The sequence below is a fragment of the Janthinobacterium sp. PSPC3-1 genome, assembly GCF_049896105.1.
Lineage (GTDB): Bacteria > Pseudomonadota > Gammaproteobacteria > Burkholderiales > Burkholderiaceae_D > Janthinobacterium.
Map to the genome: position 1 here is coordinate 55,710 of NZ_JAFCTQ010000001.1, position 56,523 is coordinate 112,232.

The following is a 56,523-nucleotide window of genomic DNA, read 5'->3' on the forward strand; positions in this document are numbered from 1 at the left end:
TAAGTCAAAGCGTGCCTCCTTCACTTGTCTTGCGCGCCGTGCCGAAGCCGGCGCGCCCCGCTATCTGCTAGGACGACTTGCGTACGCGCAAGTACCACTCGCATAACAGGCGTACCTGCTTGGCCGTATAGCCTTTTTCCACCATGCGGGCCACGAAGTCGGCGTGCTTGTTGGCATCGTCGGCGCTGGCCTTGGCATTGAAGGAGATCACCGGCAGCAAGTCTTCCGTATTCGAGAACATTTTCTTTTCGATCACGGTGCGGAATTTCTCGTAACTGGTCCAGGCCGGATTCTTGCCGCCGTTCGAGGCCCGCGCCCGCAAGCCGAAATTGACGATCTCGTTGCGGAAATCCTTGGGATTCGAAATACCGGCCGGCTTCTCGATCTTTTCCAGCTCGTTGTTCAGCGACTCGCGGTCGAAACTTTCGCCGGTGTCCGGATCGCGGTATTCCTGGTCCTGTATCCAGAAGTCGGCGAACGTCACATAGCGGTCAAAGATGTTCTGGCCGTATTCGGAATAGCTTTCCAGGTAGGCCGTCTGGATTTCCTTGCCGATGAATTCCACGTAGCGCTGCGCCAGGTGTTCTTTAATATACGAGAAGTAGCGCTGTTCCAGTTCCGACGAAAACTGTTCGCGTTCGACCTGCTGTTCCAGCACATATAACAGGTGCACCGGATTGGCCGCCACTTCGGAATTGTCGAAGTTGAAAACTTTTGAGAGGATCTTGAAGGCGAAGCGCGTCGACAAGCCGTTCATGCCTTCGTCGACGCCGGCATAGTCGACATACTCGTGCATGGACTTGGCCTTCGGGTCGGTATCCTTGAGGTTCTCGCCGTCGTACACCAGCATCTTGGAAAAGATGCTGGAATTCTCGGGGTCTTTCAGGCGCGACAGGATGGCGAACTGCGCCATCATGCGCAGGGTGCCGGGTGCGCATGGCGCCTTGACCAGCGAGGAATTGGCCACCAGCTTGTCGTAGATCTTGATCTCGTCGGACACGCGCAGGCAGTACGGCACCTTGACGATATAGATACGGTCGAGGAAGGCCTCGTTGTTGCGGTTGTTTTTGAATGTCTTCCATTCCGATTCGTTCGAGTGGGCCAGGATGATGCCGTCGAACGGTATCGCGCCAAAGCCCTCGGTGCCCTTGTAATTGCCCTCTTGCGTGGCCGTCAGCAGGGGGTGCAGCACCTTGATCGGCGCCTTGAACATCTCGACGAATTCCATCAGCCCCTGGTTGGCCAGGCACAGGCCGCCCGAATAACTGTAGGCGTCCGGGTCATCCTGGGCATAGTCTTCCAGCTTGCGGATATCGACCTTGCCGACCAGCGAGGAAATATCCTGGTTGTTCTCGTCGCCCGGTTCGGTCTTCGAGATGGCGATCTGTTTCAGCACGGACGGGTAGCGCTTGACGACGCGGAACTGGTTGATGTCGCCATTGAATTCATGCAGGCGCTTCACGGCCCACGGGCTGGGGATATTGCGCAGGTAGCGGCGCGGGATGCCGTAGTCTTCCTCGAGGATGGTGCCGTCCTCTTCCTCGTTGAACAGGCCCAGCGGCGACTCGTTGACGGGCGAGCCTTTCAGGCAATAGAAGGGCACGTGTTCCATCAGCGACTTGAGCTTTTCGGCGATCGACGACTTGCCGCCGCCGACCGGTCCCAGCAAGTACAGGATCTGCTTGCGCTCTTCCAGTCCTTGCGCGGCGTGGCGGAAATACGAGACCACTTGCTCGATCACTTCCTCGGTGCCGTAGAAGTCGCGGAAGGCGGGGTAGATCTTGATCACCTTGTTGGCAAAGATGCGCGACAGCCGCGTGTCGTTGCGCGTATCGATCAATTGCGGCTCGCCGATGGCCGCCAGCATGCGTTCGGGCGCGCTGGCGTAGGTCAGCTTGTCCTTCTTGCACAGGGCCAGGTATTCGGTGAGCGACATTTCCTCTTCACGGGTGCGCTCGTAGCGTGCTGCGTAGTTATCAAAAATGGTCATGTTCAATGTCCTTTAATGTAAAACCAATCTGCCAGTCACCATGTCAGCCGGCCCGGCAGTCGCCCCGGCTCGCTGCTTGCATATTCATTACCCCGTGTTCGATTGTTATTGTTGTTCAAGCCCGGCTGTCTTTGCCAGTCCGGATTGCCCGGACCAAAAAACTGGCGCTTGATGCCATACGCTGACGTGGCCAGCTGGCTTATTTTCATGTGCTGATAGCGCTTGATGCACCTACCTTTTCCCCATGAAATTAATTATTGCTCTAAAGGATCAGGAAGTCAAAAGATAAGTCGTAATATCTTTAATACTTGTTTGTAAATTGTTGATTTAATTGAATAAAATCAAAAAAACCACAGCCATTTTACTCAACTTTTCCGCCCTTTTACGATCATCATACGACAATTCAAGCACATGCGCCGACCGGGTCGCGGCGGCGGCGCCGGTGGCCCGCGCCATCTTGCGATAAACTGCGTGCATGTTTGATGACGCAGCGCCGCGACCCCGCTCCATGGCGCGCCTGCGCCAGCATTTTTTCTTCGCCCCCTACAAGGAACACCTCATGATAAACGAGCCATTGCGCGCGATCGTACGCGGCATGCCCAAAGCCGAACTGCATATCCATATCGAAGGCTCGCTGGAGCCCGAACTGATTTTCGCACTGGCCGAACGCAACGGCGTGCCGCTGGGCTATGAATCCGTGGAACACTTGCGCAGCGCCTATGCCTTTACGGATTTGCAGTCTTTTCTCGATATTTATTACGCCGGCGCAAGCGTGCTGTTGAAAGAGCAGGATTTCTACGACATGACGCGCGCCTATCTGCAGCGCGCCGAGGCGGACAATGTCTTGCACACGGAAATTTTCTTCGACCCGCAAACGCACACAGCGCGCGGCGTGGCGATGGCCGACGTGATCAATGGCATCCACCGCGCCTGCCAGGACAGCCCCGTCAGCGCCAGCCTGATCCTGTGCTTCCTGCGCCACCTGAGTGAAAAGGAAGCGTTCGAGACCCTGGAAGACGCGCTGCCCTACCGCGACAAGTTCATCGGCATCGGCCTCGATTCGTCGGAAGTGGGCAATCCGCCCGAAAAATTCTCGCGCGTGTTTGCCCGCTGCCGCGAACTGGGCCTGCACCTGGTGGCGCATGCCGGCGAAGAAGGCCCGCCGGCGTATATCCGCACCGCGCTCGACGATTTGCAGGTCGAGCGCATCGACCATGGCGTGCGCTGCCTGGAAGACGCGGAACTGACGGCGCGCCTGGCGCGCGAGCAGATCGCGCTGACCGTCTGCCCGCTGTCGAACACCAAGCTGCGCGTGTTCGACCAGATGCACGACCATAACCTGGCCGAGCTGCTGGCCGCCGGCCTCTTGGTCACCGTCAACTCGGACGACCCGGCGTATTTCGGCGGCTACATGAACGACAACTTCGACGCCATCTTCGACGCGTTGCCGTTGGACCTGGCGCATGCGCGGCAACTGGCGCGCAACGGCTTTATTGCCGCCTTCCTGCCGCAGGCGGAAAAGGATGCTTTCCTCGCCACCGTCGATGTGTATTTTGCGCAACACGCGCCACACTAACCTCGCATAAAGACCCGCCGCCATGCTCCGCCTTTCCCTCAACATGACCGGGCGCGACTGGCGCGCCGGGCAATTGCGTTTCCTGCTGGTCGCCCTGATCGTGGCCGTCGCCGCGCTGTCGGCGGTGGGCTTTTTTGTCGACCGCCTGCGCTCGGGCCTGAACCGCGACGCGCACCAGCTGCTGGGGGCCGACCTGGTCATCAGCGCCGACCAGCCCGTCAGCGCCGCCTGGCGTAGCGAAGCCGAACGGCGTGGCCTGGTGCTGGCGGACACGGTGACGTTTCCCAGCATGGCGCAGGCGGGCGAGGGCGAGCAGTCGCTGTCGCAGTTGGCCTCGATCAAGGCCGTATCCAACGGCTATCCGCAGCGCGGCAAGCTGAAGATCACCACCAGTAGCAGCGAAGCGCTGGACGCCGTCGGCAAGCCGACCAGCGACATCCCTGCGCCCGGCACCTTGTGGGTCGATGCGGCGATCTTGTCCGCCCTGAACGCGAAACTGGGCGATACCTTGAAGCTGGGCGACAAGCGCTTTACCGTCACCCAGCTGATCGCCAGCGAGCCTGACCGCGGCGCGTCCTTCCTGAACTTTGCGCCGCGCGTGATGCTGCCCCTGGGCGACCTGGCCGCCACGGCGCTGGTGCAAACTGGCTCGCGCGTGTCGTACCGCCTGCTGCTGTCGGCGCCGGCCGGCAAATCAGCCGATATCGCCAGCTACCAGGCCTGGGTGGAACAGCAGATCAGCAAGCAGGCCATCAAGGGCGTGCGCGTCGAATCGATCGAATCGGGCAATCCGCAGATGCAATCGACGCTGGACCGCGCCGACCGTTTCCTGTCGCTGGTGGGCCTGCTGTCGGCGATGCTGGCGGCGGTGGCCGTGGCGATGGCGGCGCGCCGCTTCATGCTGCGCCACCTCGACGCCTGCGCCATGCTGCGCTGCCTGGGCCTGACGCAAAACCAGGTCACGGCCATGTATGTGATCGAGTTCCTGATCGTCGGCCTGGTCGGCAGCGTGATCGGCGTGGCGGTCGGCTACGGAGGCCACCTGGTGCTGCTCGAATTGCTGGGCAAACTGGTGCAAAGCGACCTGCCGCCCGTGTCGATGCTGCCGGCCCTGCAGGGCGTGGCCACCGGCATCCTGTTGCTGCTGGGTTTTGCGCTGCCACCGATCTTGCAACTGCGTAATGTGCCGCACAACCGCGTGATCCGCCGCGAACAGGCGCCGCCGCAGGCATTGGCGCTGGCCACCTATGGCCTGGGCATCGCCGCCTTTGTCGTGCTGCTGCTGTGGCAGGCGGGCGACGTGACCCTGGCGCTATTGACGGCGGCCGGTTTCCTGGGCGGCTTTGCCCTGTTCGGCCTGGCCGGCTGGCTGGGCCTGAAGTCCCTGAAAAGCCTGCGCGGCCTGGTCAACCATCAAAGCTGGCGCTTTGCCGTGACGTCCCTGCAGCGCCGTCCCGGCGCCACCGTGATCCAGGTGGTGTCGCTGGCGCTGGGCCTGATGGCCTTGCTGCTGCTGACCGTGGTGCGCGGCGACCTGATGGTGGCCTGGCGCGACGCCACGCCGTTTGATGCGCCGAACCGTTTCATCATCAATATCTTGCCGGAACAAAAAGAGCCGATTGCCGCGCGCCTGGCGCAGGCCGGCGTGCTCAATGCGCCCCTGTATCCGATGATACGCGGGCGCCTGGTGGCGGTGAACGGCAAGGCGATTACCGACGACACCTACCAGGATGACAGGGCGAAGCGCCTGGCCGACCGCGAATTCAATCTGTCGACCATGGCGCGCATGCAAGAGCAAAACAAGCTGGTCGCCGGACAATGGTTCAGCGGCAAGCCCGGCGCGCCGGCCGAAGCATCGGTGGAAGAGGGCATCGCCAAGACGCTCAATTTGAAACTGGGCGACAGCATGCGCTTCGATATCGCCGGCCAGCCGGTGGAGGCGCGCGTGACGAGTTTGCGCAAGCTCGAATGGGGTTCGATGCGCGTCAATTTCTTTGTCATTATCAATCCGGAAGCGATGGCGGACACGCCGCAAACCTGGATCACGGCGTTTCATTTGCCCGCCGCGCACGGCGACCTGGGCAACGCGCTGACGCGTGATTATCCGAACCTGACGGTGGTCGACGTCGGCGGCATCTTGAAACAGATCCAGGCGGTGCTGGACCAGGTGGTGACGGCGGTCGAATTCCTGTTTGCGTTCACCCTGGCGTCGGGCCTGCTGGTGCTGTATGCCGCGCTGATGGGCTCGCAAGACGAGCGCACCCGCGAGGCGGGCCTGCTGCGCGCGCTGGGCGCCACCCGGCGCCAGCTGGCGCAGGCCCAGTTGATCGAATTCTCGCTGGTGGGCGCGCTGGCCGGCTTGCTGGCCGCGTCCGGCGCGGCCGCCATGGGCTGGGCGCTGGCCACGTACCAGTTCAAGTTCGCCTGGAGTTTCGCGCCCGGCGTGTGGGTTTTCGGCCTGCTGGCCGGCGCCCTGTGCGCGATCGCCGGCGGCTGGCTGGGCCTGCGCGGTGTCCTGAAACATCCGCCACTGCAAACCCTGCGCGAAAGTTAATTGCTTCAGGCGGCCAGGCTTTCCCTGGCCTGCGCACGCAGGAACTGCGCATGCGACAGCACCGGCTGGCCCAGCTGGTGCGCCGGCAGGTCGAACAGGGCCCAGTAGTAGGTTTCGTGGCCCGCGCAGACGGTGGGCGCGGCGCAGTAGCGGAACCAGTTTTCGCCGATGCTGGCGCTATACATGCCGTCGCTGTCGGCATCGGAAAAATACGGGATCACGCGCCTTTCCAGCAAGGCCAGCAGCAGCGACTCGGGCGCGTCGCTGTCGCGCGCCATTTCGTATTGCGTATGCAGGCTGCGTTCCGTTTCGATCACCATCAGCCGGGCCTGGCCCTCGCGCGTGAAAAACAGGATGCCACCTGGGTTGGGAAAGATATAGTGTTCGACAAAGCCATGGCGCCGGCACAGTTCCAGCACCACCGCCGCCATCGCCTCGTCCTGCAGGAACTGGTAGTCGTGCAGCACCAGCAGGTCGCGCACCGTGTCGGACTGCTGCAGGAAGAATTCGCGCTGCAGTCCGGCGATTTCGTGTTCCAGGATATCGAGCGCATTGTCGTCGCTCTTCTTGATGTAGCGGTCGATCAGGCCCCGGTTGAAGGCGGTGACCGCCACTTTTTCATCGGCCGCGCCCGTGAACAGAATCTTCTTGCACGGCAGGTCGCGCACGGCCTGGCAAAATTCCAGGCCATTCATCTGCGGCATCGAGTAGTCGACCACCAGCACCGACGGCGTGGCAAAGCGCTGGGGCCGGGCGCTGATGCGCCAGATGCGCTCGATGTCGAGCGCCACATTGCATTGGTCGGGCGGCAGGTTCTGCGTGTCGAAGTTGACGTGCAGCGGGGTCTCTCCCTGTTGCGTGCTGTGGCGCAGCCAGTGCAGGGCCGCGCTGGTGTCGTGGAAGGTCTTGCGCGCCAGCGCGGGATCGAGCTGGAAGGCCAGGCTTTTCAGGAAGGAATCGCTGTCGTCGATCAGGACGGTCAGGGTCGGATGGGTGTGGACGGGCAGTATCATGCGTCACCTTGCTCGGTGGGGGGAAGGAAAGCGGCTGGGTACGGGTTGCGCAAATTCCAGCACGAAAATGGCATACGCGCCGTCGCGCGACACGCAACTGATGCGGGCATGCCAGGCTTGCAGGATTTGCCGGCACAGGGCCAGGCCGATACCGCTGCCGTTGTGCGCGGGATAGGAATAGAAACGGTCGAAGATCAGCGGCAGGCGGCTGGCGGCAATGCCGCAGCCGGTGTCGATGAACAGCAGGCGCGGCACGGCCCGCTTGCCGTCGATCACGATGCGCACGCGGCCCTTGCCGGCGCGCTGGATCGCTTTCAGGGCGTTGCGCAGCAGGTTCAGCAGGATCACCACGGACAGTTCCGCCTGGCCTGGAAAATGGAAATCGGCGCGCAGGTCGACCGTGACGAGGGCGCGCTGGGCCGCGCTGACAAAGGGGTAGCGCCTGAGCACGGCCGTCACGGTGTCGTGCATGCCGACCGATTCGTTCGCTTCGAGCCGGCTGCTGACGGCGCTGGCGCTGAGCAGGAACAGGTCGATCATGTGGTGCATATGGCGCACTTCGAACTGGATGCGCGCCAGCGCGTCCTGGCAGGCGGCGGCGCCCTCGGCATCGGCGCTGGCATGGGCGTCGGCATCGGCACGGCGTGGCAGCAAACGCTGCAGGCCGCGCACATTGGCCTCGACGCTGACCAGCGGCGTGCGCAGCTCGTGCGCCACGCTGCCCAGGCCGGCGGCCAGGCCGGCCAGCTTTTGCTGCGTCCCCACATGGCGGCTGACCTTGACCAGCGACAGCACGACGATGGTAAACCAGTGTACCGGCAGTTGCTGCATTACCTGCCTGTCGAGCAGGAAACCCGGATCGCCCAGCACGGCAAACACCGCGCAGGCCAGCAGCGTGCCGCTCAGGTAAGCCAGCGCGGCGATGCGGGTGTCGAAGTGGAACAGTACCACCAGCGCCACCAGCAGCGAGTGCAGCCACAAGGTCGACGCATGGTTCATCAGGAACATCAGGGTAAAGAAAAACGGCAGTTCGAAGGTCAGGCCGACGAACAGATAGACGCTGAACCAGGTATTGCTGAAGCGGTGGGGAAACAGGGCCGGCAGGAACATCAGCGCGGCCATCACGCGCAAGGCCGGCGATTCGTATTCCTGTGGGAAATGGTAATGCCACAAGGTGTAGTACAGGGGCATGCCGAGTGCGCCGCAAAAGGCCAGCAGGCGCACCTGGGCGCGGCGCGCCGGCATATGTTCGATGGCGTCATGGAAATGCAGAAAAGGCTGGAGCAGCCGGCCTTGCCACGGTTTTCCAGCGGAGGACTGCGCATGCGTCATGGTATGGGGCCGTGTTTACTTGTGGTAGATCAATACCATATGATCAGGCCGTTTCCAGTTGAACAGATCGCTATCTGTAGCGGTGTTGAGATACATCAAACTCATAGGAAATGGCTCGCGCATGTTGGATGCGGTAGTTCCCATCCCAACTTTTCAAGGAGTCATCATGTCGCCAGCCCTTTCCTCCTTCTCCACCGTCGCTGCCGCCACGGCCGAACAGCAAATGCCGGCCTTTGTCCGCGCGCGCATGGACGAACACTATGTGGAGCGCATCGAAAAGCTGCTCGGTGGCGAGCACTTGCACCAGTGGGTAGCCATGCCGGCCGATGCGGTCATGCTCGCCGGCAATGATTATCTGAATATCGCCGGCGAACCGGCGCTGCTGGCGGCGCAGGCGAGGGTGCTGCAAGGTGGGGGCGCGATGCTGATGTCGTCCGTCTTCCTGCAGGAAGGCAGCCGCCAGCACCGCCTGGAGGATAAGCTGGCCGATTTCCTCGGCAGCGAAGCGTGCGTGCTGGCGCAGTCGGGCTGGGCCGCCAACGTCGGCCTGCTGCAAAGCCTGGCCGGCCCCGGCATCCCCGTCTATCTCGACATGCAGGCCCATGCGTCGCTGTGGGAGGGCGTGCAGTCCGCGCAGGCGGTGGCCGTGCCGTTCCTGCATAACGACTGCGCCCATCTGCGCCGCCAGTTGGAACGCCATGGTCCGGGCATCATCGTGGTCGACGCGCTGTACAGCACCAATGGCAGCGTGGCGCCGCTGCTGGAGATGGTGGAGCTGGCGGAAAGCAGTGGCAGCATGCTGATCGTCGACGAATCGCATTCGCTGGGCACGCATGGACCTGAAGGAGCGGGCCTGGTGGCCGGACTGGGGCTGGCCCACCGCGTCCATTTTCGTACCGCGTCGCTGGCCAAGGCGTTTGCCGGGCGCGCCGGGTTGATCACCTGCTCGTCGCACTTCAAGGGCTATTTCCTGTCCGCCTCGCGCCCGGCCATTTTCAGCTCCTGCCTGCTCGAGCACGAGCTGGCATGGTTCGACGCCGCACTCGATTTCATCCGCGCTGCCGATGACCGGCGCGCCGCGCTGCGCCAGCACAGCCTGCATCTGCGCCAGGGCCTGCTGAAACTGGGCTACAACGTCAGCGACGGCACGGAGCAGATCATCGCGCTCGAAGCGGGCAGCGAGCCGGACACCCTGGTGCTGCGCAAGGCGCTGGAACGGCATGGCATCTACGGCGCCGTGTTTTGCGCGCCGGCCACGCCGAAAAACCGCGCGCTGGTGCGCCTGACCTTGAATGCCCTGCTGCGCCAGGACCAGGCGCAGCGCCTGCTCGACGCCTGCGCGGCGATCCGTGATGAAGTGGGCCTGGCGCGCTGGCCGTCGACGCGGCGCTTGCGCAAGCTGGCGCTGGTGTAAGCGCCGCGCCACCCGGGACGGCGGCCGGCCGCTTGCGCTATCATGGCGGCCATGACCGATACCACTGCCCCCACCCTGTACGAGACCATCGGCGGCGCGCCCGTGCTGCGCCAGATGGTCGACCGCTTTTATGACCTGATGGAGCTCGAGCCCGAGTTTGCCGGCATCCGCACCATGCATCCGCCGTCGACCGAAGGCTCGCGCGACAAGCTGTATTTCTTCCTGACGGGATGGATGGGCGGGCCGGACCTGTATATCGAACAGTTCGGCCACCCGCGCCTGCGCGCGCGCCATTTGCCGTACGCCATCGGCACCAGCGAGCGCGACCAGTGGCTGCGCGCCATGGCCTGGGCCATGGAAGACACCGGCATCGAAGAATCCCTGCGCGTGCGGCTGATGGAATCGTTCTACCAGACCGCCGACTGGATGCGCAACAAGCCCGACTGACCCCATGACCTCGCTCGAATTCTATGTGCTGCTGGGCGCCGTCGCGGCCGTCATCGTGTTGCTGGTGCCGCTGCTGTTGCGGCCACGCCCTGGCGCAGGCACCGATGGCGCCACCACCCTGGCGCTGGTGCAGCAGCACCAGGCGCAAAGCCTGGAACGCATCGACCGGGTCGAACGCGAAGTACGGCTGCAGCTGCAGGCATCGGCGCAGGCGACGCGGCAGGACCTGGCCGCCGGCCTGGCGCAATTCCAGGCCGCCACCCTGCAGCAGCTCGACAGCCTGCGCACGCAGATACAGGCGCAAGGCAAGGTCGGACGCGAAGAACAGGCGCAAAGCCTGGCGCGCTTTGCCGACAGCACCAACCAGACCCTGGCCCAGCTGACCGAGTCGAACGCCCAGCGCATGCTGGAAGTGCGCGCCACGCTGGAAAGCAAGATCCGCGATCTGCAAGCGGACAACGGCGCGCGCCTGGAGGAAATGCGCAAGACGGTCGATGAGAAGCTGCACGCCACCCTGGAGACGCGCCTGTCCGCCTCGTTCCAGCAAGTGTCGGAACGGCTGGAAAAAGTCCATCAGGGCCTCGGCGAGATGCAGCAGCTGGCGCTGGGCGTGGGCGACCTGAAGCGGGTGCTGACCAACGTCAAGACGCGCGGCACCTGGGGCGAAGTACAGCTGGAAATGCTGCTGGAGCAAGTGCTCACCGTCGATCAGTATGCGAAAAACGTGGAAACCGTGCCGGGCAGCGGCGCCAGGGTCGAGTTCGCCCTGAAACTGCCGGGCCTGGTCGATGGCGGACCGCCCGTGTGGATGCCGATCGATGCGAAGTTCCCGAAAGAGCAATATGAACGGCTGGTCGAGTCGGCGGAACGGGCCGACGCCGAGGGCGTGGCCCTGGCCGGGCGCGAACTGGAACGGGCCGTGCGCGGCGAGGCAAAAACCATCGCCGACAAATACCTGCTGCCGCCGAACACCACCGATTTCGCCATCCTGTTCCTGCCGACCGAAGGCCTGTACGCGGAAGTGATGCGCCGGCCGGGGCTGGCCGACGACCTGCAGCGCGTGCACCGGGTCAGCATCGCCGGGCCGTCGACCCTGTCCGCCTTGCTCAACAGCCTGCAGATGGGCTTCAGGACGCTGGCGCTGGAAAAACGCTCGTCGGAGGTGTGGCAGGTGCTGGGCGCCGTCAAGACGGAATTCGGCAAGTTCGGCGAGGTGCTGTCGCAAACCCGCTTGACCCTGGAAAAAGCGGCCAGGAATATCGAAAGCGCCGAAGTGCGCAGCCGGCAGATGGCGCGCAAGCTCAAATCGGTGGAAGCCTTGCCTGGCGACACGGCAGCCCTGCTGCTGGGTGCGGCCGGCGAAGGCGCCGCCGGCGACGGCGAGTAAAACCTTACTGTTTCTTGCGGCGCCGTACGCCGCAGACGATGCAGGCCAGGCCGGCCAGCAGCATGGCCCAGGTCTGCGGTTCGGGCACGGCCGGCAGGATAGTCGGCTCGACCGGCAAGCTCGGCACAATCGACTGAGGCTGGATATAGCCCGGGCCACCGCTACCCTGTGGCACGCCGCCGCCGGACGTGGCCGGTGCAGTGCTGGCGAAGCGCACCGGCTCATCGTGCACGAACGGTGTATACCTGGCCACCGGTGGCAGCGCATCGCCGATCGACACGCCACCGCGCAAGGCGTCGGGATTGTCCCACATGGGCGGGCCTTCCTCGGGGCCGCCGATGGTGACGACGCCCGAGCGCGCCGCGCCACCCGCACCGGCGGGAGCACCGGCGCCACCCACGCCACCGGCGCTGCCGCCGCGGGGCGCGCCGCTGCCCGCTGGCGATATGCGGCTGACATTGCGGCAGATGGTCGGCACCAGGATGCATTCCCCCTGCACGCAGTAGACCAGGCCGCGTTCTTCCATCTTGTCGCTCCAGCCCGCGCGCGTGACATTGCGGCAGACGCGGCCCTGGCCGAAGTGCATCTCGGTGATGCGTGCATCGTAATACTGCTTGCCGCGGATGGTATCGCGGCTGATCACGACGATCTCATCGTACTGGCGCGCGCGCATGCGCTGCTTCAATTGTTCGCGCACCGCCGGCGCGATATCGGTATAGCGGTCGACGGCGGCCACCACGTCGCCCATGAAGGGATCGGCGCCGGGGCGGTCCCAGCTGCAGTCTTCCACGTCGCCGCGCAGCTTGCCTTTGGCCTGCGCGTCGGCGGGTGTGCCCGCGAGAAATAGCACACCGAACATCAACCATGCGCCCAGCAGGCAGGCGCGATGGAGAGCCGCAATCGAAGGTGCTGTCAGTTTCTTGTACGAAATCATGTCAAATAAACCTTTCCGATGAAAATTGATGTTATCAGCGGAGAAATTTAAATGATGGTAAATAAATATAATAATTACAATTAGTATTGTAATTATTTACATTAATGTGCGATAGCGTACGGCCGTGCATCAGCCCGCCATCTGGAAGTGCAAGTAATTGTTTTTGTTGGGAAATTAATCCTGCGCGCGATGGCGCGCAGGACGCAGGAACGTGCGCTGGCTAGACCAGGCCGTGAAACAGCACGATATCGACCAGCTCGCCAGCTGCCACATGGCCTTGCCGTGCATGCAGCACGATCATGCAGTTCGCCTGGGTCATCGAACTCAGCATGCCCGAGCCTTGCGCGCCCGTCACGCGCACCTGCTGGCGGCCGCTGGTGTCGCGCTCGACGATGCCGCGCTGGTACTCGGTGCGGCCGCGTTTCTTGCGGATCGCCGCCTGCGCCGGCACGCTGACCAATGGCAGGGCTTCGGCGCTGGCGCCCATCATGCGCAGCAGGGTGGGGCGGGCCAGGAAATAAAAGGTCGCCATCACGGCCACCGGATTGCCGGGCAACCCCAGCAGCAGGGCCGAGTGGCCATCGGCGTGGATTGTGCCGAAGGCCATCGGCCGGCCCGGGCGCATGTTGATTTGCCAGAATGCCACCTTGCCCAGGCGTGCCAGGATGGCGCGCGTATGGTCGGCCGCGCCGCTCGATACGCCGCCCGAGGTGATGATGACATCGGCCTTGGCGCAGGCGCCGCGCAGGGCCGCTTCCAGCGCATCGGGCTGGTCCTGCACGCTGCCCATGTCGAGCGGTTCGCAGCCCAGACGCTCCAGCATCCCCAGCAGGGTATAGCGGTTGCTGTCGTAGATGCTGCCGGCCGCCAGCGGCTCGCCCGGCTGGCGCAATTCGTCGCCGGTGGAGAAAAACGCCACCCGCAGCCGCCGCCGTACCGGTACTTCTGCAATTCCCAGCGACGCCAGCAGCCCAAGTTCGGCCGGCCCCAGGCGCTTGCCTTGCAGCAGTGCCGGCTGGCCCTGCATCAGGTCTTCGCCCTTGAAGCGGCGGTTGTCGCCCGGCTGGATCGCATCGGGGCGCACGGTGATTTGCTGCTCGTTGGCCTGCAGCACCAGTTCCTGCGGCACCACGCTGTCGCAGCCGGGCGGCATCACGGCGCCCGTCATGATGCGCGCGCATTGGCCCGCCAGAATCGCCACCGTGCCCGGCCGTCCGGCCAGGATGGTGTCGACCACCGCCAGGGTCACGGGCGCGTCGCCCGCCAGGTCGGCGCCATGCAGGGCGTAGCCATCCATGGCGGAATTGTCGTGCGCGGGCACGCTGATCGGCGAGATGATGTCGGTCGCCAGGATGCGCTCCAGCGCCTGCGCCAGCGGCAGGTTTTCCGTTTCCGCGATGGGCGTGGCGCTGGCGGCCAGCAGCGCTTGCGCCATGTCGACCGACATGCCGCCCGCCTCCAGGCTGGCCAGGTCGTCGGGCGTATTGATATTGCGAAATGCGTCCGCCTCGTCGAACAGCACTTCGGCCAGCTTCAGGCCGCCATGCCAGGCGCCGACCCGGCGCTCGCCGCTGGCGAGATACGCATCAAGCTGGGGCAGGGCGGAAGCCTTGACCAGGCAAAACACGGGATGGCGGCGGCGCTGCGGCGCACCGCCGGCGGGATCAGGCTCTTCGGTGACGGCGATCGCCAGGTCGGCATCCTGCGCCAGCAAGGCGGCCGCCAGCCGGCTGGCCAGGTCTGGCGGCAGCAGCGGCGAGTCGCATGGAACCGTCAGCAGATAGGGCGTGCCGGCGCGGCGCAGCCCGCTTTGCAAGCCGGCCAGCGGGCCGCAGTGGTCGCCCAAATCGTCGGGCCAGATGGGCAGGCCGAAGCCGGTGTAATGTTCATGGTGATCATTGACATTGAAGGCCAGCGGCCCGACCTGCGGCGCCAGGCGCTGCAGCACGTGCTGCGCCAGCGGCTGGCCGTGCAGCGCCAGCATGCCCTTGTCCTGTTGACCCATGCGCGTGCCCAGGCCGCCGGCCAGTATCAGGCCGGTAATATCTTGTTTCGCTATCATGCGGATGCTTGCGGTGGTGATGCCAGACGCCATGGTAGCAGCGGCCATGGCCGCCCGGCGCAAATCAGCCGCCGATATACGACATTTCCACTTTCTTTTTGCCTGGCTCAAGTGCCTGCCCCGGCAGACTGGTCTGGCTGGTGCGCAATTGCGAATAGCGGTCGCCGCGGCCGCGCCACAGCTGCGCCACGGCGCTGGAGATTTCCTCGTCGCTGCGGCCATCGCGCAGCAGGGCGCGCAGGTCGTGGCCGCCGCTGGCAAACAGACAGGTATAGAGCTTGCCTTCGGTCGACAGGCGGGCCCGGCTGCAGTCCGAGCAGAACGCCTGCGTGACGCTGGAGATCAGGCCGATCTCGCCGCCGCCGTCCAGGTAGCGCCAGCGCGAGGCCGTCTCGCCCGTATAGTTCGGGTCGACCGGCGCCAGGGGCATATGCTGGCCGATGCGGCGCGCCACCTCGGCCGACGGAATCACCTCTTTCAGGTCCCAGCCGTTCGAGGCGCCCACGTCCATGTATTCGATAAAGCGCAGGATGTACGGCGTGCCTTTGAAGTGGCGCGCCATCGGCACGATTTCCTGGTCGTTCATGCCGGCCTTGACCACCATATTGACCTTGATCGGCCCCAGGCCCACCTGGTGCGCCACATCGATGCCATGCAGCACGTCGGCCACCGCGAAATCGACATCGTTCATGCGCTTGAAGGTGGCGTCGTCGAGCGAGTCGAGCGACACCGTGACCCGGTTCAGGCCCGCATCCTTCAGCGATTGCGCCTTCTTGGCCAGCAGCGAGCCATTGGTGGTCAGGGTCAGGTCCAGCGCCCGGCCCGAGGGCGTGCGCAGTGCGGCCAGCATGCCGACCAGCCGTTCGATGTTCTTGCGCAACAGCGGTTCGCCACCCGTCAGGCGGATCTTTTCCACGCCGTGGGCCACGAACAGGCGCGCGAGGCGCGTGATTTCCTCGAACGACAACAAGGCCGTGTGCGGCAGGTAGACATGGTTCTTGTCGAACACATCTTTTGGCATGCAATACACGCAACGGAAATTGCAGCGGTCGGTAATCGAGATGCGCAGGTCGTGCAGGGGCCGGCCCAGGCGGTCGGCCACGCTGCCGGTGGGCTGCTCCAGCCGCTGCGGTACGGCCACGGCGCCATTGCGCGCTTCGGCCAGGTAGATAATCTTGTCAAGCATGAATGTATTGCAACTGCCTAAAGTCGTTCAAGGCAGATACGATAGCACGAGGCCGAAGATGGCACAGGCGAGCAGCAATTTGATGGTGCCAATCTGATATCGGATCAGCGCCACACTGGCCGCCACCGCGATGCCAATGGCCAGCCAGTCCCAGTGCGGCAGCGCTTGCTCCAGCCTGAACACATGGTGGCCGAAGAATAGCGCCAGGCTGGCAATGACGCCCACCACGGCCGCCGAGACGGCGTTCAACGGGGCGTCGAGGTGCAGATTGCCGCGCGTCGCTTCCACCAGCGGCGCGCCGGCCAGGATAAAAATGAACGAGGGTAAAAAGGTGAACCAGGCCGTGACCAGCGCGCCGCACACGCCCGCCAGCCAAAGTTGATCACCGAACACGGCCTGGCCCCAGGCGCCGACGAAGCCGATAAAGGCGACGATCATGATCAGGGGGCCGGGCGTGGTTTCGCCGAGCGCCAGGCCGTCCATCATCTGCGCGCTGCCGAGCCAGTGGTAATGCTCGACGGCGCCCTGGTGCAGATACGGCAGCACGGCGTAGGCGCCGCCGAACGTCAGCAGGGCGGCCTTGCTGAAAAACACGGCCATCTGCGCCAGCGGCTGTTCGCGCCCGCCCAGCCAGGCCAGCAGCAGCCAGCCCAGCACCACCAGAGATACCCCCAATAGTGACGTCAGCAACAGGCGAGCCCAGACCAGGCGCGCGTGCGACGGCGTCGGGGTGTCGTCATCGATCAGCGCAGGTCCATGGCGGTTGGCGCCGCCCTGGCTGGGGTTGCTGTTATGGAATTGTGCTGGCAACAGATAGCCGCCGGCAGCACCGAGCACGGCCGCGCACAGCACGATCAATGGAAACGGCAGCTGGAAGACGGCCAGCGCCAGCAGGGCCAGCAAGGCGACCAGCCGCAGGCCGGGTGTGCGCAAGGTGCGCCGGCCCAGGCGCCAGGCGGCCGCCAGCACCAGCGCGACGACGGCCGGCTTGACGCCGTACAGCACGCCGGCGATCGCGCCGACATGGCCATACGCCATATAGATCCACGACAAGATGATCATCAGTAGCAGCGACGGCAGCAAGAACAGCAGGCCGGCGATGATGCCGCCACGCGTGCGGTGCAGCAGCCAGCCGATATAGATGGCCAGCTGGGTCGCTTCGGGCCCCGGCAACAGCATGCAATAGTTGAGCGCATGCAGGAAGCGCTGCTCGGAAATCCAGCGCCGTTTTTCCACCAGTTCGGCATGCATCATGGCGATCTGCCCGGCCGGGCCGCCAAAGCTGATGCAGCCCAGCTTGAGCCAGTACCAGAAGGCGCTGCGCAGGCTGACCGGGGCGGGGGAGGTATCGATGTGCATGGCGGGCGAAAGTGGGGACGTAAAAAAAGGGGAAGCCTGAGCTTCCCCTTTCATCGTGTGCGGCTGGGCGGACCCGGCGCGCTTATGGACGCTGCGTGTTGACCTGGATCAACGGCTCATCCGACTGCGGCGGCAATGGCTTGCGTTCGCGCGGCTTGCGTACCGGTGCGACCGCCTTGGCGGCCGCTTCCTGCGCCAGGCGCAGTTTTTCCGGGTCGGTGGCGGCCAGGGTCAGGCCGGCCGAACCGAGCACGGCGTTCAGGTCCAGCGGGGCCGCGACGGCGGCTGGCGCGGTGTCAACCGGCGCCGGTGCTGGAACTGGGGCAGGAGCGGCCACTTCCGCGACTTCCGCTACCGGCTCGACGACAGGCGCAGCCACCGGTGCCGGTGCTTCCGCAACCGGCTCGGCCACTGGTTCCGGTTCCGGTTCCGCTACGGGAGCAGGCTCGGCAGCTACCTCGGCAGCCACTTCCACGGCGGCCGGTGCTTCGACCGGCGCTGGCGCCGCTGCTTCCACCGCTTTTTCGGCAAAGCTGTACTCGGCCGCTGGCACCGGTTCCGCTTCGGCTGGCACAGCTTGCGTTGCAGCAACGACGGCTTCCACCGGCGCTTCCGGCACGATCACTTCGGCTGGCGCCGGCGCTGGTTCCGCAGCGGCAGGCGCTTCTTCAACCGCAGCTTCCGGCGCAGTATCGGCAACCGCCACCACTTCCGTCACTGCCACTACCTTGGCGACTTCGACCACTTCCACCACCACGGCATCGGCCTGCGGCACTGGCGTGGCGCTTACTTCGACCAGAGCGGCGGTGGTGACGATGGCCAGTGCGGGCGCCGCGTCATCGGCCGGGGCCACGGTAAAGCTGACGGCAGGGGCTTCCTGGCCATCGTTCTCGCCGTTTGCCGATTCGATCAGCTCGCCCGTTTCGCGGTCGCGGCGGTTGCGGTTGCGGCCACCACGACGGCGGCGGCGGCGTGGTTCTTCGCCTTCGCCTTCGACATCCGTTTCCTCGCCTTCAGGGCCGGCATTCGCCGCTACCTTGTCCAGGCTGGTGGGCGCTGGCGCGTCGGTGGCAGGGCCGTTGGCCGGCACGATCACAGTGACCGGCGTGGCGATCACGCCCACGGCGGCCAGCTCATCGGCCTTGAACTCGGCCTTGGTCTCTGGCTTGAACTCGGCTTTCACTTCGGTAGCGACCGGCTTGTCGGCGCGTGGTTCGCGCGCTTCACGCGGCTGGCGTGGCGGACGTTCGGCACGGTCGGGACGCTCGGCGCGTTCAGGACGTTCGCCCCGTTCCGCGCGTTCGCGTGGTGCCGGCGCCGTCAGGTCGCCTTCACGCGGTTCGCGTGGCGGACGCGGCGGACGTGGTGGACGCACGGCTTTTTCCAGTGCTTCGGCTTCTTTTGCCGCATCGTCCTGGGCCGGACGGCCCTGGCCCGGTTCGCGCTCTTCGCGGCCCGGCTTGCCGTTGCGGCCACGGCCACGCGGGCCACGGCTGTTGCGGTCGCCACGGTCGGGCGTGCCGGCCGGTTTTACCGGTGCGACAGGCGCGGGGGCCGCCACGACAGGGGCTTGCGGGCCATTGAAGAAGCTGATGACCTTGGCCCAGAAACCTTGCGGCGCAGGCGGCGTGACGACCGGGGCCGGCTTGACTTCCACCGGCTTGCGCTCGACCATCGGTGCCGGCTGGTCAGGGGTAATCGTCTTGACGACGGCTTCCTGGCGCGGCTTGGCTTCTTCCTTCTGGCGCTTGCTGTAGGCCATGTCGGTTTCGGCGCTTTCGGCCAGGTTGTAGCTGGCCTGGCTGTCTTCCAGACGCGGATCGTCGTGCTTGATGCGCTCGAGCTTGTAGTGCGGCGTTTCCAGATGCTTGTTCGGGATCAGGATCACGGCGATGCGGTGGCGGTTTTCAATCTTCAGCACTTCGCCGCGCTTTTCGTTCAGCAGGAAAGCGCCGACGTCCACAGGTACCTGCACGTGGATGGTGGCCGAGTTTTCCTTCATCGCCTCTTCCTGGATGATGCGCAGCACCTGCAGGGCGGACGATTCGGTATCGCGGATATGGCCGGTACCCGAGCAGCGCGGGCAGGTCACGTGCGAACCTTCGGACAGCGAAGGACGCAGGCGCTGGCGCGACAGTTCCATCAGGCCGAAGCGGGAAATCTTGCCCATCTGAACACGGGCGCGGTCATGGTGCAACGCGTCCTTGAGGCGCTGTTCCACTTCGCGCTGGTTCTTCGCCACTTCCATGTCGATGAAGTCGATCACGATCAGGCCGCCCAGGTCGCGCAGGCGCAGCTGGCGGGCCACTTCTTCGGCCGCTTCGCAGTTGGTGTTGAAGGCGGTCGTTTCGATGTCCGAGCCGCGCGTGGCGCGGGCCGAGTTGACGTCGACCGAGACCAGCGCTTCGGTGTGGTCGATCACGATGGCGCCGCCCGATGGCAGCGGCACCGTGCGGCTGTAGGCCGTTTCGATCTGGTGTTCGATCTGGAAGCGCGAGAACAGCGGCACGTCGTCGCTGTAGCGTTTGACACGGTGCACCATGTCGGGCATCACGTGGCTCATGAACTGGTGGGCCTGGTCGTAGATCTCGTCGGTATCGATCAGGATCTCGCCAATGTCCGGCTGGAAGTAGTCGCGGATCGCGCGGATCACCAGCGACGATTCCTGGTAGATCAGGAAGGCGCCGTTGGCCGATTTGCCGGCGCCTTCGATGGCGCGCCACAGTTGCATCAGGTAATTCAAGTCCCACTGCAGTTCATCGACGTTGCGGCCGATGCCGGCGGTGCGGGCAATCACGGACATGCCGGCTGGCAGATCCAGTTTATCCATGGTTTCGCGCAATTCCTGGCGCTCTTCGCCTTCCACGCGGCGCGATACGCCACCACCGCGCGGGTTGTTCGGCATCAGCACCAGGTAGCGGCCGGCCAGCGAGACGAACGAGGTCAGGGCGGCGCCCTTGTTGCCGCGCTCTTCCTTTTCGACCTGGACCATGATTTCCTGGCCTTCGCGCAGCGCTTCCTTGACGGAGGCGTTACGCACGTCGACGCCTTCGCGGAAGTACGTACGTGCAACTTCCTTGAAGGGCAGGAAGCCGTGGCGGTCTTCGCCATAGCTGACGAAGCACGCTTCGAGCGAAGGCTCGATGCGCGTGATCACGCCCTTGTAGATATTGGATTTGCGCTGTTCGCGCCCGGCTGTCTCGATATCGATGTCGATCAGTTTTTGTCCGTCGACAATCGCTACGCGCAGTTCTTCTTGCTGCGTGGCATTAAACAACATGCGTTTCATTTTTATAACTCCGCGACCCGTAGGCCATCTCAAAGCCGCTTCCTGGGAAGCGGCGAAAGTACAGGGATATACGCGAGAACGGGAGTGTTGGCGGGGGGGAATGCCCAAGCGTGCGGAGCAACAACGTAGATACGTTACGGCCGCAACAGGCGCGGTGATGTCGATCGACATGCCGAGTGACATGACACCTGTACTCATCTGATGCAGCCCGAAATCGCGGGAGCAGAGAATGCAGGCGGTCAGCAAATTCAGAGCCAAAGCGTAAGCCGGCTCACCTACTGGAATCGCGATGGCGAGGCTTGGCCTCAGCCTATTCATCGACAACCCTCAATAGTGTGGCTTCATACGGGGTTTGGCGAAAACGGCAAGCGTTATCAACTTCATCAACCCGCGAGCCCGACTCGATAAGTCGCGCTAACGGGTACTTATCCTTTTAATCCAGATCACTCTCTTCAGCATCCCCGCGCTTATCCGATTACAACTACGGTGCAACCTTGATGGGCGCGAGGGTGGTGCGTATACGTTTTTTTCCACCGAATTTGCAATTTGGCGAGGCCGGTGGAGACGCCCCTGTGTAAAATGTGCTTTTATTCTTACACCAGCAGCAGCCAGGGCCGCAGCAAAAACAATTATATATTCAAAATGAAGGACTTAGAGAGATTTCTGGGAAGACATAGTAAATGAAGAGTCAAAATGATGTTGTTCCCCCTTCAACACCCCCGGTTCAGCCGCAAGCCCAATTCGTTACCATCGCCGAAGAAGAAGCTGGCCAGCGTATTGATAACTACTTGTTAAGAGTATGCAAGGGCGTGCCTAAAAGCCACATCTACCGCATCTTGCGTTCGGGAGAAGTGCGGGTCAACAAAGGCCGTATCGACCAGCTGTACCGGCTGGCCGAAGGCGACGTGGTACGGATTCCACCGGTGCGCGTGGCCGAAAAAGCGCCGACCGGCGCACCGGCCGCCGAGTTCAAGATCATCTTCGAAGATGCGCAGCTGCTGGTGATCGACAAGCCGGCCGGCGTGGCCGTGCATGGCGGCTCGGGCGTGTCGTTCGGCGTGATCGAGCAATTGCGCGCCTCGCGCCCGGACGCCAAGTTCCTGGAACTGGTGCACCGCCTGGATCGCGATACCTCGGGCTTGCTGTTGCTGGCGAAAAAGCGTTCCGCGCTGACCAACCTGCACGAGCAGATGCGCGACGGCGTCACCGACAAGCGCTACCTGGTGCTGGTGGCGGGCGACTGGAAGAATGCGCGCCAGCATATCAAGCTGCCGCTGCACAAATATACGACGGCCGAAGGCGAGCGCCGGGTGGCGGTGCAGGCCGATGGCCTGGCGTCGCACACGGTGTTTTCGTTGTTGCATAAATATAACAACTTCGCCTTGCTGGAAGCCGAACTGAAAACCGGCCGCACCCACCAGATCCGCGTTCATCTGTCTTCGTCGGGCTTTCCCATCGCCGGCGACGACAAATACGGCGATTTCGCCCTCAACCGCGCGCTGTTGAAAGCCGACAGCACGCGCGGCGCCCTGAAGCGCATGTTCCTGCACGCGCATCAGATTACCTTCGTGCATCCGGAAACCGGCAAGACGATGACCCTCAACGCACCGTTGGCCGCCGAGTGCGAGCGTTTCTTGGTAAGCTTGGGCAAACCGCTCGCCGTTGCCACGCGTTAAGGATATCCGGCACGTTCGGTACCGTGGGACTACTCACAAGGTAGTTAGCGGTCAACTTTTACCACTCAAGGAGCCGGCGGCTGGAACGTCGGGAAACATGGCAAGAAAGCAATTTGATCTGATCGTCTTCGATTGGGACGGTACCCTGATGGACAGCACCTCGACCATCGTCCGCTGCATCCAGGCGGCGGCCAAGGACTTGCACTTGCCGGTGCCGACCGATCTGCTGGCCTCGCACGTGATCGGGCTGGGCTTGCAGGAAGCGATGCAAGTGGTGATGCCTGACGTCGAGGCCAAATACCATGCGCGCATGGTCGAACGCTACCGTTATCATTATCTGTCGCGCGACCATGAGCTGGTGCTGTTCGACGGGGTACAGGAAATGCTGCTCGACCTGTCGCAAAACGGCTATTTCCTGGCCGTTGCCACCGGCAAGAGCCGTGTCGGCCTGAACCGTGCACTGAACGCCGTCAAGCTGCTGTCGCTGTTCGACGCCACGCGCTGCGCCGACGAAACCTTTTCCAAGCCTCATCCGGCCATGCTGCAGGAACTGACGCGCGAACTGGGCCAGGACATGCGCCGCACCGTGATGATCGGCGATACCAGCCACGACTTGCTGATGGCCAGCAACGCGGGCGCGGCCGGCATCGCGGTCGAATACGGCGCCCATCCCGTATCGCAGTTGCAGGAATGCAAATCTGTCTATTCGGCCGCGAATGTGGCGCAGCTGCATCAATGGCTGAGCGAGCACGCGTGATGGCGGAGGTACAAGATATCCTGATCTGCGCCGCCGATGCCGTCGCCGAAGGCGGCAAGGGCGTGCGCTTTCCCGTGCTGGCCGGCGGCGAGGCGACCACCGGTTTTGTCGTGCGCTACGACGGCAAGCCGTATGGCTATCTGAACCGCTGCGCCCATGTGCCGATCGAACTGGACTGGGCCGAAGGCGAGTTTTTCGAATCGAGCGGCCTGTATCTGATGTGTTCCACGCATGGCGCCATCTATGTGCCGGACAGCGGCTACTGTGCGGGCGGCCCGTGCAAGGGTGGCCGTTTGCGCCCGATCGCGGTCAGTGAGCGCGACGGGCAATTGTATTGGCAGCCTGATGAATATGTGATGCCGCGCGCGGCTTAGGCGCACGGCTATTTGATAAAGTGAATCATGAGCGATAACATCAACGACAAACCGGCGCATACCCCCGCCGGCGCCGGCAACAGTCAATGGGAACGCACGGTGCTGGAAAAGCTCGTGTTCGCCACCGTGCAGGAGCAGCGCGCGCACCGGCGCTGGAGCATCTTCTTCAAGATCTTCAGCCTGCTGATCGTGCTGTTCGCGCTGTGGGTATTTTATGATTACAACAATATGGGCGACACGGAAACCCTGGGCCGGCATACGGCGCTGATCGATATCAGCGGCGAGATCGAGTCCGAAGGCGCCGGCTCGGCCGCGGTCGTGATCCCGGCGCTGGACAAGGCGTTTTCGGACAGCGGCTCGGTGGCGGTGGTGCTGCACATTAACAGCCCAGGTGGCAGTCCTGTCCAGGCCGGCATGATCGTCGATGAAATCCTGCGCTTGCGCAAAGGCTATCCCGACAAGCCGCTGTATGTGGTGGTCGACGAAATGTGCGCCTCGGGCGGCTATTACATCGCCTCCGCCGCCGACCGCATCTATGTCAACAAGGCCAGCGTGGTCGGTTCGATCGGCGTGCTGATGGATGGCTTCGGCTTTACGGGCACGATGGAAAAAGTCGGCGTCGAACGCCGTTTGCTGACGGCCGGCGAGAACAAGGGCTTCATGGACCCGTTCAGCCCGCTCAGCGACAAGCACAAGGCGCATGCGCAGGCCATGCTCAATGAAATCCACCAGCAATTCATCGCCGTGGTGCGCGCCGGGCGCGGCAAGCGCCTGAAAGAAACACCGGAAACCTTTTCCGGCCTGTTCTGGACCGGCGCGCGCGCCGTCGAGATGGGCCTGGCCGACGATTTCGGCACCGTCGACAGCGTGGCACGCGATATCGTCAAGGCCGAAGACATCGTCGATTACACCCAGCATGAAGGCCTGCCGGAGCGGGTGCTGAAGAAATTTGGCGCCGCCATGGGTGCTGGCGCCATCAAGGCGGCCGTGCAGCAAGCCCAGCCGTCGCTGCGTTAAGCGTCATCGGAAGAAGAATAGTTTTCAATACCCGGGCATTTGACCTTGAAAATCTTGCTGTATGGGCTATATTGAAACCGTAGTTCTTCTCAAGGGAGGGTGATATACATCAACTATGTAGTCAGTGCGAACTTGATCTGTATGTCCTGGAACTACTTGCCGCATCGACGATGCGGTTTTGAGTGAATTTATATTCCTCACTAAAGTCCCGGTGGGACTTGGGAGCGGCGGCGCAATGCCGCCGTTTCCTTTTGTGCGATCGTTATCACCGAGCCTGATGCCGGCATGCGAGGCTGGGGCATGGCGCGGCCAGCCATCAGATGGTCAGGCGGTACAGTTGGATTGACGGCAAGCGGCTGGCAGTATTTGCCCATCGGCCTTGCCATTCCCTGCTTCGCGCGGGGCGTCGGCCGGCCCGGCCGGGGTGGCCACTTCGGCTTCCGCACAGGCTTGGGCAAAACCGCCGCCGGCCAGCCAGCACAGGAAATGGCATTGCGCAGCAGCATGCCATTCGGTCTGGCTGGCCGCCATCGCCGGTCCCGGTCCCGGTTCCTCGTCCGCTTCAGATGCCTGGCCGTGCTCCGGCTTGCTGCCCGCGTCGCCGCCGCGCCAGCGTGCCACGCTCAATTGCACTTGATGCATGGCGCCCTGTTCGATGGCGATACGGGTGCGCATCTGCTCGATGCTGCCCTGCAGGGTAATGGTGTTGACGTGTTTCATGACGCTGTCCTTCTCAGCTGGCTTGCCTTTATTCCTAAAGTTCATTAGGCGGATTCCTAATGAGGTTTCAGTCTAGCAATACGTTTTTCTTGCTACTTGACATATCTCAAAGGAAACAACCGCTGGATCGAAAAACAGTCCTTGTACTTTGCCATATCTGTGCGCGAGCCTCGTCTTCACGCCATGGTGCGCATCTGTTAAAGTCACGCCCATGAGTAAATTATCCCTAGACCGCATCCTGCAATCGCAGGGTTTTGGCACCCGCAAGTATTGCCGTTCCCTTGTCGATGACGGCGAGGTCGTCATCGATGGCGTGACCCAGACCAATTACCGCACCACCGTCGAGACCGACGGCCTGGTGCTGCACGTGTTCGAGGAAGAATGGGTATATCGCCAGCACCTGTACCTGGCCTTGTACAAGCCGGCCAACTTCGAGTGCTCGCGCAAACCCAGCCATCATCCGGGCGTATTGACCCTGCTGCCCGAGCAGTTCACCTGGCGCGAAGTGCAGCCGGTCGGCCGGCTCGACCACGATACGACCGGCATGCTGCTGATGTCCGACGATGGCCCGTTTATCCATGCACAATCGTCGCCGAAGCGCCATGTGCCGAAGATCTACCAGGCCACCACGCAAGAACCCGTGACCGATGAACTGGTGGCGCTGCTGCTGGCCGGGGTGCAGCTGCACGACGAACCGGCGCCGCTGGCGGCCCTGGTCTGCGTCAAGCGCAGCGAGCACCAGCTGGAAATCGTGCTGGAGCAGGGCAAATACCACCAGGTCAAGCGCATGCTGGCCGCCGCCGGCAACCACTGCACGGCGCTGCACCGGTCCGCCATCGGCAGCCTGACCCTGGAATCGCTGGGCATCGAAGAAGGCGAATGGTGCTACCTGACGCCGGAACAGATCGCCTTGCTGGCCTGACCGCCCTTGATGCCCATCAAAGCCGGGTGTTCCCGGCTTTTTGGCGTGTTTTCCCCGTATTTGACAAAGTTTCCCGTACATGAAATTAGCCACACTGAAGGACGGCACCCGCGATGGCCAGCTGGCTGTCGTCTCGCGCGACCTGAAAACGGCGCACCTGGCCGATGGCATCGCCTCCACCTTGCAAAAAGCGCTCGACGACTGGACTTTTATCGCGCCCCAGCTGGACCTGCTGTACCAGACCATCAACAGCGGGCGCGGCCACCGCGCTTTCGACTTCGACCCGGCCAACTGCATGGCGCCCTTGCCACGCAGCAGCCAGCGGGTGGCGGGCGCGGCCTATCTGCAGCAGATCGAGCGCGCCTGCAAGGCGGCCGGCCAGGACATCCCTGCTGACCTGCGCGATGCGCCACGCCTGTACCAGGGCGCCAGCGACGCCTTCCTGGGCGCCCAGGACGAGATCGTGCTCGCGTACGAGCAATGGGGCATCGACTACGAAGCGGGGATTGCCGTCATTACCGATGACGTGGCCATGGGGGCGACGGCCGACCAGGCGCACATGCACATCAAGCTGCTGATGCTGGTCAACGATATCAGTCTGCGCAACCTGGCGCAGGCGGAACAGGCCGCTGGCCACGGCTTGGTGCAGTCGAAACCCGCCATGGCTTGTTCGCCGGTGGCGATCACCCCGGACGAACTGGGCGACGCCTGGCGCGGCGGCAAAGTGCATCTGCCCGTGCGCTGCAGCCTGAACGGCAAATTGAGCGGCCAGCCACAGGCCGGCGCCGACATGGCCTTCAATTACCCGCAATTGCTGGCGCACCTGTGCCAGACGCGCCAGGCCCGCGCTGGCAGCGTGGTGAGTGCCGGCGCCATCGCCAACAAGGAAGTCAAGAAGGGATTTTCCAGTATCGTTGAGCGGCGAAACCAGGAGATGAATGCCGATGGCGTCATCAGCACGCCATACATGCTGTTTGGCGATACGGTAAAAATCGAGATCCTGGGCGAGGATGGGAAATCGATCTTCGGCGCCATCGAACAAGCGGTAAAACAGGCGGAAAGCAGGCGCTCACGCTGATCGAGCCGAAATACAGGGCATTTATCCCCCTGTTCCCGGCATGGTAATCCCTGCTGAACGGCAATAATGTTGCTTGTTCAGTCCATCATGCGCCCGTTGGGGCCGCAGGACTTCACCGGAGTTGATTGATGTCGGAAGACAGCGACGCAGAAAAGACCGAAGCCGCGTCACCGAAGCGCCTCGAGCAGGCGCGTGAGGAAGGCGACGTTCCGCGATCGCGTGAAGTGGCGACGTTCACGGTGCTGATGGCGTCGGGCTGCTGCCTGTGGTTTGCCGGCGACGCCATCGTGCGCCGGCTGACGGCCGTGATGGTGTCCGGCCTGACGCTGGACCGGGAACAGATACTCAATCCCAACATGATGATTTTGCGCGTCGCCAGCGACGTCACCTCGGTGTTGCTGACCTGCCTGCCGTATGCGGTGGCCATCATGGTGGTGGCGCTGGCGTCGCCGTTGCTGGTCGGCGGCTGGCTGTTCAGCTCGAAAGCGTTTACGCCCAATTTCGGCAAGCTCAATCCGATACGCGGGCTGGGCAACATGGTGTCGAAGAACGCCCTGGTCGAACTGCTCAAAGCGCTGGCCAAGACCCTGGTGGTCGGTTTTGTCGCCTGGCTGGTGATGCAGCATCACAAGGATGCCGTGCTGGGCCTGTCGGTCGAATCGTTGCGCGCCGGTTCGGGCCACATGATCAGCATGTTGATCAGCGCCTTTCTGTTTATCGTCGGCGCGCTGGGCCTGATCGCCGCCATCGACGGTCCGTACCAGATGTGGCACTACGCCAACAAAATGAAAATGACCTTGCAGGAAGTCAAGCAGGAAGCCAAGGAGTCGGACGGCAACCCGCAGATCAAGCAGAAGATCCGCCAGATGCAGCACGAGATGTCGCGCCGGCGCATGATGGCCGACGTGCCGACCGCCGACGTGGTGGTGACCAATCCGACCCATTATGCGGTGGCGCTGAAATACGGCGAGAATTCGCGCGGCGCGCCGCAGGTGGTGGCCAAGGGCGCCGACGAGGTGGCCGCAAAAATCCGCGAACTGGCGGGCGAGCACAAGGTCGCCATCCTGGAAGCGCCGGCGCTGGCGCGCGCGCTGTTCAAGCATACCGAGATCGGCGACGAGATTCCCGAAGCCCTGTACGGCGCCGTGGCCGAAGTGCTGGCCTATGTGTTCCAGCTGCGCAGCCATGGCAACGGTCACGGCCAGCGCCCCGACAAGCCGAAGAAACTCGACGTGCCGCCGGAACTGGACCCGCACCATCCCGCCTCGCAGATCAAACCCGCGCCCGGCGCAGACAAGAACAATAAAGGAAGTACACCATGAACGGCTTGAGAATGCCCGCCTGGCTGAGTGGCATGAGCAGCAATGCCAGCAAGGGCCTGGCCGCGCCGATCATCATCATCATGCTGCTGGCGATGATGGTGCTGCCGCTGCCGGCGTTTATCCTCGATATCTTTTTCAGCTTCAATATCGCGCTGTCGATCATCGTGCTGCTGACCGCGCTGTACACGGTCAAGCCGCTCGACTTCATGGCCTTCCCGACCATCCTGCTGGTGTCGACCATGCTGCGCCTGTCGCTGAACGTGGCCTCGACCCGGGTAGTGCTGACCGAAGGCCATACGGGGGCGGACGCGGCCGGTAAAGTGATCGAGGCCTTCGGCCACTTCCTGATCGGCGGCAACTACACGGTCGGTATCGTGGTGTTTATCATCTTGACGATCATTAACTTTACCGTCGTCACCAAGGGCGCCGGCCGTATCGCCGAAGTGGGCGCCCGCTTTGCGCTCGACGCCATGCCCGGCAAACAGATGGCGATCGACGCCGACCTGAACGCCGGCCTGATCGTCGAAGATGAAGCGCGCCGCCGCCGCACGGAAGTGGCGCAGGAAGCGGAATTCTACGGCGCCATGGACGGCGCCAGCAAATACGTGCGCGGCGACGCGATCGCCGGCATCATGGTCACCGTGATCAATATCATCGGCGGCTTGCTGGTCGGCCTGATCCAGCATGACATGGGCTTTGCCGATGCCTTGAAGAACTACACCTTGCTGGCCATCGGTGACGGCCTGGTGGCGCAGATTCCTTCGCTGATCATTTCCACGGCGGCCGGTATCGTCGTGTCGCGCGTGGCCAGCGACCAGGATATCGGCACCCAGCTGGTGGGCCAGCTGTTTGCCAAGCCGCAAGTACTGTATATCACCGCCGGCATTATCGGCGGCATGGGCCTGATTCCCGGCATGCCGAACATGGTGTTTCTGCTGCTGGCCGGCGCCCTCGGTGGCTCGGCCTACCTGATCACCAAAACGGCGGCGAAGAAGAAAGCCGATGCCGAGACGCCGGCCGAGGCGCCGCCGGCGACCGTGGCGCCCGAGCAGGAAGAGGCGAGCTGGCAAGACATCATGCCGGTCGATACCCTCGGCCTGGAAGTGGGCTACCGCCTGATTCCGCTGGTCGACAAGTCGCAGGGCGGCGAGCTGCTGAAGCGTATCAAGGGCATCCGCAAGAAATTCGCCCAGGAAGTGGGCTTCCTGGCGCCGCCGGTGCATATCCGCGACAACCTGGAACTGAAACCGTCGGCCTACCGGATTACCCTCAAGGGGGTGGAAGTGGGCGTGGGCGAATCGTTCAATGGCCAGTTCCTGGCGATCAATCCCGGCATGGCCAGCGGCAGCCTGCCCGGCGTGTCGACCACCGACCCGGCTTTTGGCCTGCCGGCCACCTGGATCGATGCGGCCCTGCGCGACCAGGCGCAGTCTATGGGCTACACGGTGGTCGATGCGGGCACCGTGGTGGCCACCCATTTGAATCACCTGATCACCTCGCATGCCTCGGAATTGCTGGGCCGCGCGGAAGTGCAATCGCTGCTCGACCACCTGGGCAAGGACGCGCCGCGCCTGGTGGAAGACCTGGTGCCGAAGATGCTGTCGCTGTCGACCCTGCAAAAAGTGCTGCAGAACCTGTTGATGGAAGGCGTGCATATCCGCGACATGCGCACGATTATCGAAACCCTGGCCGAGCACACCGTGCACACGCAGGACCCGACCGACCTGACCGCCCTGGTGCGCGTGTCGCTGGGCCGCGCCATCGTGCAGCAGCTGTTCCCCGGCGCCGCCGAATTGTCGGTGATGACCCTGGACAACCGCCTGGAACGCCTGCTGATGCAGGCCATGGGCGCCGGCGGCGACGGTGCCGGCATCGAGCCTGGCCTGGCCGACACCATCGCCCACCAGGCGGGGCTGGCCGCGCAACAGCAGGAAGCCATGGGCCTGACGCCGGTGCTGCTGGTGCCGGCGCCGCTGCGCGCGCTGCTGTCGCGTTTCCTGCGCCGCGCCTTGCCGCAACTGAAGGTGCTGTCGCATGCGGAAGTGCCGGAAACCAAGACAATTCGGGTGACGAGCCTGGTTGGTGCGCAGTAAAACGGTGGCAAAGATTCCAATTTCCGCTCGGCAAATTGAAATACGGGACATTTCCGGTCCTGTTCCTTCTATCATTTCTTTGGCGCATCCCCAATAATGGAGGCTGTCAGAGTGATCCGTGTCCCATCTGGGAGGCATCGCTCACGCAACAGGAGTCGATGATGGTCACACAGTTCAGCCAGGAACACGCCAACCCAGCCATGGGAGTCCGGCCATGAATGTGAAAAAATTTACCGCGCCGACCTCGCGCGATGCGCTGCGCAAGGTGCGTGAAGCGCTCGGTCCGGACGCCGTGATCCTGTCGAACCGCCAGGGCGATGGCGTGGTGGAGATCCTCGCGCTGGCCAATGATGACGCCGCCTCGCTGTCCTCGCCGCCGGCTGCCTCCGAAATGTCGCAGCCGCGGCCGCAGTTGCAGACCCAGTTTGCCGTGCCGCAGCGCCCGTCCGCGCCGCCGCCCCGTCCCGCCCCGGCGCCTGCCGAAGGCCTGGACATGGCGCGCATGCAGCAGATGATGACCAGCGCGCTGGCGCATGTGAAAAAGAATGCCTCGGCCGATATCGACGGCATGATGAATGAAATCCGCGCCATGCGCGGCATGATGGAAACCCAGTTGGCCGAAATTTCCTGGAGCGCCACCCAGCAGCGCGAGCCGCAAAAAAACGTGGTGCTGCGCGAAATGCTGGCGGCCGGTTTTTCGGCCAGCCTGGCGCGCTACCTGATCGACAAGCTGCCGGCCGGGCTGGACGGCGCGCAAAGCATGCGCTGGATCAAGACCGTGCTGAGCCGCAACCTGAACACCATGGCCAACGAAGACGCGATGCTGGAGCAGGGCGGCGTGTTCGCCCTGGTCGGCCCGACCGGTGTCGGCAAGACCACCAGCACCGCCAAGCTGGCCGCGCGCTGCGTGATGCGCCACGGTCCGGAAAAACTGGCCCTGATCACCACCGATGCCTATCGTATCGGCGCCCACGAGCAACTGCGCATCTACGGCAAGATCCTCGGCGTGATGGTGCATTCGGTCAAGGACGAGGCCGACCTGCGCATCGCCCTGAAAGAACTCAAGAACAAGCATACGGTGCTGATCGACACGGTCGGCGTGAGCCAGCGCGACCAGATGGTCACGGAACAGGTGGCGATGCTGTCGGGCGCCGGCGCCGATGTGAAACGCCTGCTGTGCCTGAACTCGACCGCGACCCAGGAAACCCTGAACGAAGTGGTGCGCGCCTACCAGGGCAGCGGCCTGGCCGGCTGCATCATGACCAAGCTCGATGAGGCGGCCTCGATCGGCAATGTGCTCGACGTGGTCATCCGCCAGAAACTCAATCTGTTCTACGTCTCGAACGGCCAGCGCGTGCCGGAAGATCTCTATCTGGCCGACCGCGGCTACCTGATCGACCGCGCCTTCAAGCTCAAGCGCGATTCCGCCGCGACCCAGTTTTCGGACGACGAACTGCCGCTGCTGATGGCCCAGGCCGCCACCCGCAACAATGAAGCACGCGGGGTGCACGGTGGCTAATTTTGATTTCGACCAGGCCGAAGGCTTGCGCCGCATGCTCGCCGGCGCGCAGCCGCGCGTGCTGACGTTTTTGTCGGCCACGCCGCAGGACGACAAGGGCGCGATGCTGGTCAACCTCGGCGCGTCGCTGGCGCATGCCGGCAATGAGGTGCTGCTGCTCGACGCCAGCACCAGCGGCGACGGTGTCGCCTCGCGGCTGGGCCTGGCGCATGGCGCCACTTTGCTCGACGTGGCGCGCCAGCAGTGCGGCCTGAACCAGGTGATCCACCAGGTGCCGCAGGGCTTCGGCGTGGCCAGTCTGGGCGCGCGCGACCATCTGATGGACGGCCCCGGCTATGCCAGCGAGGACGAGGCGCGGCGCCTGGCCAAGACCTTTGAAGTGATGGCGCGCCAGGCCGGCATCGTGCTGGTCGACGGCGACATGAGCATGGCCGGGCAGGGCGGCGCCTGCTTCCCGGTGCCGATGATGGCCAGCGCCGATATCGTGGTGCAGGTCTCGACCAGCGCCACCTCGATCAAGGCCGCCTACTGCCTGATCAAGCGCCTGAACCAGGAATTGGGCCGCCGTCCTTTCGGCATTCTCGTCACCGGCGCTTCCGAAACGGAAGCAAAAGTGGTATACGATAATATGGCACAAGCGGCAAGCCGCTACCTGGCCGTGAAACTGACGTCGATGGGCTCGGTTCCGGCCGATGAATACCTGCATCGCGCGGCGCGGCTGGGCCGCAGCGTGATCGATGCGTTTCCGCTGGCTGGCGCATCGGTGGCGTTTCGCGGACTGGCCGAACGGCTGGCCCGCTCGGCGGCGCCGGTGCTGGGCACCACCTTGTACCAGACGGGGAGTCCACACCATTTCAGCGCCTGATGATTTTGCAGCATTCTCACAAGATAATAATAAGTAGCCTATGTACACGGTCAAAGGGAAATCGAACAAGGATCATTTGCTGACGGAACACATTCCGCTGGTAAAGCGCCTGGCGCACCACATGAAGGCCAAGTTGCCGCCTTCGGTCGAGGTCGACGACCTGATCCAGGCCGGCATGATCGGCCTGCTCGATGCCATCACCCGCTATGAAGAAACGCATGGCGCGCAGTTCGAGACGTATGCCGTGCTGCGCATCCGCGGCGCCATGCTCGACGAGTTGCGCACCAGCGACTGGCTGCCGCGCAGCATGCGCCAGAACATGCGCAAGATCGAAGAGGCGATGAGCACCTTGCAGCAGCGCCTCGGCCATCCGCCGACCGAATCGGAAGTGGCCAAGCTGCTCAAGATCTCGCTGGTCGATTATCAGGAAATGCTGGGCGAGGGCGGTGGCCACCAGCTGGTCTATTATGAAGACTTCCATGATACGGACGGCAATGACAGCTTCCTCGACCGCCATTGCGTGGACGAGGACAGCGACCCGCTGCGCTCGCTGCTCGATACCGATTTCCGGCAGTCCGTGATCGACGCCATCGACGCGCTGCCGCCACGCGAGAAAATACTGATGAGCCTGTATTACGAGGAAGAGCTCAATCTCAAGGAGATTGGCGCCGTGATGGGCGTGTCCGAATCGCGCGTGTCGCAGCTGCACACCCAGGCCGTCGCGCGCCTGCGCGCAACCTTGAGGGAGCAGGCGTGGACTGGTCCAGCGTAATCGGGCTGGCCCTGGCGCTGGCGGGCCTGCTGGTCGGCCAGGCGCTCGAAGGCGGCAAGATGGCCTCCTTGCTGCAGCCGGCCGCCTTCGCCATTGTCGTGATCGGTACCTTTGGCGCGGTGCTGCTGCAAACCCGCTTGCGCACCTTCGTGCGCGGGCTGGAAATGCTGCGCTGGGTATTTTTTCCGCCTGCGGACATGCGTGCCGAACTGGGCCGCGATATCAGTCAGTGGAGTTTGACGGCGCGCCGCGACGGCACGCTGGCGCTGGAACGCATGATGGAAAGCACGGCCGACCATTTCAACGCCAAGGGCCTGCGCATGATCGTCGACGGCATCGCGCCCGACAAGCTGCGCCAGGTGCTGGACGTGGAAATCACCGCCTATGAACTGGCCGAACGCCAGGCCGTGAAAATCTGGGAATCGGCGGCCGGCTATTCGCCGACCATCGGCATCCTGGGCGCGGTGCTGGGCCTGATCCACGTGATGGAAAACCTGACCGACCCCAGCAAGCTCGGTGGCGGCATCGCGGTGGCGTTCGTGTCGACCATCTACGGCGTCGGCCTGGCCAACTTGCTGTTCCTGCCGGTGGCCAATAAATTGAAAGCCATCGTCTCGCGCCGCGTGGTGCAGTATGAAATCACGGCCGCCGTGTTCTACGATATCGCCACCGGCGACCATACGCGCATCATCGAAGAGCGCGTGGCCAGCCTGCTTCATGAGCACTGAGCGAGCATTGACCATGATGCGGCGCGCGCGCAGGAAGTATGACGAGGAGCCGGACAACCAGGACCGCTGGCTGATTTCCTACGCCGATTTCATCACCCTGCTGTTCGCCTTTTTTGTCGTCATGTATGCGATTTCGCAGGTCAATGAAGGCAAGTACCGCGTGTTTTCCGATGCCATCGGCACCGCCTTCAGCCTCGACAAGGGCGCGCCGCCGATCCAGATGGAAGCGCCGCAGGCGATCCCGCTGCCGAACCCGGCCCTGAAACGCCGTACCGAAGCGATCCGCCGCGAGCGCGAACACATGACGCGCCTGGCGCAGGACCTCACCTCGACCCTGGCGCCACTGGTGAAAGAAGGCAAGGTGCGCGTGACCCAGACCAGCCGTGGCGTCAGCGTGGAAATCAATGCCAGCGTGCTGTTCGATCCGGGCGCGGCCGGCCTGACGGCGGAATCTGACCAGGCGCTGCGCGCGGTGGCCGTGCTGCTGCGCGGCGACGCCCACAATGTGCAGGTGGAAGGCCATACCGACATCCAGCCGATCAGCAATTCCACCTTTGCCTCGAACTGGGAACTGTCGTCGGCGCGCTCCAGCGCCGTGGTGCGCCTGTTTATCGCCAGCGGCGTGCAGGCTTCGCGCCTGACGGCGGTCGGCCACGCCGACAATATCCCGGTCGCCGACAACGAGACGCCGGAAGGGCGGGCACGCAACCGCCGGGTCGCCGTGACGATTTTGTCCGGCATTGCCGACACGGTGACGGAAGTGCCGACCGCGCCGGCGCCTTTGCCTGGCAACCCGCAATAATCAGGCTGCGGCTGGCCTTGCCGCTTGCTACAATCGCGGCATCTTTGTTCTTTATATCCCCATCATGAAAAGCAGTTCCCAAGGCGGCCTGGTCTATTCCACCGAAACAGGCCGCATGTGCCCGGCATGCCGCCAGCCGCTGGCGCTATGCACGTGCAAGGCCGCGGCAAAAGCGGCACCGGTCGGCGACGGCGCCGTGCGCGTGGCGCGCCAGACCAAGGGCCGTGGCGGCAAGAACGTGACCATCGTCAAGGGCTTGCCGCTGGACGCCATCGCGCTGGCCCTGCTGGGCAAGCAGCTGCGCACGCAGTGCGGCTCGGGCGGCACAGTCAAGGACGGCGTGATCGAAGTGCAGGGCGATCACGTGGCCGCCATCATGGCGGCGCTCGTGAAACTGGGGCACAAGCCGAAACAGGCTGGCGGCTGAACGGTAACCCCGCCAGCCCATGCGCCCCTTTCCCGCCCTGATGGTCGTCGCGCTGCCTGTGCTGGCGGCGCTGGCCTATGTCTGCTGGCCGGCGCCCGAGGTGGCCCCGGCCGTGCTGACGCCGGCATCCACAGGGAACAGCCTGTCGTCGTATTTCAATCTCGACGCCAGCCCGGCGCCTGCGCCCGCATCCGCCCAGGCAAGCGCCGCGCCCGGCCTGGAGCAGCAACTGGCGCGCCTGGCCGCCAGCGGCAGCCCGGACGACGCCTATGCCGCCTACAATCTGCTCGACGATTGCATCGTGTTCCAGAAAGAAGGGCGCTTGCCGGCGCTGGAATTCGACCGCGGCAGCGAGATGACGGCGGACGAAAAATCGGCGCAGCAGCACCTGTGCGCGGACCTGACGGAGCGCCAGAAAGGCGCCCGTCTCGATTTCCTGGCGCTGGCGGCCAAGGGCGGCGTGGCGGGCGCCAGCACGCGTTTTTTTTATGAAGGCCCTTTCGGTGACCGCAGCGCCCTGCGCAGCCGGCCCGATGATCCACTCGTGCTGGCGTGGAAACAGCAAGCGGTCGCGCAACTGACGGCGCAAGCCGAGCAGGCCGAGCTGTCCAGCCTCAGCACCCTGATGATGGCTTACCTGGCCGATGGCGAGGTGGTCAGGAAAGACGCGCCGCTGGCGTATGGCTATCTGCTGGCCCTGCGCATGGTGCATGACGATATCCTCACGCCCGGCACCGTCAATCCCTACCAGGACAGCTACTGGCACTGGCTGCGCGATGAACTGTCACCGGAGCAGCAGGCCGCCGCCGTGAGCCGTGCCAATGCCATCGCCGCCCGCTTTCGCCAGCATGCGGGCCGGCCCGCCCATGGTTAAAGTGTCGGCTGTGCCCGGCGCGCGCCTGCCCGGCCTGGATTTGTTGCGCGCGCTGGCCATCGGCTGGATCATGCTGTATCACCTGGAAAGCCATGGCCCGCGCTTTCCCGGGCCCTTGATCGGCTTTGGCTGGATCGGCGTCGACCTGTTTTTCGTGCTCAGCGGATATCTTATCGGCTGGCAGCTGCTGCGGCCGTGGGCCAGTGGCGAGGCGCCGGCCTGGCGGCCATGGTGGCGCAGCTTCATGCTGCGCCGCGCGCTGCGCATCCTGCCGGCTTATCTCACGGTGCTGGCGCTGTATGTGCTGTTCCCCGCCACGGCCGAAGCCGACCGGATGCGGCCACTGTGGCAATTCCTTACCTTTACCGTTAACCTGCTGCCGGCCAGCATGGACCAGCGCGCTTTTTCCCACGCCTGGTCGCTGTGCGTGGAAGAGCATTTTTATCTGCTGCTGCCGCCCATCGTCTGGTGGCTGGCGCGGCGGCCCTGCCTGGCCAGAACGGCCGCCGTGGTGCTGGGGGTGTTCCTGGGCGGCATGCTGCTGCGCGCCTGGCTATGGCGGCAGGAACTGGCGCCGCTGGCGGGCCAGGCGGCGTATGTCCCGGCCTTCATCACACACATCTACATGCTCAGCTACACCCGTCTCGACGGCTTGCTGGCCGGCGTGCTGCTGGCGGCCGTGCGTGGCTTTCGCCCGGCCTGGTGGGCGTGGCTGATGGCGCGCGGCGTGGCACTGCTGGCGGCAGGCACGGCCGGCCTGGGCGCCGCCATGTGCCTGCTGCAGGGCGTGCCCGGCCTTGCCGGCATCGTCTTTGGCTATCCGCTGTTGTCCGCCAGCCTGGCCTGCCTGGTGCTGGGCTGCATCAGCGAACACAGCTTGCCCGGCCGCTGGCGCCTGCCCGGCGCCCATGCCCTGGCCACTCTGGCGTTCAGCCTGTATCTGACGCACAAGCAGGTGTATCACGCCATCGACGCTGCCATGGGGGACTCCCTGGCGGCGTCTTCCATGTTGGCATTTTGCGTCTACAACGGCGCGGCGCTGCTGGCGGCGGCGCTGTTGTATTGCCTGGTGGAGCGGCCAGGATTACGCTGGCGTACCTGGCTGGAAACGCATCATTTGCCAGCGGTCGCCGTCGCTGGCAGTGCCGCTTTTGCGGCGCCACAGTCCCAGGCCGACCAGGCCCAGCCCCGCTAGCAGCATGCCGTAGGTGCGTGGTTCGGGCACGGCCAGGGTCAGCGAAATGTCCAGCAGGGAATCGCGGATGCCGGTGCCGGTCGCCACCAGGGTATAGGTACCCGGCCCCAGCAGGCCGCCGAAGGTGGAGTGGGCGAAGCCGCCCAGCACGCCGACAAAGTCGTCCGATTGCAGCAGGGTGTTGGTGGCGTCGAACAGGTCGATATTCACGCCGACCAGGCGCGGGCCGAAATCGGAGGCGGTGTTGACCAGCCAGGCGGCATTGCCGGAAAAGTACTCGACGCCGTCGCCGACGGTAAACGTGGTCGTTTGCGACAGCGCGCCCCGTTCCGTGGTGAAGGTGTCGATCACCAGCGAGTCTTGCGACAGCAACGGGGTTGCCACGACGGCGTTGGCAACGAGGTTGCCATAACGTACCACTTCCGTGTCGGCCTGGGCCTGGGGTGCCAGCAGGCTGCAGCCTAACAACAGCGCCGCGCTTGCCCGCGATAGTGCGATAGCGTTCATATTCATGCTCCTGTGTGCGATTGATTGGGTACGCCTGCGCCGGGGCGCCGGGCGCGATGCAAGGCAACAACGTCAACCGAGGAGATGTTTTTTTGTCAGCGGGAAAAGTCCGCCTGTTTGAGGTGCGGCGTGCCAGACATGAGCATACGGCGCCGCGCGCAGATGACTTTGCGCGGGCGCAAACGGGTGGTATGTAGACATTGAAACAATTAATGTATTTTCAAGAATGCCGGCACGCTATCATATTGAACCGATATCAGGAGTGGATCAACAATGTTGAAATCGTCAGTCTGGAGCTTGCCACCGTCGGCGCCGGGCCTCGCTGCGGTTCGGGCTCGCATGGCACAGCGTCCGAAGACAGGTGCCATGGTACTGGGTTTGTGTGCGGGCTTGCTCAATGTGTGCATTTGCGTGCCACTGGCGTTACTGGCCTTGAATTTGTTTAAGCTTGAACAACTAGGTGGTTCGGCAGCTGCAGGCCTGGAAGGCGCTGGCATGGCAAAGCTGTTCTGGGCTGCGGTGGTGTTTGCGCCGTTGACCGAGACCGTAATTGGACAATGGCTGCCCATCGAATTGATGCGCCGATTTGGCGTGCGTGCGCAGTATTGCCTTCTGGCCAGTGCAGCACTGTTCTCTTTCGGGCATGTCCTGAATGGTGCTGGTATTTTGCACGCCAGCATGACGTTCATCGGCGGACTGGCCTTCGCAACAAGTTATCTGGTGGCGCGCAACTTTGGGGCACGGCCTGCCTGGCTGGCGGCGGCCACGGCGCACGCATGCAGCAATGGCTTGTTGCTGTTTGTGATAGAACCCTTGTTGCCGCTTCCCTGAGCTGTTACCAACCGGGCATAGGCGCTATCAGCCGATAACGACGCGGCGATGGGTGGTATTGCTGGTGGTCTGGCCGCTGGGGCCGTAGAAGTTGCCGCTTTGGGCGGCCGGGCGCATGGCGCCGAGTGCGCCCTGGGTGTGCAGCAGGTGTTTGTTGACCAGCAGGCTGTTCAGGCGATTCTGTTCCTTGGCGGCGCGCGTGGTGTCGAGCAGCGCCTGCCATGCCGGTGCCGCTTCCGTCTCGCCGGTGGCGGCCAGCCAGCCGTCCATGCCGTCTTCGCCGGCGGCAAAACCGGCGGCGGCCAATGCCTGGTGGCGTTGTTGCGCCAGCTGGCTCAATTGTCCGATCAGCGCTGTCTTGCGCACCGTAATGTCCGAAATTGCATCGATATCGGCTGCAACCAGATGCAGCTGTTCCTGCTTCATCAATGCCAGCAGTGTGGTCATGAGCTCATGCTCGTCGCGCAGGCTGGAAAACGGAGTCACGGATTGCATGGAGGAACCTATCTATTTCGTGAGTGCAGCAGGTCCTTGACCGTGTCGAGGAGACCGTCCGCCACTTTTTCAGAATTGACCTGGAACTGGCCGTCGGCAATCGCGAGTTTGATGCGTTCGACTTTCTTGGTGTCGAACACGCTATTGCTGCTGGTCGTTGCACTGGTCGCCAGTGCCTGTCCTTGCGGCGACAGGCGTACGCTGTCCGACGATGCCGGGGCAGCTTGCGCCTTCTCGGTGTTGCGGGCGCCGGACGTGGCCGCCGGCGTGACCGGCAAGCCGGGATTGCTTTTTATGTTATCGGTAATTTTCACAACGTGATCCTCGTCTGGTCGAAGTCAAAAAACTCCGGGATATGAGTCTTTATCGGCCACTAATCCTGAAACTTTAGTGTGCCAGACCACAATATCGCTGTCCATACAAGTTTATTTCAGCCGTCACAGCGGCCTAGAATGCCACCTCCACCAGGCCGCCCGCGCGCGCCACGCCGCTGATCTGCTGACCGCCCTGGGTCCGTACCTGCACCACCTGGCCATCGCCGGCGTTGCCGATGGCGCGGCCTTCTGATGCTACTTGGAAACCATTGCCGCTGGACACTACCCGGACCAGCTGGCCCTGCTTGACCACCGGTGGCCGGCGCAGGGTGTCGGTGCGCATCGGCGTGCCCGCCGGCAGCGACATATTGGTGCTGGCGCCCACCACTTGTTCCATATTGGTGGCGATTCCGGCCGGCAATGCCGCCAGGTCGCCCTGCATCGTCACCAGCTGGCTGGCGTCTATCGTCTGTCCTTGCGCCAGCGGCACGGCGCTGGCGATATAATCGCCCACCACCGCCACATTGGCTTGCAGGTAAATCGTCCAGTTGGCCGGCGCGGTGCAGCGCACGCCCACCGTGCTCTTGCCCCAGGCGCGGCTGCCCGGCGCCATGAAGGCTTGCGGCGCGGGGCAGGCGGCCAGGTTCAGTCGCGGGTCGACCGCACCGACCGTGACGGTGACCTGGCCCGGCAGGCCATTGCTTTGCACTTGCAGGAATTGCTGTACCGTCTGCCGCAGCGCTTCCGGCGACTGGCGGCCGGCAGTTTGCGCTTGCGCCGGCGTCAGTGGCGCCAATGCAACAAGTACTGACAGCAGCGAGAGGAATGTTTTTTTCATGATGATAGGCCTCTGGAATACTGCCATGATAGTCGCGCCGGCGGTCCTTGAAGCGTGGATTAAGGGGCGAAAGTGTGGTCTGATCCGACGATGGTATTGCTACCGAGAATCGTACTATCATTCCTGTCATCATATATATCGCCATCCTTCCGCCATGAGGCGCCAGTGGCGGACCTTTCCGGAGCCTGACATGATAGGGAAACTCGACGATTACCTGCGCTTCCACGAGTCTGCGCTGAGCTTGCGTTCGACACGCCAGGAATTGCTCGCCTCGAATATCGCCAACGCCGATACACCCAACTACAAGGCGCGCGACGTCGATTTCGCCAGCGCCCTGAAAGGCGTGCTGGCCCGCAGCGAGGGCGTGGCGCCGGCCCTGACTGGCACGGCTGCGAAGCATCTGCCAGGCAACGGCGTGGCCGCCGGCACCGCCACCGGCGCCAAGGTCGAAACCATGCCGGATGGCACGCCGCTGCTGTACCGCGCACCGGCCCAGGGCGCCGTCGACGGCAATACGGTCGACATGGACCTGGAGCGCAATGCCTTTGCCGACAATGCGATTCGTTATGAAGCGAGCATCACGCTGCTCAATTCGCAGATCAAGAGCATGCTGACGGCCATCCAGGGAGGACAATAATCATGTCGCTATTTAATATTTTCAATGTTTCCGGTTCAGCAATGAGCGCCCAGGCGCAGCGCCTGAACACCGTGGCCAGCAACCTGGCCAATGCCGACAGCGCCACCAGCGCCAGTGGCGAAGCCTACCGCGCCAAGCAGGTGGTGTTCGAAGCCGTGCCGCTGGCCAATGGCGGCACCGCCGTCAAGGTACAGAAGGTGATCGAAGATCCTTCGCCGATGAAGCTGGTGTACGACCCGAAGAATCCGCTGGCCGACGACAAGGGCTATGTCACCATGCCCAACGTCAATACCGTCGATGAAATGGTCAATATGCTGTCCGCGTCACGCTCCTACCAGACGAACGTGGAAACCATGAACGCGGCCAAGTCGCTGCTCCTGAAAACACTCACCCTCGGCCAATAAGGCCTGATTGATCATTATGGCAACCATCGATACCAGCACTCCCGCCGTCACCACCGATCTGATGGCGACGATGAATCCGAAGAAAACCACGGCCGCCGCCGGCAGCGTGGAAGAGGACACCAATAAATTCCTCACCTTGCTGGTCACGCAGCTGCAAAACCAGGACCCGATGAATCCGCTCGACAATGCGCAGCTGACCAGCCAGCTGGCCCAGCTGTCGACGGTGACCGGCGTCAACAAGCTCAATTCGACTCTGGAAACCTTGAAAACCAGTTACCAGCAGGCCGAATCGATGCAGGCAGCCAATATCATCGGCCATGGCGTGCTGACGGCCGGCAAGGGCATTACCTTGAGCAAAAGCGCCGCCCTGCTGGGCGTCGACCTGGCGACGGCGGCCGACAATGTCAAGGTCGTCATCTATGACGGCGCCGGCAAGGAAGTCCATTCCATTGATCTGGGCGCCCAGGCGGCCGGTACCTTGCCGCTGGGCTGGAACGGCGAAACCGGCGAAAAAGATGCGGAAGGCAAGGCCATCGTGCTGGCCGACGGCGCGTATACCTTTGATGTCGTGGCCACGCGCGGCGGTGAAAAACTCAAGGACGCCACCGGCCTGACCTTCGGTTCGGTGGCCAGCGTCTCGACCGGCACGGCCGGCGTGAAATTGAATGTGCCGGGCGTGGGCAGCATCAGCATGGCCGACGTGAAGCAGATCTTGTAAGTGTTGCAAAACCCCTTTGCAGCCTGAAACCCGCTGCTCCCTGACCCTCTAACGAAAAAATTCCTTACCAGGAGCAAACAATGTCTTTCCAACAAGGCCTGAGCGGCTTGAACGGCGCCGCCAAATCGCTGGACGTCATCGGCAACAATATCGCCAACTCGGGCACCGTCGGTTTCAAGCAGTCGCAGGCGCAGTTTGCCGATATCTACGCCAGCTCGCTGTATGGCGTGTCCGGCAACCAGGCCGGCATCGGCGTGGCGGTTTCGCAAGTGACGCAATCATTTACCCAGGGTAACCTGGAAACCTCGGCCAATCCGCTCGACATCGCCATCAACGGCGGCGGGTTTTTCCGCACCAACGCGGGCGGCACCATCCAGTATTCGCGCAACGGCCAGTTCCAGGTCGACAAGAACGGCTTCATCGTCAATGCCCAGAACGCCCAGCTGACCGGCTACCCGGTCGACGCCAACGGCAAGGTGCTGGCCGGCGCGCCGGTCGCGCTGCAGATCGACCCGGGCGACATGAGTCCGCAGGCCACCACCAAGGTCGACACCCAGATCAACCTCAATTCGAATTCGGAAATGCCGACCACGGTGCCGTTCAGCATGAACCAGCCGACCTCGTACAACAAGCAGATCCCCGTCGCCGTCTACGATACGCTGGGCAATGCGCACACCATGTCGATGTTCTACGTCAAGACCGGCACCAATACCTGGGACGTGTATACCGCCTCCGATGACTTGGAAGTGACCAGCGGCAAGGCTGCCGCGGCGCTGCAGACCGATCCCGCCGCCCTGGCCGCGCGCACCGCCTACCAGGCCGCCGTGACCGCCGTGCCGCAGGTGCCGGCCAATGTCGCCAGTGCCGCGATTGCCTATGCCAATGCGGCCGGCGCCGCCGTCACCACCGCCGCCGGTACCGCCGGCGCCAGTACCGCGCAACTGGCCGCGATTGCCGCCACCTATGGCAGTGCGGTGGCCAACGGCGTCAATTCGACCCGCACGCCGGACCAGATCGACGCCGCGATTGCCGCCGCCACCGTGGTGCCTGCCGTGAAGACCGCTTCGCTGATCTTCAACAGCGTCGGCAGCCTGGACAAGGCCGCCATGCTGGCGCTCAATCCGCCGCAAACCTTGCCGATCGATGTCACCCTGCCGATCATCCCGGCCACCGGCGCCAACGGCACCCTGGCGATCAAGGTCGATTTCAGCAACTCGACCCAGCTGGGGATCGCCACCAGTGAAAAGAAAACCGTGGCCGACGGCTATGCGGCCGGCCAATTGAGCCGTTTCGTGGTGGGCGTCGACGGCATCATCCAGGGCCAGTACAGCAATGGCCGCACGCGCGACCTGGGCCAGGTGATCGTGACCTCGTTTACCAATCCGAATGGTTTGCAGCCGCTGGGTAACAATGCCTGGGCGGAAAGCTCGACCTCGGGCAGCCCCATCATCGGCGAACCGGGCACCGGCACCGCCGGCAGCCTGCGCTCGTCGGCGGTGGAGGTCTCGAACGTCGACCTGACGGCCGAGCTGGTCAACATGATCACCGCCCAGCGCGCCTACCAGGCCAATGCGCAGACCATCAAGACGCAGGATTCGATCCTGCAGACCCTCGTGAATCTGCGGTAATACAGCAAGGAGCAGCACATGGACCGTCTTATCTACACCGCCAGCTCGGGTGCCAAGCACATCATGGAGAAGCAGGCGACCACCGCCAACAACCTGGCGAACGCGACCAGCACGGGCTTTCGCGCCCAGCTCGACTCGTTTCGCGCGGTGCCGGTGGTGGCCGACGGCATGATGCCGACGCGTACCTTTGTCGTCGATTCGACGGTCGGCACCAACTTCGAGCAGGGGCCGATGATCCATACCGGCCGCGCGCTCGACGTGGCGGTGGAAAACAATGGCTGGATCGCGGTGCAGTCGGCCGACGGTTCGGAAGCCTATACCCGCAACGGCGCGCTCAAGCTCAACGAGAACGGCATGCTGCAGACCCAGTCCGGCCTGATGGTGCAGGGCGATACGGGGCCGCTGGCGGTGCCGCCCGGCGTGACGGTGGCGATCGCCGGCGACGGCACCATCGGCACGATTTCCACCGACGTGCCGCCGGGGCCGTCGACCGTGCTGGGCCGCATCAAGCTGGTCAACCCGCCCGAGCAGATGCTGGTGCGCGGCGACGACGGCCTGTTCCGCGTCAAGGATGGCAGCGTGCCGCCGGCCGACCAGACCGTCAAGCTGACCACCGGCGCCCTGGAGGGCAGCAATGTCAGCCCGGTCGACTCGATGGTGACCATGATCGCGCTGGCGCGCCAGTTCGAAACACAAATGAGCCTGCTCAAGAATGCCGAGAACAACGCGGCGAAAGCCACCCAGATCCTCGCTTTGAATTGATAGGGCGGGCCGCATAATGGTCGAATAGAAATTATCACAGGGCCTGCGCGCGCTGTTATTGGAGAAAAATCATGATACGTTCCCTTTGGATTGCCAAGACCGGCCTGGAAGCGCAGCAAACGCAGATGGACGTGATCGCCAATAACCTGGCCAACGTCAGCACCACCGGCTTCAAGAAATCGCGCGCCGTGTTCGAAGATTTGCTGTACCAGAACGTGCGCCAGCCTGGCGCGCAATCGTCACAGCAGACCCAGCTGCCATCGGGCCTGCAGATCGGTACCGGCGTGCGCACCGTCGCCACCGAACGCATCCATACTCAGGGCAACCCGCAGGCGTCCGGCAATTCGCGCGACGTGATGATCAACGGCACCGGCTTTTTCCAGGTGCTGCTGCCCGACGGCGCCACCGCCTACACCCGCGACGGCTCGTTCCAGACCGACGCCAACGGCCAGCTGGTGACCTCCGAAGGCTTCGTGATCCAGCCGGCGATCACCGTGCCGACCAATGCCCTGAGCCTGACGGTGGCGCGCGACGGCACCGTCTCGGTGACCTTGCCCGACACGGTGGCGCCCTCGCAGATCGGCGCGCTGCAACTGACCACCTTTGTCAATCCGGCCGGCCTGGAATCGAAAGGCGAAAACCTGTACATGGAAACCGGCGCCTCGGGCGTGGCGCAGACCAATACGCCGGGCACCAATGGCGCCGGCATCCTGCTGCAAGGCTATATCGAAACCTCGAACGTCAACGTGGCCGAGGAAATGGTCAACATGATCCAGACGCAGCGCGCCTACGAAATCAACAGCAAGGCCATCACCACGTCCGATCAGATGTTGCAGAAACTTTCACAGCTTTAATCAGCTTCACTATTCAGTTGTCATGCCATCCGCCTGGCGGATGGCAGCGGAGGCCCACCATGCTTTACCCCATCATCGCCCTCGTCGCGGCAGCCGTCTTGTCCGGCTGCGCGGTTACCCCCACCTCGATCGTGCCTTACCCGACCACGACCCGCGCACCATTGCCGGAACCGGTGGTGGCCACCAATGGCGCCATCTACCAGCCGTCGACCTACCGCCCGGCCTTCGAAGACCGCCGCGCGCGCCACGTGGGCGACACCCTGATCATCGCGATTACCGAACGCACCAACGCCGTCAAGTCGGGCGCCAGCTCGGGCAACAAATCGAACAGCGCCAGTTTCGGCACGCCGGGCCTGCTGCAGGGCCGCTTCGGCGGCACGGTGGCGGTGGAAGGCAAGCTCAGCAACGCGGCTGGCGACAACCAGTCGGCCAGCAACACCTTTTCCGGCACGATCGGCGTGACGGTGATCGAGGAACTGCCGAACGGCAATCTGATCGTGGCCGGCGAGAAACAGATCGCCATGAACAAGGGCACCGAATTCATCCGTTTCTCGGGCATGGTCAATCCGGACACGATCGGCATCGGCAACGTGGTGCCGTCGACCCAGGTGGCCGACGCGCGCGTCGAATACCGCACCAACAGCCAGATCGACCGCGCCGAAATGGCCTCGATGGCCTCGCGCTTCTTCCTCAGCCTGCTGCCGTTCTGATCATGGCGACCGTGACTTTCCCCCGTTTGCTGGCCGCCTGCGCACTGGCGGCATCGCTGCTCGCGCCGCTGGCGCAGGCCGAACGCCTGAAAGACCTGGCCAGCATCGCCGGCGTGCGCCAGAATCAGCTGATGGGCTATGGCCTGGTGGTGGGCCTGGACGGCAGTGGCGACCAGACCACGCAGACCCCGTTTACCATCCAGAGCGTGGCAGCCATGCTGCAGCAGCAGGGCATCAACCTGCCGCAAGGCTCCAGCCTGCAACTGAAAAACGTCGCCGCCGTGATGGTGACGACGGCCTTGCCGGCGTTTGCCCAGCCGGGCCAGCTGCTCGACGTCACCGTGTCGTCGATGGGTAACGCGAAAAGCTTGCGCGGCGGCACCTTGCTGATGACGCCGCTGAAGGGCGCCGATGGCCAGGTATATGGCATGGCGCAGGGCAATGTGCTGGTCGGCGGCGTGGGCGCGCAGGCGGCCGGCAGTTCCGTGACCGTCAATCATTTGAGCGTGGGGCGCATCTCGGGCGGCGCCACGGTCGAGCGCAGCGTCGCCAGCGCGGTGGGCGCCAACGACATCATCCGCCTCGAATTGAACGCCACCGATTTCGCCACCGCCAGCCGGGTGGTCGAGGCCGTCAACAGCCGCTATGGCCCCGGCACCGCCGCCGCGCTCGACGGGCGCGTGATCCAGGTGCGCACGCCCGCCGGCAGCGACCAGCGCGTGGCCTTTCTGGGCCAGCTCGAAAGCATCGAAGTCAACCCGGCCCGCCTGGCCGCCAAGGTCATCATGAACGCGCGTACCGGTTCGGTGGTGATGAACCAGTCGGTGACCCTGGAAACCTGCGCCATTTCGCACGGCAACCTGTCGGTGACGATCAATACCGAGCCGCAGGTCAGCCAGCCGCCACCCTTGTCGGGCGGCACCACGGTCGTCACGCAGACGGCGCAGATCGATATCAAGAAGGAACCGGGCAAGGTGATGCTGGTCAAGGGCGGCGCCGCGCTGTCCGATGTGGTGAAAGCCCTCAACGCCATCGGCGCCTCGCCGCAGGACCTGCTGGCCATCCTGCAGGCCATGAAGGCGGCAGGCTCCTTGCGCGCCGAACTTGAAATCATTTGATCGAGGGCATGCCATGATCAGCCAGACCGACCTCAGCAATACCGCCGCCTACGATGTGAAGGGCATGGATGGCTTGCGCCAGTCCGCCAAGGCGAAGGACCCTGCCGCGCTGAAAGAGGCGGCCACGCAGTTTGAAGCCATGTTCATCAACATGATGATGAAAAGCATGCGCGACGCGTCGCCGCAGGACGGCATCATGGACAGCCAGCAAAGCAAGATGTACACCTCGATGCTGGACCAGCAGACCAGCCAGAGCCTGGCCAAGCGCGGCACCGGCCTGGCCGATGTGTTGTTGCGGCAACTCTCTTCGACTTTGACGCCAGCCGTCGATGGCGAGGCCGAGGCGGCCGCATCGCCGCGTTCGTCGAGCATGGCGGCGGCGCTGGCCGCCTTCCGCCAGCAGCAGGGCGCGGCAACCGACGGCGCCACGGCCACCACCGCGACCGGGGCCGGCAGGACATTGAGCGACAAGGCCAATGCCACCCAGGCGCCGCATGTGCGCGCCTTCCAGGAAAAGCTGGGCGTGCACGCGGAAGAGGCCAGCCGGAGCACCGGCATCCCGGCCAAGTTCATGCTGGGCCAGGCGGCGCTGGAAACGGGCTGGGGCAAGCGCGAAATCATCGGCCGCGACGGCAGCAGCAGCCACAACCTGTTTGGCATCAAGGCCACCGGCGACTGGAAGGGCAAGGTCACGGAGGCCGTCACCACCGAATACGTCAACGGCAAGGCGCAGCGCAAGGTCGAGAAATTCCGTGCCTACGACAGCTATGCGGATAGCTTCAAGGATTATGCACAGTTAATCACTGGCAACAAACGCTACGAAAAAGTCCTGGCCGCCGCCGGCGACGCCAGCGCCTTTGCGCAAGGCCTGCAAAAGGCCGGCTATGCCACCGATCCGAATTACGCTGCCAAACTAACAAAAATCATCAAGGGTTCGCTGGTCGGCTAAGGTTGGCGGCAGCCTCTCGTCAACGCCGGCTTCAAGTTTTCGCCACGGCTGCCGTAAACTATCAGGACAGGAACCTACAAAGACACCATGACCTCGAATCTACTCAGTATCGGTAAAAGTGGCTTGCTCGCAGCGCAGGTGGGCCTGTCGACGACCGGCCATAACATCACCAACGTGAACGTGGCCGGCTATAACCGCCAGACGGTGGAGCAGCAGACGTCGAATGCCAACTTCGCCGGTTACGGCTATGTGGGCACGGGCACGGAAGTGTCGCAGATCAAGCGCCAGTACGACAGTTTCATGTCGACCCAGGTCAATGCCGCGCAAAGCACCACCAGCTCGCTGAACGCCTATTACACGCAGATCAGCCAGATCGACAACCTGCTGGCCGACTCGACGGCCGGCCTGTCGCCGTCGCTGCAGGATTTTTTCAAGGGCGTGCAGGATTTCAGCTCGAACCCGTCACTGGTCTCCTCGCGCCAGGCCCTGCTGTCGAGCGCCAGTTCGCTGACGGCGCGCTTCCAGAGCCTGAGCGGCCGCCTGTCGGAAATCGGCGCCGGCGTCGATTCGCAAATCACCTCGAACGTGGCGGTGATCAATACCTACGCCAAGCAGATCGCCGAACTGAACACCTCGATTTCGCAGCTGACGGTCGACCCGCAGACCCAGCCGAACGACTTGCTGGACCAGCGCGACCAGCTGGTCAACGAACTCAACAAATACGTCAAGACCACGGCGCAGCCGGGCTCGAACAACACGATTACCCTGTCGATCGGCTCGGGCCAGCCGCTGGTGGTGGCCAACCGCAGTTTCGAGCTGGCCGCCACGCCGTCGCTGACCGACCCGAACCGGGTCGAAGTGGGCTATGTCACGGGCAAGAACGTGACCATCCTGCTGGAAAACGCGCTGACGGGCGGTTCGCTGGGCGGCCTGCTGGAGTTTCGCAGCGGCACCCTGGACCGCGTGCAAAATTCGCTGGGCAAGGTTGCCGCCGCCCTGGCCACCACCTTCAACGAGCAGCACAAGCTGGGCCAGGACCTGAACGGCGACATGGGTGGCGATTTCTTCAAGATCCCCGACCCGCAGATCGGCGCGAGCCGCCTGAACAGTGCGTCGAGCACCACCGTGCTGTCGGCCAAGATCAGCGACCCGAGCGCGCTGACGGCCAGCGACTACAGCCTGAAATACGACGGCAACAACTATGTGGTGACGCGCCAGACCGACGGCGCGCGCACCGTCATCAATCCGTATCCGCAAACCACGCCGCAAACCATCGATGGCGTCGATTTTTCGATTTCGGGCACGGCCGCCGAGGGCGACAACTACGTCATCAGGCCGACCGCCAATGTGGCGGCCGGCCTGGGCGTGCTGATCAACGACCGCAACAAGCTGGCCGCGGCCTCGCCGATCACCACCGGTGCGCCAGTCAGCAATACCGGCAGCGGAAAATTGTCGGCCGGCACTATCGACAAGACTTACCTGGAAGCGGGCAATACCTTGAGCTCGCCAGTTACCCTGAGCTACGACAAGGCCAGCAATGCGCTCAGTGGCTTTCCTGCTGACAAGGCCGTCACCGTCAAGGGCCTCGACGGCAACAGCACCACGTATCCGGCCGGCACCGCCAGCATTCCGTACAAGGAAGGCGACAATTTCAGCTTCGGCGGCATCAACGTGGCCATGACGGGCGTGCCGGCGAATGGCGACAAGTACACTATCGCGCCGAATACGGGCGGGGTGGGCGACAACCGCAATGCGGCGGCGCTGGCAGCCTTGCAGACCACCAATATCCTCGACGGCGGCAAGGCCACCTTCCAGGGTTCGTATGCGGAAACCGTCAGCTTTGTCGGCAACAAGACGCGCGAAGTGCAGGTCAGCGGCCTGGCCAGCCAGGCCCTGCTGGAACAGACCACCAGCCAGCAGCAGGCGGTGTCGGGCGTCAACCTCGATGAAGAGGCGGCCAATCTGTTGCGCTACCAGCAAGCTTACCAGGCGTGCGGCAAGGTCATGCAGATTGCCAGTACCCTGTTCGACGTGGTCATCGGCCTCGGACGCTAATCATTATTTTGCAGCGGCATCGCCGCCGCCATCAGGAAGGGCAGCATCATGCGCATCAGCACACGAATGATCTACGAGCAGGGCAGCACCCAGCTGAACAATTTGCAGAGCGCCTTGAACCGCACGCAGATGCAGCTGTCGACCAACCGCCGCAACCTGACGCCGGCCGACGATCCGATCGCGTCGGCGCGCGCGCTGGAAGTGACGCAGTCGCAGGCGCTCAATACCCAGTTCGTGACCAACCGCTCGAACGCCACCAATTTCCTGTCGCAGGAAGAGCTGGCGCTGAAAAGCACCACCAATCTGATCGCCGACGTGCAGGAACTGGTGGTCAAGGCCGGCAATCCGGGCTTGCGCGACGAAGAGCGCGCCACCATCGCCAAGGAATTGGAAGGGCGCATGACCGACTTGCTGGGCATTGCCAACACCTCCGACGGTTCCGGCGGCTATCTGTTCGGCGGCTATAAGTCGAGCACCCAGCCGTTCAGCCAGACGCCGACCGGCGCCGCCTATGCGGGCGACCAGGGCCAGCGCGAGCTGCAGGTGGGCTCGTCGCGCTTCCTGGCCACCAGCGATTCGGGCGCCGCGGTGTTTGAAAACAATATGACGGGCAACGGCAAATTTACCGTCACCCCCGACAGCGGCAATTTTACGCGCGGCGGCGCCGGCATCGTCACCAGCAGCACCGTCACCGATGCCAGCAAGCTGACCGGCAACAAGTACGAAATCAAATTCAGCGTCACCGGCACCGGCGACGCCGCCGTCACCAGCTACACCATCAATGACCTGACCCTGGGCCAGACGGTGCCCAATCCGGCCGTGCCGGTGGCCTACAAGGCCGGCGACGCGATCAATTTCGATGGCCAGCAGGTAGTGATCAGCGGCAAGCCTGGCGACCAGGACAGCTTCGGCGTGGCGCCCAGCGCCAAGGAATCGCTGTTTACCACCATGACCAACCTGATCGGCGCGCTGCGTACCTCGGGCAATGGCGACGCCGGCCAGGCCCGCCTGGCCAATAACCTGAGTTCGGCCAGCAGCATCCTCAGCACGGCCTACGACAATGTGCTGTCGGTTACCGCCGAAGTGGGCGCCCGCATGAAGGAACTCGATTACCTGGCCAGCTCCGGCGACGACCTGGACCTGCAATACTCGGCCACCTTGTCCGACCTGCAGGACCTGGACATGGTCAAGACCGTGTCGCTGTTCACCCAGCAGCAGATTACCCTGCAGGCGGCGCAGAAAACCTTTACCCAGGTGTCGGGCTTGTCGCTGTTTAATTACATCAACTAAGCTGCGCCGGTAGCGCAGCCGGCAAGCCGGGGCAGGAAGTCTCTTCCGCCCCGGCTTTTTTTGTGCGTGGAGGGGATATGCAGGCTAACTGTGCAGTTAGACTGTCGATATGTTATACTTGAGGCCGTTAAACGCACCAGCGTCCTCATGTCCACTACCGAACACCACGAACAAGTCCTGCTGCTGGCCGGCGAATTGCGCATCCAGGTGTGCAAGCTGCGCCGGCGTTTGCGTGAAGAAGCGCATATCGCCGACGTCACGCCCTCGCAGGCATCGGTGCTGAGCCGGCTGGAGCGCGATGGCCCGGCCACCGTCAGCAGCCTGGCGCGCGCCGAAGGCATGCGCCCGCAGTCGATGGCCGCCACCGTGCAGGCCCTGGGCGACGCGCAGCTGGTGACGGGTTCGCCCGATCCGCTCGACAAGCGGCAGACCATCCTGACGCTGACCGACCATTGCCGCGCCCTCGTGAAAGCGAGCCGCGCGGCGCGCGAGGACTGGCTGGCACGCACCATCGAAAGCCGGCTGACGCCGGACGAAACAGCACAACTGCAGCAGGCCATGGCGCTGCTGAAACGCTTGGCGGACTGATCCGTCAACAAACTGACCCAGGCTAGGAGGCCCCCTCACCAGATGCTCAATACTTTCCGCTCGCTCAAGAATCCCAATTACCGTATCTGGGCCGGTGGCGCCCTGGTCTCGAATGTCGGCACCTGGATGCAACGCACCGCGCAAGACTGGCTGGTGCTGAGCGAACTGACCCAGCACAACGCCAGCGCCGTCGGCATCGTCATGGCGCTGCAGTTCGGCCCGCAATTGCTGCTGCTGCCGCTGACCGGCATGGCGGCGGACCTGCTGGACCGGCGCAAATTGCTGCTGTTCACGCAAGCGGCCATGGGGCTGTTGGCGCTGGGCCTGGGATTGTTGTGCATCAGCGGACGGGTAGAGCTGTGGCATGTGTATGTGTTCGCCTTTTTGCTGGGCTGCGTGACGGCGTTCGACGCCCCCGTGCGCCAGACTTTTGTCTCGGAAATCGTCAGCGAGGAAGACCTCGGCAACGCCGTGGCCTTGAATTCCACCTCGTTCAACGCGGCGCGCATGCTGGGGCCGGCCGTGGCGGGCCTGTTGATCAGCAGCGTCGGCACCGGCTGGGTGTTCATCATCAATGCCTTCTCGTTTGCCGGCGTGATCGGTTCGCTGTTGCTGCTGCGCACCTCGCTGCTGCGCCGCGCGCCGCGCCTCAAGGCGGCGCGCGGCAGCCTGCTCGAGGGGTTCCGCTATGTCAGCGGGCGGCCCGACCTGGTGTCGGTGCTGCTGATGCTGTTTTTGATCGGTACCTTCGGCCTGAATTTCCCGATCTTTTTATCGACCATGTCGGTCACGGCCTTCCATGCGGGCGCCAGCCAGTATGGCGTGCTCAGTTCCATCATGGCTTGCGGCTCGGTGGCCGGCGCCTTGATGGCGGCCGGGCGCGACAAACCGCGCCTGGCGCTGCTGCTGGGCGCCGCCGCCCTGTTCGGCTTCGGCTGCGCGCTGGCCGCCGTGATGCCCAATTACTGGCTGTTCGGCATCATGCTGGTGATCATCGGCATCGCCGCGCAGACCTTTACCACCACCGTCAACAGCGCGGTGCAGCTGTCGACGGCACCGGCCATGCGCGGGCGCGTGATGGCCATCGTGCTGGCGATCTCGGCCGGCGGCACGCCGCTCGGTGCGCCGATTGTCGGCTGGGTCGCCGATGTGTTCGGTCCCCGCTGGGCGCTGGGCATCGGCGCCTTGTCCGGCTTTGCGGCAGCCGCCGTCGGCGTGCGCTACCTGGTGAAATACCACGGCCTGAAACTGCGTTTCGACAGCCAGCGCTGGCGCTTTGCGCTCAGTGGCGGCCAGCAACATTAAGAAGGCCCGACTGTTGATGCTTGGACTGCTGCAGTAATTGGCGTGACTGTCGCCACATCTGCCACCTGCGGCGTTGGGCCGGCACATGGAACAGGCACTTGGCGCGCGTTGCCGCTGGCCTGGCTCATCGGCTTTCCTTTCGCGATCATTGCGGCGCTTGTCTTCGGCTTGCCTGTCGCGTTTTTGTTTTGGACGCTACGCTTGACGCGGTAGCCAGATGACTCAACGAGCGCTCCAGGAAGACGCTACACTACCAAACACCGGCTCAACGATTTAAACAGGTGTTGCGTTGACCGATTGAATCCGCAACCATAAGCGGACGTTGCGGCATTACGAAAAACTGTCCAAGCTGATTTTCGCGCTAAAAAGACTTTCAAAGGAAAAACTGCCGTGAAACATGTGATTAAAGCAGTGTTCGTCATCGCACTGTCGTGCCCGCTCTATTGCTTTGCCGTGAGTCCAGTTTCTGTGGTCAAAGGTCCGCCAGTATCGCTGAAGATGGAAGTCCACGAGTTCGGAGTGCATGAGATCTATTTGACTCGCCCCGTGCGCCCCATATTGGACGTTCAAGTCCCTATGAAGATAACCCTTTCTCGCGGTTCCTATCCTAATATGTTTCAAGTCGATATTTCTTATAAAGAGTTATCGAACGGACAAATTTATTTTAGGGTGGATGTTCCATCAGAGGAGGAGTCTAACTTCGAAATTCGGGCTGTTGAGATGGCGACAGGGAGCATTTGGTATGAAGTATTTTCAGGCAAGATGAGCGAGATACCGAGATAGTGTGTCTTTTTGATAATATTTACCCGCGCGTTGCGGGGCTAATTGAAAATAGGTCAGCATGTCATTCTCATCGCGATATATCGCTCTTCTCCTTGCCTGTCTTTCGTCGTACGCGCTTGCGCAGCAGCCTCCTGCGGAGCTGGCGCGTAAAGTCTCCGCTGAATTAAACCGGTGTACCAAAGCACTCAGGTGCGAAGTCAATGCGTGTGCCAGCAATGGCGGCCTGAAGTCTTGCTATGGCCGGGCCAACGCCCTTTGGGATCAAGCGATCACACAGCTCGAAGCAAGGCTCGACAAAAAGGACGGCTGGTGTGCCGCCTATTGGGCGGAATTGAAGGATGCTCAAGCCAAGTTTGCGGAGCAAGCCAGCAAGGTGAAGTCGCTCGGGGATGGCCCGTACAATACGGATGACGATCTTGCTTTGCTCATGTATCAACAGCAGTATGAACTCGCCTATTCAGTGGCGAAAAACAGCGTGTGCAAATGAAATTATTAAGCGACCTTTATCGCGCGCGCCTGCACGGCTGGCGCATGTACGGCAAGGAAGCCGCAACGCCGCCATCGGCATTTTCTCGGGTCCGCGTCTCCGGTCCGCTGTTTTTAGTCATTTAGTCTTCATGCATTGCGGTCTGGGGCGATAGCGGACATAAACGGCGAGAGTCCTGGCATCTGTTGGAGGCAGGTCGACAGGTTTTGCCAGGCATTCTAAGGAGGCGGTAATGGCGTGACAGGTGATGCCGGCGGCGCCGGGCGCAGCGGATTGGGCGGTGGCGGTGGTGGCGGCCGCTCGCGCGCCGCGAAGCCGCGCGGCAGCAGGCGCGCCGTTTCTATGCCACGCAAAAACATGTTCTGGAACGGTACCGCAAGGTAGGGCAACACCATCGCCAGCACCAGCAGGCCCACGCCCAGGGTGACGGGAAAACCGATGCCGAAAATGTTCAGTTGCGGTGCGGCGCGCGTCAGGATGCCCAGCGCGACGTTGGTCAGCAGCAGGGCGGCGACGATGGGCAGCGAAATCTGCACGCCCGAGCGGAAGATCTCGCCGCCCCAGGCCGCCAGCTGCTGGAAGCCGCCGCCGTGGATCGGGCTGGCGGAAATCGGCAGGCTGACAAAGCTTTCCGCCAGCGCCGCCAGCAAGACCAGGTGGCCGTTCACGGTCAGGAACATCAGGGTGGCCAGCATGGTCAAAAACTGGCTGATGGCCGACGAGCGGCCCTTGGTTTGCGGATCGAAGAACGAGGCAAAGCCCAGGCCCATGGTCAGGCTGCTGATCTCGCCGGCCATCTCGATGGCGGCAAACACGATGCGGATCGAAAACCCCATCGCCAGGCCGATCAGCATTTCCTGCGTCAGGATCAGCAGGCCGGCCATCGACATCGGGTCGGTGGCGGGCAGGGCCGGCACGGTGGGGGCGATGATCATGGCCAGCAGCACGCCGAGGCCGACCTTGGTGCTGACGGGCACTGCCGCATTGCCGAACAGCGGCGCGGCCGCCACCAGGCCGAGGATGCGGCTAAGCGGCCACAGCAGTGCTGCGATCCAGGTATTGAGTTCGATGCTGGTCAGGGTCAGCATGGCCGTCGCCCTTGCAGCACGTTCAGCCGACCAGGTTCGGAATGCCGGTAAACACCTGGCGCATGTAGTCGAGCATGACGGACAGTATCCACGGCCCGGCCACCACGATGGCGACAAAGATGCCGACCAGCTTAGGAATAAAGGACAGGGTCGCTTCGTTGATCTGGGTGGCGGCCTGGAAGATGCTGACGATCAGGCCGATGATCAAGGCGACCAGCAGCATGGGAGCTGCCACCATCAGGGTGATTTCCATGGCCTGGCGGCCCATCGTCATGACGCTTTCGGGTGTCATCGGGCGCCCCTAATAGAAACTTTGTGACAGCGAGCCGAGCAGCAACTGCCAGCCATCGACCAGCACGAACAGCATCAGCTTGAACGGCAGCGAGATGGTGGCCGGCGACATCATCATCATGCCCATCGACATCAGCACGCTGGCCACCACCATGTCGATGATCAGGAAGGGAATGAAAATCGCAAA

54 protein-coding genes (2 of these 54 running past the window's edge) are annotated in these 56,523 nt (G+C 63.4%); 37 read left to right on the top strand and 17 right to left on the bottom strand.

What is annotated here, in order from left to right; all coding sequences use genetic code 11:
- Positions 1-8, bottom strand: partial view of a YeaH/YhbH family protein gene (locus ACP7B7_RS00280; protein ID WP_426075376.1) — the 5' end (the start) only. It extends 1,261 nt beyond the left edge of the window; 8 of the gene's 1,269 nt are visible here — the first part of the coding sequence; its start codon is at positions 6-8; its stop codon lies beyond the left edge, outside the window.
- Between the two features lie 59 nt (positions 9-67).
- Complete coding sequence (locus tag ACP7B7_RS00285; RefSeq protein ID WP_426075377.1) at positions 68-1,990, bottom strand: PrkA family serine protein kinase; 1,923 nt, start codon at positions 1,988-1,990, stop codon at positions 68-70.
- Positions 1,991-2,549: 559 nt separating this feature from the next.
- Here ACP7B7_RS00285 and ACP7B7_RS00290 point away from each other — a divergent pair.
- Both ACP7B7_RS00290 and ACP7B7_RS00295 read left to right on the top strand, forming a co-directional pair.
- Positions 2,550-3,566 carry an adenosine deaminase gene (locus tag ACP7B7_RS00290; protein ID WP_426075378.1) on the top strand — a complete coding sequence of 339 codons (1,017 nt, stop codon included), beginning with the start codon at positions 2,550-2,552 and terminating at the stop codon, positions 3,564-3,566.
- A gap of 22 nt (positions 3,567-3,588) precedes the next feature.
- Entirely contained in the window at positions 3,589-6,120 is a 2,532-nt protein-coding gene (locus ACP7B7_RS00295; protein WP_426075379.1) for an ABC transporter permease, read from the top strand.
- A gap of 5 nt (positions 6,121-6,125) precedes the next feature.
- On the opposite strand, the gene ACP7B7_RS00300 is transcribed toward ACP7B7_RS00295, so the two are convergent.
- Positions 6,126-7,133, bottom strand: a complete 1,008-nt coding sequence (locus ACP7B7_RS00300; RefSeq protein ID WP_426075380.1) for a response regulator — start codon at positions 7,131-7,133, stop codon at positions 6,126-6,128.
- A gap of 3 nt (positions 7,134-7,136) precedes the next feature.
- Positions 7,137-8,465 (bottom strand): sensor histidine kinase, encoded by a 1,329-nt coding sequence (locus tag ACP7B7_RS00305; RefSeq protein ID WP_426075381.1) that lies wholly within the window; start codon positions 8,463-8,465, stop codon positions 7,137-7,139.
- 166 nt (positions 8,466-8,631) lie between these two features.
- On the opposite strand from ACP7B7_RS00305, the gene cqsA reads away from it, so the two are divergent.
- From cqsA to rmuC, 3 genes are read left to right on the top strand one after another with little or no spacing between them, the layout of a single operon-like run.
- Positions 8,632-9,879 (top strand): alpha-hydroxyketone-type quorum-sensing autoinducer synthase, encoded by a 1,248-nt coding sequence (gene cqsA, locus ACP7B7_RS00310; protein WP_426075382.1) that lies wholly within the window; start codon positions 8,632-8,634, stop codon positions 9,877-9,879.
- Between the two features lie 51 nt (positions 9,880-9,930).
- Positions 9,931-10,326, top strand: a complete 396-nt coding sequence (locus ACP7B7_RS00315; protein WP_308924874.1) for a group II truncated hemoglobin — start codon at positions 9,931-9,933, stop codon at positions 10,324-10,326.
- Between the two features lie 4 nt (positions 10,327-10,330).
- On the top strand, positions 10,331-11,713 hold the full coding sequence (rmuC, locus tag ACP7B7_RS00320) for a DNA recombination protein RmuC (protein WP_426075383.1): 1,383 nt from the start codon (positions 10,331-10,333) through the stop codon (positions 11,711-11,713).
- A 4-nt stretch (positions 11,714-11,717) separates the two neighbouring features.
- Here rmuC and ACP7B7_RS00325 read toward each other — a convergent pair whose 3' ends face one another.
- The 5 genes from ACP7B7_RS00325 to ACP7B7_RS00345 form a co-directional block, all read right to left on the bottom strand.
- Positions 11,718-12,572 carry an MHFG family PEP-CTERM protein gene (locus tag ACP7B7_RS00325; protein WP_426075384.1) on the bottom strand — a complete coding sequence of 285 codons (855 nt, stop codon included), beginning with the start codon at positions 12,570-12,572 and terminating at the stop codon, positions 11,718-11,720.
- Between the two features lie 295 nt (positions 12,573-12,867).
- Positions 12,868-14,709, bottom strand: coding sequence for a gephyrin-like molybdotransferase Glp (glp, locus tag ACP7B7_RS00330; RefSeq protein ID WP_426075385.1), 1,842 nt, complete (start codon positions 14,707-14,709; stop codon positions 12,868-12,870).
- Between the two features lie 64 nt (positions 14,710-14,773).
- Complete coding sequence (gene moaA / locus ACP7B7_RS00335; protein WP_426075386.1) at positions 14,774-15,895, bottom strand: GTP 3',8-cyclase MoaA; 1,122 nt, start codon at positions 15,893-15,895, stop codon at positions 14,774-14,776.
- Positions 15,896-15,922: 27 nt separating this feature from the next.
- Entirely contained in the window at positions 15,923-17,254 is a 1,332-nt protein-coding gene (chrA, locus tag ACP7B7_RS00340; protein WP_426075387.1) for a chromate efflux transporter, read from the bottom strand.
- 82 nt (positions 17,255-17,336) lie between these two features.
- On the bottom strand, positions 17,337-20,543 hold the full coding sequence (locus ACP7B7_RS00345; RefSeq protein WP_426075388.1) for an Rne/Rng family ribonuclease: 3,207 nt from the start codon (positions 20,541-20,543) through the stop codon (positions 17,337-17,339).
- A 680-nt stretch (positions 20,544-21,223) separates the two neighbouring features.
- Between ACP7B7_RS00345 and ACP7B7_RS00350 the strand changes: the two genes are divergently transcribed.
- The 4 genes from ACP7B7_RS00350 (at position 21,224) to ACP7B7_RS00365 (ending at position 24,367) form a co-directional block, all read left to right on the top strand.
- A complete protein-coding gene (locus ACP7B7_RS00350) occupies positions 21,224-22,219 on the top strand; it encodes an RluA family pseudouridine synthase (RefSeq protein ID WP_426075389.1) in 996 nt (331 codons plus the stop codon).
- A gap of 97 nt (positions 22,220-22,316) precedes the next feature.
- Positions 22,317-22,976 (top strand): HAD-IA family hydrolase, encoded by a 660-nt coding sequence (locus ACP7B7_RS00355; RefSeq protein ID WP_426075390.1) that lies wholly within the window; start codon positions 22,317-22,319, stop codon positions 22,974-22,976.
- Positions 22,976-23,350 carry a Rieske (2Fe-2S) protein gene (locus ACP7B7_RS00360; RefSeq protein ID WP_426075391.1) on the top strand — a complete coding sequence of 125 codons (375 nt, stop codon included), beginning with the start codon at positions 22,976-22,978 and terminating at the stop codon, positions 23,348-23,350. Before ACP7B7_RS00355 ends, ACP7B7_RS00360 begins: the two co-directional genes overlap by 1 nt.
- A gap of 27 nt (positions 23,351-23,377) precedes the next feature.
- Positions 23,378-24,367, top strand: coding sequence for a S49 family peptidase (locus ACP7B7_RS00365; protein WP_426075392.1), 990 nt, complete (start codon positions 23,378-23,380; stop codon positions 24,365-24,367).
- A 324-nt stretch (positions 24,368-24,691) separates the two neighbouring features.
- On the opposite strand, the gene ACP7B7_RS00370 is transcribed toward ACP7B7_RS00365, so the two are convergent.
- Entirely contained in the window at positions 24,692-25,087 is a 396-nt protein-coding gene (locus ACP7B7_RS00370; protein WP_426075393.1) for a hypothetical protein, read from the bottom strand.
- Between the two features lie 211 nt (positions 25,088-25,298).
- Here ACP7B7_RS00370 and ACP7B7_RS00375 point away from each other — a divergent pair, with 211 nt between their 5' ends.
- From ACP7B7_RS00375 to ACP7B7_RS00430, 12 genes are all read left to right on the top strand, one after another.
- Positions 25,299-26,009, top strand: coding sequence for a pseudouridine synthase (locus tag ACP7B7_RS00375; RefSeq protein ID WP_426075394.1), 711 nt, complete (start codon positions 25,299-25,301; stop codon positions 26,007-26,009).
- A 79-nt stretch (positions 26,010-26,088) separates the two neighbouring features.
- Positions 26,089-27,087: a fumarylacetoacetate hydrolase family protein gene (locus tag ACP7B7_RS00380; protein ID WP_426075395.1), complete on the top strand. Its 999-nt coding sequence runs from the start codon at positions 26,089-26,091 to the stop codon at positions 27,085-27,087.
- A 128-nt stretch (positions 27,088-27,215) separates the two neighbouring features.
- Positions 27,216-28,409 (top strand): flagellar biosynthesis protein FlhB, encoded by a 1,194-nt coding sequence (flhB, locus tag ACP7B7_RS00385; protein WP_426075396.1) that lies wholly within the window; start codon positions 27,216-27,218, stop codon positions 28,407-28,409.
- Positions 28,406-30,502: a flagellar biosynthesis protein FlhA gene (gene flhA, locus ACP7B7_RS00390; RefSeq protein ID WP_426075397.1), complete on the top strand. Its 2,097-nt coding sequence runs from the start codon at positions 28,406-28,408 to the stop codon at positions 30,500-30,502. The genes flhB and flhA overlap by 4 nt, the downstream gene beginning before the upstream one ends.
- Before the next feature lie 214 nt (positions 30,503-30,716).
- Positions 30,717-32,021, top strand: coding sequence for a flagellar biosynthesis protein FlhF (gene flhF, locus ACP7B7_RS00395; protein ID WP_426075398.1), 1,305 nt, complete (start codon positions 30,717-30,719; stop codon positions 32,019-32,021).
- Positions 32,014-32,886 carry a MinD/ParA family ATP-binding protein gene (locus ACP7B7_RS00400; RefSeq protein WP_426075399.1) on the top strand — a complete coding sequence of 291 codons (873 nt, stop codon included), beginning with the start codon at positions 32,014-32,016 and terminating at the stop codon, positions 32,884-32,886. The genes flhF and ACP7B7_RS00400 overlap by 8 nt, the downstream gene beginning before the upstream one ends.
- A 40-nt stretch (positions 32,887-32,926) precedes the next feature.
- Positions 32,927-33,658 carry an RNA polymerase sigma factor FliA gene (locus tag ACP7B7_RS00405; RefSeq protein ID WP_426075400.1) on the top strand — a complete coding sequence of 244 codons (732 nt, stop codon included), beginning with the start codon at positions 32,927-32,929 and terminating at the stop codon, positions 33,656-33,658.
- On the top strand, positions 33,640-34,386 hold the full coding sequence (locus ACP7B7_RS00410) for a flagellar motor protein (protein ID WP_426075401.1): 747 nt from the start codon (positions 33,640-33,642) through the stop codon (positions 34,384-34,386). Before ACP7B7_RS00405 ends, ACP7B7_RS00410 begins: the two co-directional genes overlap by 19 nt.
- Positions 34,387-34,402: 16 nt before the next feature.
- Entirely contained in the window at positions 34,403-35,188 is a 786-nt protein-coding gene (motD, locus tag ACP7B7_RS00415; RefSeq protein ID WP_426075605.1) for a flagellar motor protein MotD, read from the top strand.
- A 64-nt stretch (positions 35,189-35,252) separates the two neighbouring features.
- Positions 35,253-35,615 (top strand): translation initiation factor Sui1, encoded by a 363-nt coding sequence (locus tag ACP7B7_RS00420; protein WP_426075402.1) that lies wholly within the window; start codon positions 35,253-35,255, stop codon positions 35,613-35,615.
- Positions 35,616-35,634: 19 nt separating this feature from the next.
- The gene (locus tag ACP7B7_RS00425; RefSeq protein WP_426075403.1) at positions 35,635-36,489 is read left to right on the top strand and encodes a hypothetical protein; all 855 of its coding nucleotides are present in this window, start codon (positions 35,635-35,637) and stop codon (positions 36,487-36,489) included.
- A complete protein-coding gene (locus ACP7B7_RS00430) occupies positions 36,482-37,684 on the top strand; it encodes an acyltransferase family protein (protein WP_426075404.1) in 1,203 nt (400 codons plus the stop codon). The genes ACP7B7_RS00425 and ACP7B7_RS00430 overlap by 8 nt, the downstream gene beginning before the upstream one ends.
- On the opposite strand, the gene ACP7B7_RS00435 is transcribed toward ACP7B7_RS00430, so the two are convergent.
- Positions 37,574-38,191 carry a PEP-CTERM sorting domain-containing protein gene (locus ACP7B7_RS00435; protein WP_426075405.1) on the bottom strand — a complete coding sequence of 206 codons (618 nt, stop codon included), beginning with the start codon at positions 38,189-38,191 and terminating at the stop codon, positions 37,574-37,576. The two genes, ACP7B7_RS00430 and ACP7B7_RS00435, sit on opposite strands and share 111 nt — an antisense overlap.
- A 339-nt stretch (positions 38,192-38,530) precedes the next feature.
- Here ACP7B7_RS00435 and ACP7B7_RS00440 point away from each other — a divergent pair, with 339 nt between their 5' ends.
- A complete protein-coding gene (locus tag ACP7B7_RS00440; protein ID WP_426075406.1) occupies positions 38,531-39,022 on the top strand; it encodes a hypothetical protein in 492 nt (163 codons plus the stop codon).
- A gap of 27 nt (positions 39,023-39,049) precedes the next feature.
- Here the strand turns inward: ACP7B7_RS00440 and ACP7B7_RS00445 are convergent, their stop codons facing one another.
- From ACP7B7_RS00445 to flgA, 3 genes are all read right to left on the bottom strand, one after another.
- A complete protein-coding gene (locus tag ACP7B7_RS00445) occupies positions 39,050-39,517 on the bottom strand; it encodes a flagella synthesis protein FlgN (protein WP_426075407.1) in 468 nt (155 codons plus the stop codon).
- Between the two features lie 8 nt (positions 39,518-39,525).
- The gene (gene flgM, locus ACP7B7_RS00450) at positions 39,526-39,831 is read right to left on the bottom strand and encodes a flagellar biosynthesis anti-sigma factor FlgM (protein WP_065306830.1); all 306 of its coding nucleotides are present in this window, start codon (positions 39,829-39,831) and stop codon (positions 39,526-39,528) included.
- A 133-nt stretch (positions 39,832-39,964) separates the two neighbouring features.
- Positions 39,965-40,669 (bottom strand): flagellar basal body P-ring formation chaperone FlgA, encoded by a 705-nt coding sequence (flgA, locus tag ACP7B7_RS00455; RefSeq protein ID WP_426075408.1) that lies wholly within the window; start codon positions 40,667-40,669, stop codon positions 39,965-39,967.
- 190 nt (positions 40,670-40,859) lie between these two features.
- On the opposite strand from flgA, the gene flgB reads away from it, so the two are divergent.
- From flgB to ACP7B7_RS00530, 15 genes are all read left to right on the top strand, one after another.
- Positions 40,860-41,306, top strand: coding sequence for a flagellar basal body rod protein FlgB (gene flgB / locus ACP7B7_RS00460; RefSeq protein ID WP_426075409.1), 447 nt, complete (start codon positions 40,860-40,862; stop codon positions 41,304-41,306).
- 2 nt (positions 41,307-41,308) lie between these two features.
- Positions 41,309-41,710, top strand: a complete 402-nt coding sequence (flgC, locus tag ACP7B7_RS00465; protein ID WP_152243586.1) for a flagellar basal body rod protein FlgC — start codon at positions 41,309-41,311, stop codon at positions 41,708-41,710.
- 16 nt (positions 41,711-41,726) lie between these two features.
- Complete coding sequence (locus ACP7B7_RS00470) at positions 41,727-42,428, top strand: flagellar hook assembly protein FlgD (RefSeq protein WP_308924898.1); 702 nt, start codon at positions 41,727-41,729, stop codon at positions 42,426-42,428.
- Positions 42,429-42,508: 80 nt separating this feature from the next.
- Positions 42,509-44,056: a flagellar hook protein FlgE gene (locus ACP7B7_RS00475; RefSeq protein WP_426075410.1), complete on the top strand. Its 1,548-nt coding sequence runs from the start codon at positions 42,509-42,511 to the stop codon at positions 44,054-44,056.
- Between the two features lie 18 nt (positions 44,057-44,074).
- Positions 44,075-44,818, top strand: coding sequence for a flagellar basal body rod protein FlgF (locus tag ACP7B7_RS00480; protein ID WP_426075411.1), 744 nt, complete (start codon positions 44,075-44,077; stop codon positions 44,816-44,818).
- 71 nt (positions 44,819-44,889) lie between these two features.
- On the top strand, positions 44,890-45,672 hold the full coding sequence (gene flgG / locus ACP7B7_RS00485; RefSeq protein WP_426075412.1) for a flagellar basal-body rod protein FlgG: 783 nt from the start codon (positions 44,890-44,892) through the stop codon (positions 45,670-45,672).
- Between the two features lie 59 nt (positions 45,673-45,731).
- Complete coding sequence (locus tag ACP7B7_RS00490) at positions 45,732-46,382, top strand: flagellar basal body L-ring protein FlgH (protein WP_426075413.1); 651 nt, start codon at positions 45,732-45,734, stop codon at positions 46,380-46,382.
- 2 nt (positions 46,383-46,384) lie between these two features.
- Positions 46,385-47,500: a flagellar basal body P-ring protein FlgI gene (locus ACP7B7_RS00495; RefSeq protein ID WP_426075414.1), complete on the top strand. Its 1,116-nt coding sequence runs from the start codon at positions 46,385-46,387 to the stop codon at positions 47,498-47,500.
- Positions 47,501-47,513: 13 nt separating this feature from the next.
- Positions 47,514-48,449: a flagellar assembly peptidoglycan hydrolase FlgJ gene (gene flgJ / locus ACP7B7_RS00500; protein WP_426075415.1), complete on the top strand. Its 936-nt coding sequence runs from the start codon at positions 47,514-47,516 to the stop codon at positions 48,447-48,449.
- Positions 48,450-48,536: 87 nt separating this feature from the next.
- Positions 48,537-50,504, top strand: coding sequence for a flagellar hook-associated protein FlgK (gene flgK / locus ACP7B7_RS00505; RefSeq protein ID WP_426075416.1), 1,968 nt, complete (start codon positions 48,537-48,539; stop codon positions 50,502-50,504).
- A gap of 48 nt (positions 50,505-50,552) precedes the next feature.
- Complete coding sequence (flgL, locus tag ACP7B7_RS00510; protein ID WP_426075417.1) at positions 50,553-51,794, top strand: flagellar hook-associated protein FlgL; 1,242 nt, start codon at positions 50,553-50,555, stop codon at positions 51,792-51,794.
- 147 nt (positions 51,795-51,941) lie between these two features.
- Positions 51,942-52,382, top strand: coding sequence for a MarR family winged helix-turn-helix transcriptional regulator (locus ACP7B7_RS00515; RefSeq protein WP_426075418.1), 441 nt, complete (start codon positions 51,942-51,944; stop codon positions 52,380-52,382).
- 42 nt (positions 52,383-52,424) lie between these two features.
- Complete coding sequence (locus ACP7B7_RS00520) at positions 52,425-53,687, top strand: MFS transporter (RefSeq protein WP_426075419.1); 1,263 nt, start codon at positions 52,425-52,427, stop codon at positions 53,685-53,687.
- A gap of 390 nt (positions 53,688-54,077) precedes the next feature.
- Entirely contained in the window at positions 54,078-54,470 is a 393-nt protein-coding gene (locus tag ACP7B7_RS00525) for a hypothetical protein (RefSeq protein WP_426075420.1), read from the top strand.
- Positions 54,471-54,528: 58 nt separating this feature from the next.
- Positions 54,529-54,957 carry a hypothetical protein gene (locus ACP7B7_RS00530; RefSeq protein WP_426075421.1) on the top strand — a complete coding sequence of 143 codons (429 nt, stop codon included), beginning with the start codon at positions 54,529-54,531 and terminating at the stop codon, positions 54,955-54,957.
- A gap of 218 nt (positions 54,958-55,175) precedes the next feature.
- Here the strand turns inward: ACP7B7_RS00530 and fliR are convergent, their stop codons facing one another.
- The 3 genes in view from fliR to fliP are tightly spaced (at most 22 nt apart) and all read right to left on the bottom strand, a layout consistent with a single transcriptional unit that may run on beyond the window.
- A complete protein-coding gene (fliR, locus tag ACP7B7_RS00535) occupies positions 55,176-56,045 on the bottom strand; it encodes a flagellar biosynthetic protein FliR (RefSeq protein WP_308924912.1) in 870 nt (289 codons plus the stop codon).
- Between the two features lie 22 nt (positions 56,046-56,067).
- The gene (gene fliQ, locus ACP7B7_RS00540; protein WP_308924913.1) at positions 56,068-56,337 is read right to left on the bottom strand and encodes a flagellar biosynthesis protein FliQ; all 270 of its coding nucleotides are present in this window, start codon (positions 56,335-56,337) and stop codon (positions 56,068-56,070) included.
- 9 nt (positions 56,338-56,346) lie between these two features.
- A protein-coding gene (fliP, locus tag ACP7B7_RS00545; RefSeq protein ID WP_308924914.1) for a flagellar type III secretion system pore protein FliP crosses the window boundary here: on the bottom strand, positions 56,347-56,523 show its 3' portion. The gene runs 600 nt beyond the window's last position; only the last 177 of its 777 coding nucleotides appear in the window; its start codon lies off the right edge, out of view — the gene reads right to left on this strand; its stop codon occupies positions 56,347-56,349.

Excerpts from the sequence above, each read along its gene's own strand:
- ACP7B7_RS00285 (WP_426075377.1), bottom strand. The coding sequence starts at position 1,990 with ATGACCATTTTTGATAACTACGCAGCACGCTACGAGCGCACCCGTGAA.
- ACP7B7_RS00290 (WP_426075378.1), top strand. The coding sequence starts at position 2,550 with ATGATAAACGAGCCATTGCGCGCGATCGTACGCGGCATGCCCAAAGCC.
- ACP7B7_RS00295 (WP_426075379.1), top strand. The coding sequence starts at position 3,589 with ATGCTCCGCCTTTCCCTCAACATGACCGGGCGCGACTGGCGCGCCGGG.
- ACP7B7_RS00300 (WP_426075380.1), bottom strand. The coding sequence starts at position 7,133 with ATGATACTGCCCGTCCACACCCATCCGACCCTGACCGTCCTGATCGAC.
- ACP7B7_RS00305 (WP_426075381.1), bottom strand. The coding sequence starts at position 8,465 with ATGACGCATGCGCAGTCCTCCGCTGGAAAACCGTGGCAAGGCCGGCTG.
- cqsA (WP_426075382.1), top strand. The coding sequence starts at position 8,632 with ATGTCGCCAGCCCTTTCCTCCTTCTCCACCGTCGCTGCCGCCACGGCC.
- ACP7B7_RS00315 (WP_308924874.1), top strand. The coding sequence starts at position 9,931 with ATGACCGATACCACTGCCCCCACCCTGTACGAGACCATCGGCGGCGCG.
- rmuC (WP_426075383.1), top strand. The coding sequence starts at position 10,331 with ATGACCTCGCTCGAATTCTATGTGCTGCTGGGCGCCGTCGCGGCCGTC.
- ACP7B7_RS00325 (WP_426075384.1), bottom strand. The coding sequence starts at position 12,572 with ATGTTCGGTGTGCTATTTCTCGCGGGCACACCCGCCGACGCGCAGGCC.
- glp (WP_426075385.1), bottom strand. The coding sequence starts at position 14,709 with ATGATAGCGAAACAAGATATTACCGGCCTGATACTGGCCGGCGGCCTG.
- moaA (WP_426075386.1), bottom strand. The coding sequence starts at position 15,895 with ATGCTTGACAAGATTATCTACCTGGCCGAAGCGCGCAATGGCGCCGTG.
- chrA (WP_426075387.1), bottom strand. The coding sequence starts at position 17,254 with ATGCACATCGATACCTCCCCCGCCCCGGTCAGCCTGCGCAGCGCCTTC.
- ACP7B7_RS00345 (WP_426075388.1), bottom strand. The coding sequence starts at position 20,543 with ATGAAACGCATGTTGTTTAATGCCACGCAGCAAGAAGAACTGCGCGTA.
- ACP7B7_RS00350 (WP_426075389.1), top strand. The coding sequence starts at position 21,224 with ATGAAGAGTCAAAATGATGTTGTTCCCCCTTCAACACCCCCGGTTCAG.
- ACP7B7_RS00355 (WP_426075390.1), top strand. The coding sequence starts at position 22,317 with ATGGCAAGAAAGCAATTTGATCTGATCGTCTTCGATTGGGACGGTACC.
- ACP7B7_RS00360 (WP_426075391.1), top strand. The coding sequence starts at position 22,976 with ATGGCGGAGGTACAAGATATCCTGATCTGCGCCGCCGATGCCGTCGCC.
- ACP7B7_RS00365 (WP_426075392.1), top strand. The coding sequence starts at position 23,378 with ATGAGCGATAACATCAACGACAAACCGGCGCATACCCCCGCCGGCGCC.
- ACP7B7_RS00370 (WP_426075393.1), bottom strand. The coding sequence starts at position 25,087 with ATGAAACACGTCAACACCATTACCCTGCAGGGCAGCATCGAGCAGATG.
- ACP7B7_RS00375 (WP_426075394.1), top strand. The coding sequence starts at position 25,299 with ATGAGTAAATTATCCCTAGACCGCATCCTGCAATCGCAGGGTTTTGGC.
- ACP7B7_RS00380 (WP_426075395.1), top strand. The coding sequence starts at position 26,089 with ATGAAATTAGCCACACTGAAGGACGGCACCCGCGATGGCCAGCTGGCT.
- flhB (WP_426075396.1), top strand. The coding sequence starts at position 27,216 with ATGTCGGAAGACAGCGACGCAGAAAAGACCGAAGCCGCGTCACCGAAG.
- flhA (WP_426075397.1), top strand. The coding sequence starts at position 28,406 with ATGAACGGCTTGAGAATGCCCGCCTGGCTGAGTGGCATGAGCAGCAAT.
- flhF (WP_426075398.1), top strand. The coding sequence starts at position 30,717 with ATGAATGTGAAAAAATTTACCGCGCCGACCTCGCGCGATGCGCTGCGC.
- ACP7B7_RS00405 (WP_426075400.1), top strand. The coding sequence starts at position 32,927 with ATGTACACGGTCAAAGGGAAATCGAACAAGGATCATTTGCTGACGGAA.
- motD (WP_426075605.1), top strand. The coding sequence starts at position 34,403 with ATGCGGCGCGCGCGCAGGAAGTATGACGAGGAGCCGGACAACCAGGAC.
- ACP7B7_RS00420 (WP_426075402.1), top strand. The coding sequence starts at position 35,253 with ATGAAAAGCAGTTCCCAAGGCGGCCTGGTCTATTCCACCGAAACAGGC.
- ACP7B7_RS00425 (WP_426075403.1), top strand. The coding sequence starts at position 35,635 with ATGCGCCCCTTTCCCGCCCTGATGGTCGTCGCGCTGCCTGTGCTGGCG.
- ACP7B7_RS00430 (WP_426075404.1), top strand. The coding sequence starts at position 36,482 with ATGGTTAAAGTGTCGGCTGTGCCCGGCGCGCGCCTGCCCGGCCTGGAT.
- ACP7B7_RS00435 (WP_426075405.1), bottom strand. The coding sequence starts at position 38,191 with ATGAACGCTATCGCACTATCGCGGGCAAGCGCGGCGCTGTTGTTAGGC.
- ACP7B7_RS00440 (WP_426075406.1), top strand. The coding sequence starts at position 38,531 with ATGGCACAGCGTCCGAAGACAGGTGCCATGGTACTGGGTTTGTGTGCG.
- ACP7B7_RS00445 (WP_426075407.1), bottom strand. The coding sequence starts at position 39,517 with ATGCAATCCGTGACTCCGTTTTCCAGCCTGCGCGACGAGCATGAGCTC.
- flgA (WP_426075408.1), bottom strand. The coding sequence starts at position 40,669 with ATGAAAAAAACATTCCTCTCGCTGCTGTCAGTACTTGTTGCATTGGCG.
- flgB (WP_426075409.1), top strand. The coding sequence starts at position 40,860 with ATGATAGGGAAACTCGACGATTACCTGCGCTTCCACGAGTCTGCGCTG.
- flgC (WP_152243586.1), top strand. The coding sequence starts at position 41,309 with ATGTCGCTATTTAATATTTTCAATGTTTCCGGTTCAGCAATGAGCGCC.
- ACP7B7_RS00470 (WP_308924898.1), top strand. The coding sequence starts at position 41,727 with ATGGCAACCATCGATACCAGCACTCCCGCCGTCACCACCGATCTGATG.
- ACP7B7_RS00475 (WP_426075410.1), top strand. The coding sequence starts at position 42,509 with ATGTCTTTCCAACAAGGCCTGAGCGGCTTGAACGGCGCCGCCAAATCG.
- ACP7B7_RS00480 (WP_426075411.1), top strand. The coding sequence starts at position 44,075 with ATGGACCGTCTTATCTACACCGCCAGCTCGGGTGCCAAGCACATCATG.
- flgG (WP_426075412.1), top strand. The coding sequence starts at position 44,890 with ATGATACGTTCCCTTTGGATTGCCAAGACCGGCCTGGAAGCGCAGCAA.
- ACP7B7_RS00490 (WP_426075413.1), top strand. The coding sequence starts at position 45,732 with ATGCTTTACCCCATCATCGCCCTCGTCGCGGCAGCCGTCTTGTCCGGC.
- ACP7B7_RS00495 (WP_426075414.1), top strand. The coding sequence starts at position 46,385 with ATGGCGACCGTGACTTTCCCCCGTTTGCTGGCCGCCTGCGCACTGGCG.
- flgJ (WP_426075415.1), top strand. The coding sequence starts at position 47,514 with ATGATCAGCCAGACCGACCTCAGCAATACCGCCGCCTACGATGTGAAG.
- flgK (WP_426075416.1), top strand. The coding sequence starts at position 48,537 with ATGACCTCGAATCTACTCAGTATCGGTAAAAGTGGCTTGCTCGCAGCG.
- flgL (WP_426075417.1), top strand. The coding sequence starts at position 50,553 with ATGCGCATCAGCACACGAATGATCTACGAGCAGGGCAGCACCCAGCTG.
- ACP7B7_RS00515 (WP_426075418.1), top strand. The coding sequence starts at position 51,942 with ATGTCCACTACCGAACACCACGAACAAGTCCTGCTGCTGGCCGGCGAA.
- ACP7B7_RS00520 (WP_426075419.1), top strand. The coding sequence starts at position 52,425 with ATGCTCAATACTTTCCGCTCGCTCAAGAATCCCAATTACCGTATCTGG.
- ACP7B7_RS00530 (WP_426075421.1), top strand. The coding sequence starts at position 54,529 with ATGTCATTCTCATCGCGATATATCGCTCTTCTCCTTGCCTGTCTTTCG.
- fliR (WP_308924912.1), bottom strand. The coding sequence starts at position 56,045 with ATGCTGACCCTGACCAGCATCGAACTCAATACCTGGATCGCAGCACTG.
- fliQ (WP_308924913.1), bottom strand. The coding sequence starts at position 56,337 with ATGACACCCGAAAGCGTCATGACGATGGGCCGCCAGGCCATGGAAATC.